The sequence below is a fragment of the Tychonema sp. LEGE 07196 genome (assembly GCF_963890365.1).
Lineage (GTDB): Bacteria > Cyanobacteriota > Cyanobacteriia > Cyanobacteriales > Microcoleaceae > Microcoleus.
Genome location: NZ_CAWPRX010000155.1, coordinates 1 through 57,671 on the forward strand (window position 1 = coordinate 1; position 57,671 = coordinate 57,671).

Below are 57,671 nucleotides of genomic sequence, written 5' to 3' on the forward strand. Positions count from 1 at the left end.
CTATTCGTCGGCAGCGTCAGGTGTGTATAAGAGACAGTCACAGGATCGATCGCAGTTGTCAAGTCGAACTACACAGATACACGCCGATGGTTTTCTGATGAGAAATTGACAAACATCGGGCCAGAAACCGGGTTTTTTAACTAATACCAATTTCAAACGAAATAACAGTATTCTTGTCCCCCCCCTTGCTAAGGGGGGGCTAGGGGGGGTCGGAGAGTATTGCATGATTTTAGAGAAATGGTATAAATACTAGCCAAAAACTCTCTATTGTCAAAAAACCCGGTTTCTTTGCTTCTTGTTACTGTTTGAGAACTAGGACAAATAATTGTCTAATCTCCCAAACAAATCCCTAAACCCCGGGCCGTTTTAACCAGAGTACCGTTGAAGTCTACCGGTCTATATTTGGAAATCGCATCTTCCAATGGAACGCTGACAACTTCTCGCTGTTGCCAAGATACCATGCGGTCAAATTTCTCTTCGGCAATTAAATCAACTGCTGCGACGCCAAAAGCAGAAGCAATTAATCTTTCTAGCGAAGAAGGTGTTCCCCCGCGTTGAGTGTGTCCCAAAACGCTGACGCGGGTTTCTGCACCGCTACATTCAGAAATTGTATCAGCTAAATACTGACCGATTCCGCCTAATCGACTTTGACCCAAGCGATTTGTGTGCATTACTAATTCGCCTGCTTCTGTGCGAACTGCCTCCGCTACTACAATTAAACAGTAGTTTTTTCCGCGTTGTTGGCGTTCTTGGATTTTGGCACAGATTTCGGAAATTTTGTAAGGAATTTCGGGAATCAGAATTATATCAGCTCCCCCAGCAATTCCGGCACTAATTGCAATATGTCCGGCATCGCGTCCCATGACTTCAACAATTATCACGCGGCTGTGACTGGCCGCAGTAAAATGCAAGCGGTCTAGTGCTTCTGTGGCAATATTGACAGCAGTATCAAAACCGATCGCTCGCTCGGTAATTCCGACATCATTATCAATAGTTTTAGGAATAGCAACTAAATTCAAATTACCTTCGAGAGCAATCTTCCTGAGAATGGCGAGACTACCATCGCCACCTATGCCAATTAGGGCATCCAGACCGAGTTGATGATAGCCTTGAATAATATCATCGGAGCGATCGCGCAGAGTCCCGTCAGCCATCGGGAAAGCAAAAGGGTTGCCCTTATTTGTCGTGCCCAGCATTGTACCGCCAATGGTGAGCCAAGAGTCTACTTTCTCAATATTCAAAGGAATTGCTTCCGGGGGACGGCTCATCAATCCGTTGGTGGCTTGACGAATCCCCATTACTTTCCAATTGTAAGTTCCCGTTGCGCGGTACACAACGGCTCGTATCACGGCATTTAAGCCTGCACAGTCACCTCCGCTAGTGAGAATGCCGATACACTTTTGTTCTCCCATAATTTATGCCAGACTTTTGTTACTCAGAACATGGGTTGATTTTTTTAGATCCAGATCGTCCAATCCTTATTTGCGACGTAATTTAGTGGCTTTAGCCTCCCAAATCACCGTCTCAAATACAACATAAATTTTACTTGGGATTGAGGCGTTTAGAAACTTGGTTGATGATGCCGCTAAGAATTGCACCCCCCATGAGAATTCCCAGGGCGGGATTAAATACCGGCTGCCAGAGACTGTACCACAAATCGAAACCGAGATTCACTCCGGTCGATCGCCCAACTACGGCGATCGCAAACCACCCAAAAATAGCAAAGACGAAAAACACATCAGCTACTAAAATCAAGTTGATAAAGTTAAGAATTTTATCTTTCATGGTCGATAGTTCCTTTTGAGTGTATATGTGTCAACTGTTGACTGTTGACTGTTGGCTGTTGGCTGATGACTGATGACTGTTGATTGTTGAGTGTTAACTTTTGACTCGATTTTATGATTCCGATGCAACCGGAAACGATGTCAGTCGATTTTAGATTGGGGCCTTGAAGATTTAAGATTTGCTCTCCCGCTGAATCTGGAATCTTGAAGCTGGAGCGAAAAATTTTCTTTCTCCATGACTTAAATTGGGGGCTTGTATCCATTTTAAGGGCGTCAAATTTGGGCCAGCGGTGGGGAAAGGAGCGGAACGATCGCTGCAACAGGCGATCGAATAAAGATAAAATATCATTCAATTGTTGTCGCACACTTGTGGTCAAAATATGGTTCGCTATACACTCCCTCAAAGCCCCGAAATTATTTTAACTGTCAGAGGGAAAGATTCAGTCAAAGCCCGCGAACAAGCGATGGATAAGCTGATGCTGCTGATGGATGAAGGTCAGCTACCTACAGAGCTCGCAGAAGGATTTGGGCCCAAGCAGTTTGTTGAAGTTAAGGATATCGAAGATGCCGCGTCGGATGGCGAAGACGCAATTACTGAAGCGGTGCAGATTTTGAGCAATTTGGCAAGTCTCAAATTGAAAGTCATGGAATCCCGCGAAGAAGCACTCAAAATCCGGGAGGCGATCGACATTTTGTTTACAGATGAGTCTGTGACGGCCGAAGAAATTGGTCGTCTCAAAGACGGTTTCAAAGTTCTCAAAACCTTCGCTCAAGCTAACGTCCGCTATCGAGAAGCTAGGAGCCAAGCTGAGGAAGCGCGGACAATTCTCGACGGAGCTTTGCAATCAGTAGAACCCGAAAACAAGGCGCAGAAATCGGCGAAATAAAAGTACAAAGAAAGCTGTTTTTACAGGGCATATCGCAGAGATATAGCCTTTCGATCTCTCATCTGAGGTACTATCCGGGATAGGGCATAGGGCAAACCGGGCATAGGGCTATCCTGACTTTTTTGATAACCGCTATACCGCCCTCTGAATACTAGCCATATCCCATTAATTACCAGTCATCAAAAGTTCGGACAGTTTTTTTAACGGGCCTGTAAGCCGATCGCGAGCAAGCCCGGTCATTTCTTACACATTTGAAGAAACTTAACAATGAAGTTTTAATAACTTTTGCTAGCCTATTCGGTACTAGGCAATAAGAAAATCGAGTCAACAGTCAACAGTCAACAGTCAACAGTCAACAAGAATTGACATTATACTTTTAAAATATATTAAAAATGCTCGATCGCCCACAAAAAATGTACCGCCAAACATTGCGAAAACCCGACGGCCGCCCGATCGCACTGTACAGCCGCTACCCAATTCCAAAAGGCATCGCCGCCGTAAGTCCCAGCAATGAACCTGTAAAAGCCAACCCGCACTTTCGCTGGCATCCCTTGCGGGGGGAATGGGTAGCATATGCCAGCCACCGTCAGGAAAGAACTTTCATGCCACCGCCGGAATATAACCCGCTGGCTGCTACAATTAATCCCAGATTTCCGACAGAATTGCCACGAGGAAATTACGATATAGCAGTTTTTGACAACCGCTTTCCATCGATGAGTTTCCAGGCAAATAATGCGCCTACAAATATTGTGGAAACTGCGCCAGCTAACGGCGTTTGTGAAGTTGTCGTTTTTACTCAAGATCCGCTGGCTTCGTTGGGTTCTTTGGAATTAAGTCACTTAGAATTGTTATTAGAAGTGTGGGCAGATCGCACTTCAGTTATCAGCAGCAATCCCGAAATTCAATATGTCTTGCCTTTTGAAAATCGCGGCGTAGAAGTTGGAGTAACTTTGCACCACCCCCACGGTCAAATTTATGCTTATCCGTTCGTGCCACCGGTGCCGGCGCGGATGTTAGAATGTCAGTCGGTTTACTATCAAAAAAACAGCAGCGGTTTGCTGCAAGATTTGATTCAAAAGGAAATTTCAGACAAACAGCGAATTCTGTATTTAGATGAATATGCGATCGCCTTTGTGCCCGCTTGCGCCCGCTACCCTTACGAAGTGTGGATTGCGCCCATCGCACCGGTTGCCACATTTATCGATCTTACCGAAAAACAGCGTCAAGGACTTGCCAAGGCTTTAAAAACAGTCGCCCTTAAATATGATGGTTTGTGGCACCGCCCATTCCCTTATTTGATGGCTTGGTTTCAAGCGCCCACAGACGGAAAGCCTCACCCAGAGGCACATTTGCACGCTGAGTTTTATCCGCCCTATCGATCGCGCGATCGGCTCAAATACCTAGCGGGAACCGAACTCGCAGCCGGAATGTTTGTCAACGATGCTTTACCGGAAGAAAAAGCTCAAGAATTGCAAGCCGTATCTGTCAATCTCTATTAATAACCTCGCTCAATTTAGTTCGTAGTGATGACTTTAGTTCTTCTTTCTTAAACACTTTTTTAAGAAAAACTAAAGTCCCAGGGAGAACCTTGCTCGTTACCAGGAAGAGCCTAGTAATGCAGGTGCGGAGGCTCTACCTCCTTTGAGGAAGGCAACTTACAGTAGAGAGAACTGTAGGAGGTATTTAAGTTATTAAGTTGTCGATCCTAAAATCCTTACTGCGAACCTTTTTTCAGAAGAAGCGAAGTCCTCACGACGAACCAATACGGTTCACTTAAGATTGTCATATATCTATGAAAAAACCGGGTTTATGAGGTGTCATGAATATGGTTTTTATACTCTCAACACAGCTCTTTCAGGATTTTCGGGATTTGGAACTAAACGCTGATTTTTGGAATCTACCAGCAAGTCTAAAGTTTCTAACACAGTTTGACCTATCAGCACGATATCGCCTAAAACCATTGCGGCCTCGATCGTCTCCCGCCCTGCCATTTCAATAATCATAGGTTCAGTCAATCCTACTGTTTCTTGTCTGCCATCAGCATATTTTGCTATTTCCTGACTCCGAATTCTTAAACCAAGGTGTTCGCAAACTTCTACAGGAATTGCTGTGCGTACTGCACCAGTATCTATCAGTGCTTCGGCTTCGCAAACCCGCAAAAGATTCGGATTGAGCAATCCTCGACTCACCAAGGCTTCATCAATGGCATTCGTTAGCTTGACTTTGACTCGAACTGCACCCATATTTTTGGTTGTTTGACTCCAATTACGATCGATATTTATCATAGCGCCTCTCTTTTTCTACAGAAAGTCTACCTTCAATTATAGCTTGAAATGCGAGCAGCCACCGGTTAAAACCTGCGGCTGCAATTCAACGCAAATTATCGCGAACTAACTACTAATCTTCAGCATAGATATACCGATACAATTCGCTCGGATCGGGTTCGGGACTCTTCTCCGCAAAATCTACCGCATCATCAATTACAGCTTCGATCTTTTTGTCGATCGCTTTTAATTCTTCAGCAGTAGCCAAAGTGCGATCGATCAAATCAGCAGCCAACTTCTTAATCGGATCGCGGGGGAACCAATATTCCTTCTCTTCCTTAGAGCGCAACTCATCAGGATCGGCCAAAGAATGACCCCGAAAGCGATAAGTCAAAGCCTCGATCAAAGTCGGGCCTTCGCCAGCCCTAGCCCGTGCTATGGCTTCCTTGGCGACTTCCCGCACCGCCAAAACATCCATCCCGTCAACCTCGAATCCAGCCATGCCAAAAGCATGAGCTTTTTTGTAAATTAAGGGGTCAGAAGTGGCTCGCTCGTGGGCCATGCCGATCGCCCATTTGTTGTTTTCCACAACATAAAGAATCGGCAACTTCCACAAAGCAGCCATATTCAAACATTCAAAAAACTGCCCGTTATTTGCAGCACCATCGCCAAAAAAACAAGCAGTTACGCCATCGGAACTCTCATCGCCCAAAGCTTCGCGCCGATACTTCGATTGAAAAGCCGCCCCCGTAGCTACCGGAATCCCCTCAGCCACAAAAGCATAGCCTCCCAACAGCCGATGTTCGGCCGAAAACATATGCATCGAACCGCCCCGGCCCTTCGAGCAACCGGTTTCCTTCCCGAACAACTCCGCCATCACTTCCCGCGCTGGTACGCCCGCGCTCAAAGCGTGAACGTGATCGCGGTAGGTGCTGCTGACGTAATCGGTACTATCGCGGCGCATCGATCGAATCACGCCAGTAGATACCGCTTCCTGGCCGTTGTACAAGTGGACAAAACCAAACATTTTGCCCCGGTAGTACATCTCAGCGCACTTGTCTTCAAACAAACGCCCCAAAACCATATCCTCGTAGAGCATCAAGCCCTCTTCGCGAGAAATAGTTACGCTTTGTGCGTCAAAAACTGGTAAAATCCGTTCCTCAGCCATAAAAAATTAATACCCGATCGCCTACTTAAACATTTAAATGTAAACCGACAGAGGACACAACCCAGCAGAAAATGGTCGAAAATTTTCTCGCCCTGCTGTTGGGAAGTTGTTAAAATCAGGGAAGCAGGGGGCTGGCGTGCCGCTCCGACAGCACGGACTATTGCAGAAACCCGACTAAGTTGTCACTAATGCTTTTGTTAAAAACCAACCTTAGCTAAGATAGGCTAATTTAGTTGCTAGCGCTTTGGGGAAGTGGACGTAGTGTTAATTCCACTAGATTACTACCGGATTTTGGGTCTACCGATTCAAGCTACTGCCGAACAGTTGCAGCAGGCTCACCGCGATCGAACTTTACAGCTTCCGCGTCGGGAGTATTCCGAAGTTGCGATCGTCGCCCGCAAACAATTGATCGATGAAGCCTGCGCCGTTCTGTCAGACTCAGACGCGCGCAAAGCTTATGATGCGAGTTTTTTAGCCAAAACATACGATCGAGAGTCGGAAGCAGCAATTGCAGCCAAGCAGAGGTTAAAAACCTCAAATGGGCCGGCCACTGTTTTGCAAGATGCAGGAGAAACTGCTCCGGCAGAATCTAAGGCTTTAGACGCCGCTCCCGACCCCCACACTCCAAGTATTGAAATCGATGACAACCAATTCGTAGGAGCCCTGCTCGTACTGCAAGAACTGGGAGAATACGAACTCGTACAGAAACTGGGTCGCCCGTATCTCAACAATGGCAGCATCGCGATCGACGAAGGCCGCTTCGGCGATCGCCAGCTTGTGCGGCCGGATATAGTTTTAACAGTAAGTCTTGCGTGTCTAGAACTCGGTCGCGAACAGTGGCAGCAAGGTCAATACCAAAATGCCGCCAAATCATTAGAAGCAGGTCAAGAACTGCTGCTGCGCGAAAGCCTATTTCCAAGCGTGAGGGGTGAAATGCAAGCCGATATATACAAACTCCGTCCGTACAACATTTTAGAATTACTCTCGCTCCCGGAAGAAAAAGTCGCCGAGCGCCGTCAGGGACTGCAAATCCTGCGGGAAATGCTCGAAGAACGGGAGGGCATCGACGGATCGGGGGACGATCGCTCGGGTTTAGGCATAGAAGACTTCCTCCGCTTCGTCCAGCAACTGCGGAAACACCTAACCAGCAGCGAACAGCAGACTCTATTTGAAGCCGAAGCCGGTCGCCCTTCAGCAGTCGCTACTTACCTGTCGGTTTACACTCTGTTAGCCCAAGGATTTGCCACCAGAGCACCTGCGATGATCCGCCGCGCTAAGCTGATGCTGATGCAGCTCGGCCGCCGCCAAGACGTTCACCTCGAAAAAGCCGTGTGTTCGCTGCTGCTGGGCCAAACAGAAGAAGCCAGCAGAGCCCTAGAACTCAGTTCGGAAAAAGAACCCCTCGCTTTTATTCGCGAACATTCCCAAGATTCTCCCGATTTGTTGCCGGGACTGTGCTTGTACGCCGAACACTGGCTGCAAGAAGAAGTGTTTCCACACTTCCGCGACTTGGCAAATCAGCCAGTCTCCTTGAAAGATTACTTTGCTGACCCGAAAGTCCAAGCTTATCTAGAAGCTTTGCCTTCGGATGCAGAAACGGCCAACGAATGGGTTGTGGTGCAGCCCCGATCGGGCAAACCCCAGGGACGACTGCAACCAACGGGCGATCGCCGACTGGCATCCCCACAGCCCCCAGCAGCCAAACAGGGAGCCAGTAGCGTTACCTTGACCCCCGTACCGGTAGACAGCTCTACCGCAGCCTCAGCCCCGAAAGACCACGCAACGGCTGCTGCACTAGGCGCCGTCTCCGCCGTCTCTCTCCCGACAACTACAGCGCCACGACCCACAGCCTCGACCTCCACCCGGAGGCGCACAGGTTCCAGCGGGCGCAGCGGAGCGACTGGCCAGGGTCTAGCAGGCGATTTAGTCGATCGGACGCGCACTAAAGCAGCACAAATTTCCGCCCAAGTCAAGTCCATGCCTCCAAACAGGCTGGCTCTGTTTGTCGCCGGAGGTGTCCTGAGCCTGTTAATCCTGTGGTTAATACTCAGTTTGTTGGCGAATGCCCTACAATCCGTGCGAGAAGAGCAACCCTTGCTCAGCCTAGAAGCACCGCCCATCCAAATCCCGGCGGCTGCCCCGGCTCCTGAGCCGAATGCGGCAGTGTCGGGAGTAGTGACTGAGGCAGCAGCCAAACAAATAGTTGAAAGCTGGCTGTCGGCGAAAGCGGCGGCTTTGGGCCCTAACCACGCTGTCGAAGAATTAAAGCAAGTTCTCACAGAACCGGCTTTGTCTCGCTGGCAATTGATGGCAGACGCTCAACAGAAAAACAACGCCTACCAGAGTTACCAACACAGCCTGCAAGTTAAAGGAGTTACGACAAATCCGACTAATCCCGATCGCGCGCAAGTAGAAGCCCAAGTAACGGAAAAAGCTAAAGTCTTCGATGGCGATCGGCTAGTTAGTTCTCGCAACGAAGACCTGCGCGTGCGCTACGACTTAATCCGTCAGGAGGGACAGTGGCGGATTATGGATTGGCAAGTGATGAAGTAGGGAATTGGGAATTGGGAATTGGTGTCAAATTAAGCCTAAAACCTTTGTAGTTATCGTTTACAGCGGAGCCTCGATCCCCCTAAATCCCCCTTAAAAAGGGGGACTTTGAAAAGGCTCCTGTAGCCCCTTTTTTCCAGGGATCGAAACTTAACTAAAAGCGAGATTTTTCAAAGGTTTTAGCCTCAAGCGGACACAAATTAGTAAATAGGTAAAGATAAAGAACATAGGATATTTTAGGGGCGGCTTTAGCGAAGAATATCTGATACAAGCTAGAAGATGAATGCAAAACTCGCCCTCCCCATCGAATGTGTATTTGTAACTACTTACTTGATTTATATAGCAATCCTAAATCATTATCACGTGCGGCGAACATAAATGTGATTTCCCCAAAATCCATCTGTAGGGACACGGCAATGCCGTGTCCCTACAGACAATCATTTAGGATTGCTATAGTTGATAATTGCTAATTACCAATTGGTGATAATTATTTAAATTTTTAATTCTTAAATTCGGAGTTGTGAATTGCAGATTATTGTTGAAGGCTGGCGTTTTATTTATCATTCCTACTGCATAGTAAATCAATTTCAACTGCTAGAAATGCTGGCTCGCCCGCGAGAAGAAATAGAGCTTTTCCACCGCGATATGCCCTACATAGACGCAGCTTGGGAGACGAAAATTAGTTTGTTCGATCGCCCAAATGAAACATTACTCCGCAGCATTCCCAGCCCTGGGGTAAATCAGTCGGCCGACGTGACGCTGCGAATGTACTGCCCGTGGGACTTTTCAGTATCCAGTAGCGCCCAAACTTGGGTGTTTGCAGCGACAGAATGGGGGGTGATTACCCGTAATGTATTGGATGCAATGGGGGTAAGGTCGATCGCCCAAACTCCTGTTAATTCACAAGTAAAAATTATTACACCTTCGGCGTGGTCAAAGGCCGGCTTAATTCGCAGCGGGGTTGAGGCCGATCGCATTGCTGTTGTACCTTTGGGAGTCGATCCTCAGATTTATTATCCGGCCCAGGGCGATCGGCGTCAATCGCTCAGGGACAATTTCGGCTGGTCAAACTATTTTATATTTTTAAATATCGGCGGACAAACGGATCGCAAAGGCATTCGCCCCTTATTAAAAGCCTTCGCTGCGGTGGTTGACAAATATCCCCATGCGAGATTGGTTTTAAAAGGTTCTGAACTGCTTTATCCTTCCAGAGATGAGATTGCCGAAGCCTGTCGAGTGGTACTCGACGATGCGGAAAGAGCGAGGGTTTTACCGAGGTTGATTTATACTGGGACGCAGCTATCTTTTGCTGAAATAGCTGAGTTGTACCAAGCTGCGGATGTTTATGTTTCTCCCTATTTGGCGGAAGGTTTTAATCTGCCGGTGTTGGAGGCTGCGGCTTGCGGTTTGCTGGTAATCTGCACGGAGGGCGGCCCTACGGATGATTTTACGCGATCGGATTTTGCGCTGCGGATAGAGAGTAAATTTACGGCTGTGGTTGTTGATGGGGAAACCTTATTTATGTTAGCTCCTGAGTGGGAACATTTGACTGATTTGATGCTGGGGGCGATCGAACAGCCTGGAATAGCTGCCAAAGCTAGGGTTGCTGGGCCTGGTTTTGTGGCTGAACATTTTTCTTGGCGCTGTGGAGTCGATCGATTGTTTGAGGTTATTGGAGGGGATAAACAGGGTGAGGATCAATCTATTTTTGAGCCAATAATTTTATAGTTTGGCAGTTTCAATCCCTAGAAGGGAGTGGAGTTTATTGCGGCCTTCTACCTCCCCGCCTATATGCCTGTATACCTCATCCTGGTTTCAATCCCTAGAAGGGAGTGGAGTTTATTGCGGCAGCTCGATTGGGAGTATATTAGGAATTGCTTTGGCCCCGTTTCAATCCCTAGAAGGGAGTGGAGTTTATTGCGGCATTCGTCTAGCATCTTCACTGCTGTCGGTGTCAGACCGGTTTCAATCCCTAGAAGGGAGTGGAGTTTATTGCGGCAGAATACGGCTGCAGCTTGGCCCCTTCCTTTTTATTGGGTTTCAATCCCTAGAAGGGAGTGGAGTTTATTGCGGCAATCGCTTGCAATATCTCATTGCATGATTAATTGCAAGCCGTTTCAATCCCTAGAAGGGAGTGGAGTTTATTGCGGCTTTTGGGCGGCAGGTAGTTTGCCCTCTGGCATTTGTACCCCGTTTCAATCCCTAGAAGGGAGTGGAGTTTATTGCGGCTTGGCAAACCGATCGCACATACATTAACCGCACTGAGGTTTCAATCCCTAGAAGGGAGTGGAGTTTATTGCGGCCCCTGTTTATGAGGTAGAAAGGGACTTAGTAGCGTTTCAATCCCTAGAAGGGAGTGGAGTTTATTGCGGCTCATTGATATCTTGGGTGTCTCCTGGCGTTGAAGTTTCTGGTTTCAATCCCTAGAAGGGAGTGGAGTTTATTGCGGCTTTTTTTGCGCTCCTGGGAAAGTTCCATCACTTCAGTTTCAATCCCTAGAAGGGAGTGGAGTTTATTGCGGCCTCTTTTGGTTGGCGTGATCGCTCTGGGTTTTTTGCGTTTCAATCCCTAGAAGGGAGTGGAGTTTATTGCGGCGGTTTGGTTGTGGAATTTATGGTCTCGCTTCCAGGTTTCAATCCCTAGAAGGGAGTGGAGTTTATTGCGGCGTTAAAGCTTTGTTCTCTGATATTGTCTCGTCAGAGTTTCAATCCCTAGAAGGGAGTGGAGTTTATTGCGGCGCAGTCAATCTTACTTTTCCATCACTGCCACTACCCGTTTCAATCCCTAGAAGGGAGTGGAGTTTATTGCGGCAGATATGGAATTTCCATTAATGTATCTGAATTAATGTTTCAATCCCTAGAAGGGAGTGGAGTTTATTGCGGCTGGCTCTAATATTCTAACACGGTTGTATCGCGGTCGTTTCAATCCCTAGAAGGGAGTGGAGTTTATTGCGGCAGGGTGAGGAAATAGGGGAAAAGCCTATGACTTTAGTTTCAATCCCTAGAAGGGAGTGGAGTTTATTGCGGCTCTAAAAAAAAGGCAATAATTGAAAATATGTTAGTTTCAATCCCTAGAAGGGAGTGGAGTTTATTGCGGCTAGATGCTATCAAGCTGCTAAATTCTCGAAAATTTGCTGGTTTCAATCCCTAGAAGGGAGTGGAGTTTATTGCGGCTGGTGTCGGCGTGGCAACGATTACTGTCACGTTTCAATCCCTAGAAGGGAGTGGAGTTTATTGCGGCCGAAACCCAAATACCGCCAGCAGCCGACACAGCGCGGTTTCAATCCCTAGAAGGGAGTGGAGTTTATTGCGGCGGAGACAACCGCGATCGACGTGCAGCCCTCGGAGTTTCAATCCCTAGAAGGGAGTGGAGTTTATTGCGGCTCTAGGCGTTCCCGTCAGGTTGGACTGGCGGGGCTTGCGCCGTTTCAATCCCTAGAAGGGAGTGGAGTTTATTGCGGCATTTGATAGTGCAAACGACACTGGATGCGTTTGGTTTCAATCCCTAGAAGGGAGTGGAGTTTATTGCGGCTCTTAGGGCCTCTTTTTTTAGCTGCCAATGTTCAACGTTTCAATCCCTAGAAGGGAGTGGAGTTTATTGCGGCTGAAACGGGAGCGCCTCTACCCCCAGCTCGACAAGAGGGGTTTCAATCCCTAGAAGGGAGTGGAGTTTATTGCGGCCTGAAGAAGATGATGCAGGTATACGATTGCTCTCTTGTTTCAATCCCTAGAAGGGAGTGGAGTTTATTGCGGCTCAGTTGGATCAGTTGGTGAGGGTGATTGTAGGGTTTCAATCCCTAGAAGGGAGTGGAGTTTATTGCGGCTTGCGGCCAGAACCCGCGGGAGCGATCGTCCGCTCTAGTTTCAATCCCTAGAAGGGAGTGGAGTTTATTGCGGCTTGGTATGAAACAAAAGTTTTAGCGCCCGCCGCGGAGTTTCAATCCCTAGAAGGGAGTGGAGTTTATTGCGGCTGGGTCTGCGGTAATGGTAAGGAGTAAAGAGCGGCTGTGTTTCAATCCCTAGAAGGGAGTGGAGTTTATTGCGGCCTTACAGAATTGCTCGCAGCGCCGCTAGCCCTGCCAGGTGGTTTCAATCCCTAGAAGGGAGTGGAGTTTATTGCGGCGGTACGCGAACTTGCCCAATCTGAAATTTAATTTTGTTTCAATCCCTAGAAGGGAGTGGAGTTTATTGCGGCGCTTTCCCTGTAACCACAGAAGAGCAATTATTAAGCAAAGAGTTTCAATCCCTAGAAGGGAGTGGAGTTTATTGCGGCAGTTCAAAAAACAGGTGAGGTAAATCAGTCATAAACGTTTCAATCCCTAGAAGGGAGTGGAGTTTATTGCGGCCTTCCTCTAGTTTTGAGATTTCCTGCTTTAGGAGGATTAGTTTCAATCCCTAGAAGGGAGTGGAGTTTATTGCGGCATAATCTATGGGAATCTCTTCCTATTACTTTCGAGGTTTCAATCCCTAGAAGGGAGTGGAGTTTATTGCGGCTTTGAGCTTGTTTGAAACGATGTTGAGAGCCTGGAACGTAGTTTCAATCCCTAGAAGGGAGTGGAGTTTATTGCGGCAATCTACCTTCTATTTAGCAATATCACTAATATGTTTCAATCCCTAGAAGGGAGTGGAGTTTATTGCGGCAAAATTTAGAATCTATCTCTGACCCAGAATTAAGTTTCAATCCCTAGAAGGGAGTGGAGTTTATTGCGGCTCTCAGGACTTACTCACAATGGCTAATGAACTATTGTTTCAATCCCTAGAAGGGAGTGGAGTTTATTGCGGCTAGGAAAACACATGAAAGCGATTTCTGTCAATACGTTTCAATCCCTAGAAGGGAGTGGAGTTTATTGCGGCCAAGAAAGCACTCTCCAGATTATGTAAGATTGGATTTTCCAGTTTCAATCCCTAGAAGGGAGTGGAGTTTATTGCGGCCCGAAGTTAACCTAGGAAAACTAATCAATTTGTTGTTTCAATCCCTAGAAGGGAGTGGAGTTTATTGCGGCCAAGATGAAAGAAGTAGATACTTTTATCCACTGCGTTTCAATCCCTAGAAGGGAGTGGAGTTTATTGCGGCGTTTTGAGAAGATGAAAGCTCTTAAATTTGTTCAAAAAGTTTCAATCCCTAGAAGGGAGTGGAGTTTATTGCGGCGCAGAAAATACTATTAGTGGTAAGAAGTACATTGGTAGGTTTCAATCCCTAGAAGGGAGTGGAGTTTATTGCGGCTCACGATTGGGTAAAAGTTGAACGTCTGATTTTTCTCGTTTCAATCCCTAGAAGGGAGTGGAGTTTATTGCGGCTAGTTTTTTGATTAAATGTCCGATAACAACCTTACTGGTTTCAATCCCTAGAAGGGAGTGGAGTTTATTGCGGCCAGAGCTTCCGCATCGTCGCGAACGTGTAAGTATCGGTTTCAATCCCTAGAAGGGAGTGGAGTTTATTGCGGCTGGTGGAACTGAGGTGGAATTCGTGACGATCGACGAAGTTTCAATCCCTAGAAGGGAGTGGAGTTTATTGCGGCTTGATACGTGTTTTCCAACCAAATCAGCACTAAACCCAAGTTTCAATCCCTAGAAGGGAGTGGAGTTTATTGCGGCCCAAGTGCCGACTGTTTCTCCCACTCCGATCGCCGGGTTTCAATCCCTAGAAGGGAGTGGAGTTTATTGCGGCTCTTTGTCTATTGATAAGGTGGCGTGAGGACACTCTAGTTTCAATCCCTAGAAGGGAGTGGAGTTTATTGCGGCTATGGTTGCCGGCAACCATACCTCAGTGGCCTGGCGGTTTCAATCCCTAGAAGGGAGTGGAGTTTATTGCGGCTCATTTTCATTCCTGCTGATATCGAATATTTATTATCTATTCCCGTTTCAATCCCTAGAAGGGAGTGGAGTTTATTGCGGCTCGCTGATTCTGCTTGCCCTTCGTTTACGATTACGGGTTTCAATCCCTAGAAGGGAGTGGAGTTTATTGCGGCCCCTAAGATTCCAATCAACATCTTAGTAATTTTCCAAGCCAAGTTTCAATCCCTAGAAGGGAGTGGAGTTTATTGCGGCTAAAGGATTTTCTCAGGTTGCTGTTGTTAGAGCATAGTTAAGTTTCAATCCCTAGAAGGGAGTGGAGTTTATTGCGGCTTCAGGGTATTCCCTGACAGTAAGTGTCCGGTCGCGGAGTTTCAATCCCTAGAAGGGAGTGGAGTTTATTGCGGCTTTTTGAGTAATTACAGATGGATTGAGCTGCCCTTTAAGTTTCAATCCCTAGAAGGGAGTGGAGTTTATTGCGGCTAGGCAAAAAAGATACTCAAATCTTTTCCTATACAGCGTTTCAATCCCTAGAAGGGAGTGGAGTTTATTGCGGCGCAATCGCCCAAAACTCTTCTGGCTTCTGAGAGTGCTGTTTCAATCCCTAGAAGGGAGTGGAGTTTATTGCGGCCCTAGCATTGTGTCTAGTGGTTGTCTAGTATTGTTTCAATCCCTAGAAGGGAGTGGAGTTTATTGCGGCCGCCGGTGTGTGAAACCATTGCTCTATTTGGTTTTCAAGGTTCAGTTTCGCCAACCTCATCCCAAAATACCATTTCAGTCCCCGTTCTGTCAATACCATAGCTCGCACTTTAACCTAAAATCCTTATGTAGCAACAGTCCTAGCGATTTCGCCAACCTCATTTTCGGAGAGGGAGCATCAAACCCTTACTCTATATAGATTATAGCCTAAAAATTTGACCCCCCAAATTTTACACCTACAGGTTGGCGAATTTTTACGCAAAGAAAATAGTTCGATCGATCGGAACTACCCCACCAATGCGCTCAATTTTACCCTGACAGCAAGCGCACAACGGAAAAAATAGGATACTGTCCTCTGGAGGCTTGATGAATTTAGCCAAGCGCGATCGCAACTTAGCATACTGCGTTTCGCTCAAATCCGCACACTCAAACACACTGTACTGCATCCACTGCCCGTAGGATTTGAGAATTTTGTGAACTTTAGTCCGCCGCTTGTCTTCCGGGATATCGTAAGAAATCAGAATGTGCATGATTATTTCAAAACCAAAGGTGGATATTGGTCGATTTGGCCCATCAGATATTTCGCCAACAGTCGCGCTTGAATCTCAAAAGCTTCGCGATAAGTACACTTGCGCCCCACAACAGGATGCTTGAACTCGGACTGTTTTTTCTTTTCGTACAGCTTCAGAAATTCCTTGCGCCCACTTTCTGAGAGTCGCACCACATTGCTCAGAGGTTCTACAGTAAAATCATTGGGAGTCAATATCCGATTGTTGATAGCATTTAAAATCACGCTATCGACAACTAAAGCCCGAAATTCCTCCATCAAATCAAAAGCCAGTCCGACGCGCCCGTAGCGCTGAACGTGGAGATATCCCAAATAAGGATCGAAACCAACAATATTGATGGCACTTTGCACATCGCGACGCAAAAGAGTGTAACCGAAATTCATCAAAGAATTAACTGAATCGATCGCCGGCCTGTGTCGGGGTTTAAAAACAAATCCCTCAGCGCGAATTAGTTGATTGAAAACTCCAAAATAAGCCGCACTTCCCGCACCTTCCAGCCCGCGCAGAGAATTTATATTATCAACTTTGTTCAGCTTGTTGATAACATTCTGAATTACAGTCATGGCTGGTTGCAAATTTAGTTCCGAATAATGACCTTGAGTTTTGTACAAACTGTAGCGGTAATTTTTCAATTTACCTCGAATAAATCCGCGAACAGCGTGAATAGCTTGAGGAGTTTCTCCAGCAGCCTTCCATTGAGCATCGCGGACGAAAATATTTTTGGTTAATTCCGGTTCTAGCGTGCCGAGATATTCGCCTATCTCCGAGATAAAAGTCAGGGAAATTTTGTGCTTGAGAAGTTCTGCAATCGCCGCTGGGGAAACAGTCGCCCGTCCCAAAATGACAATTGCTTCTAAATGAATTAAAGGCACTTCCTGCAAAGTTTTATTATTACATTTGATGACAATGCGTTCGTCAACCTTGCCGATAAAAGCGTCGTCTTGATTGATGTAAAGTGTTCCCATTTTTGAGTCCTCAAGTGATATATTAGTTGTCTTTTGATTTGTTAGCCAGTCCCCCAGGGGATGCTTGGCTAGTCGGCAAGTCCGCCAGGGGTTTCATATCGTTTCCGTTTGGATTGGAATGATTTAACCGCAGAGTACACAGAGTACACAGAGGGAGAGAATATATATCTGAGTCATTCCGATGCTACCGGATTTGATATCAACCCCAGTTTCATAGATCGAGTCGGTTCTAACACTCGCCAACAATTGACATAAACCCGCCCTTCCCTACCATAAACACCCGATTAAAATCGAGCCAAGTTTTCAGTTAAAACCAACTGAAACTTATAAATTTAGCTGGCTTCTTGATAGCGCAGGATTTTGTCAGTCACCTGCGGTAAACATTGAGGGTACAAACTGCATCCCTGACAGCGTTTACTGTAATTTGCAGGCGGCATTTTTCCAGTTTCCAACAAAATTTGAATGGCCGAAATAGTCACCACAGCTTCCTGTCTCAAATCCTCGGAAATCTCGACTTTTTGCCGCTGGTGCGACTGCGCGTAATAGACGTATCCGGTTTGAATTGTTTTCCCCGTCATCTCTTCCAAACACAAAGCTTGCGCGCACACTTGCAACTCGTCGTTATCCCATTCCCCCTTCTTACCGCGCTTGTATTCAACCGGATAAATCTCGCCATTCTCCGATTCAATCAAATCCGACTTACCAATCAGCCTGTAGCGTTCCGATTTCAGCCAAATCGCCCGAATTTGCCAAGTTTCATCGCGATTAAGTTCTCCCATAGTGTGAACGCGCTCGTGCAAACTTGTCCCTTCTATGGTATACTGATTATCCGCAAATTCCCCCGCGCAAAGCATCCGCCAGCAGCGGTGGGCGCAGTAGGAGTATTGGTTCAAAGATGCGATCGAAATGTAATCATCAGTGTGGTTCATAATCCTAAAACCTTTGTATTTTTCGTTAATAGCCAAGTCTCGATCCCCCTCGCATCCCCTTAATAAGAAGAGTAGGGGCTGACTTTGAACCCTTTAAATTCTCCCACTTTATGAAAGAACTTGGACACTCTTGTCCCCCCCTTGTTAAGGGGGGCTAGGGGGGATCGAAGGCCTAATGTTCAAACTGTAACCCCCTACTAAACAAGCCATTAAGTTGACAGTAATGCTTCACTCCTCTATCCTCTCAATCTTGAGAATTTTTAACAAAAATCCGGCGCGTCATTCCCATGCCCATCGGTGTTTTTCTCCCCAACCCGCAGTACAAAGCAAAATCAGCCAAAGCATTAATTTGTTTAATAGCCAACGGCTCCACATCTCCCAAGATTCGATAAGTAACTTCCCCAACAACTCCGATAAAATTGCTGTGATAATTACTCGTAACTTCTGTTTTGATATTGACAAAACTCGGAAAAAGTGCATCCAGCGACAGCGGAGAAATCTCAATACCGCTGTACTTGTTCCAGCGAGTGAGAAGCCTGTTAAAAACGCATTCTCTCGTGGGCAAAACTGAATCAAATTTCCCTTGACGAAAAGATGTTGGAGTAGCGAGGCTAAAGGCGATCGCTCGATTAGTGTCAGAAGCGCGATCGTACAATTGAGAGTAATCGCAAGCATTAGCCCAAGGCATATCTACTTGTGGCGTTCCCAAAATCTTAGTAATTAACAAATCAGTAGGGCCCAGATGCCACGGTTTCGAGGGATTAAGATTCAGCCAAAGCTGAGTTAATTTCCCAAATAGAGAGTCATCGAGAAGAGTAATTCGCCACCAACAAAGGGTATGTTCGGGAATGGGTTGTGAGTGCTCCCATTGCAAAAAATGGTGTTTTTTGAAAGGGCATTTTTTAGTTTGTAAAGGGCTGAGGGTGAAAGCTTTATCTGCTGCAGCTTCGTGCAGGTAGTTGCCGAGTTCTTTGTCAACGGAGCTCACAAGGGTGAGAAAGAGGGCGTGCAGGTGTCTTCCCGTTAGGTATCCAGGGGATACTGGGGAGAGGGGGAGGAGGTTGAGGATGAGGCTGTGCGGCATAGTTTGTTAGCTCATTTGTTGGTATGGAAAAAAGAAAATTCACAGGATTTGTGCAAGGCCAAAGAAACCGGGTTTTTTACCTAATCTGCAGGTAATACCAATTTCATAAAATTATGCTACCAAGAAAGTTTTACTCCCCCCCTTAATAAGGGGGGGTTGGGGGGGGGTAGATATGTAGCGCTATTTTATGAATTTGGTATAACAACGAAGGATTTTCGTAAAAACCCGGTTTCTGCCCCCGTGCGTAAGTCCTAACTCAGTAAGTTTATAGTGAAAGTTTTATTCCTCACTACAAACCTTTTTGAAATTTAATTAGCCCGAAAGCGATATTCCATACAAGCTGGAATTCTGAGGTTTTCAAACTGGTAATGTTCGCCGCGAATTTTGATATTTTGAATCAAACTTACTGGCGGCATATTCACCACGTCGTAGCTGAGGACTTGATGGGAAAACATCACATCTAAGGGATTGAGCAAATAAGGGAAAATAAAATCGCCATTTTTGCGATTATCGCCATTGCCCATTTCTTCAGTCGTTAACTCAGCTTTGCTCATCCACTTTCCCAGACGAATCCATTTCGCCAGTTTCAGAGACTTTTCTGAGATTATGAAAAACTCAAATTTGCTTTCCGGTGCAATTTCTTTAGTTCTGCCAAAACTGGGGATATTTTTCTGGGTTTTCTCCATCTCAACGTGATAGTTGTTGTTGGCGTATTTCCAAGTATTGAGGGTGGAGGAGTGAGAAATAGAACGCGCCGGAGTAACATAAATCCCCTGTTGGTTGAGCGCCGTTAAATGCTGCTCGTATTTAGGAACTTGTTCGGGACAAAAATAGCGATAGGAATCTTCTTCAGCCACGGTGGTAGAATAGATGGCGCTATCCACCAAACCGAGGGCGTAACAAAGCGCGTAATTGTGAATTACCGGCTCTGTTTCGTAAAGTCTCCCTATCTCGCGAGTTGCAAAATAAAGGCTATCGTGCAACTCGATTTGACAGCGATATATAATAGCCATTGTTTTTATTCCGCTGCTGCTATAGATCCTGCCTTACCCTTGATATGCTTCTTCGCGTAAGCTTTAGCTTCATCATCAGCTTTTTTCAACATCTTTTTGAGTTCATCTTCATGGCCAATAATAGCTTTAACTTCTGTAATTAATGGCGTAAACTTATCCCCAATAAAGTCTTGATGCACGATAAATTCCTCAGACATTAATGTTTCGATAGCAGCGCTAGCAGCGGCAATTACATCATCTTCATTGAGAGGGTTGTTGGAATTAAGTTTATCTTCAACCTGCAATTTGTCGTAAATTGCTTGCGTCCAGCGGAGGTTACTGGTAATTTCGCCGTCGGCAAATACAACACCAATTAACTGATTTCTGACTCTACCTGTGCGGGTGGTTTGAGCGCCATAGTGCCTTGTTCTGAGAATGTTGTTAAAAACATACAAAAAACTAGCTTCTGTAGGGTCTTTTAGGGTGACAATGCTAGGAAAGAAAATCTGCGGTTTGATGTGGTCTTGCTGATTGATGCGACTGGTTACTTCTCCGACTTTTGAACCAGATTCACCTTTGGATGCCATTGTGCCATTCTCAAAGGGAGCGTTGAGGGTAAAAGTCTCGTGAGATTCGTCAAAAGCTGTAATTGAAAATGCTGTGTCAACTACGACTTTTGATTTCTCTGAACCAGAGTCACCGATCGCAAATCCGTAGATAATGCAATCAGGGTTATTCATGGCAAACTTGACATTATATTCGCAATCTTCAGCGGTCATCAAACCGTAGTTACGCAGCAACTCGCGACCGACTAAACGTTCTGGTGTAGATTGCTTGCGCTTAAACATGGTCAGGCGGCTGATTGGTTTTTGGTCTTGAATTCCTGACCTCACCCGCGCTTTATTCAGTTCTCCATCTGTTTGAAATAGGGGATAAGATTCTGTGACTCGCACAGTCAGAAAATGTACATATTTTCCCATTGGTTTGTAAGGGATGTTAGCGTGGAAAAATTTAGAGTCAACTGTTTTCAAGAAAATCATGATTTGTGTCCTATGTAAAAATGTTAGTTTTGTTGTTTGCGTGTAGCGGATCGAACAATAACTTCAGCTTTAATCCTCACCTTCTTCCTGAGATACGTCAGGAGATTTGTCATCTCGCGCGCGATTTTCCTTATCATTCTCTAAACGGTAAAGAAATTCGCAGGTATCTCGGATTAGGTTGATTTGGCGACCAGCTAAACGGGCCCGATCGCCTGCAAACGATTTCTCAAATACCTCCTCAACAAAGTAGCGAGCAAACTCTAAAATTGCCTCTCGTTCTTCCTCCCGCTTGCTGAAAATCCAGCGTCCTTCAGCAGTAGAAGAGTGAACGCGATCCATGAGTTTTGAAACTTCCGCAGCAACAGCCAACACTAAAGATTCATTTTGAAAACTGCGATCGGCTTCCAGGATAGTTTTAGAGGTAATATCAATCGGTTTCAGTACAGCATTTGCCTTGGGATTGTATCGCTTATTTGCACGGTAGAATCTGCGATACAAATCCGTGAGTTTTTGGGGGTGGTTTAAGCTTGATGCGGTTGTCACAGTCAATCTATCCTCTTCATGATTATAGTTGGCATAGGAGTCAAAACAAGGGTAAAAATGATAAGCATAAAGCTTAATCTTTTGAATTGATGCCGTTTCATTTTTCTGTTTCCGAACCCACTTATTTAGGTAGCTAAACACATAAAGCGGGCTGGTTTCAAAATCAGTGGCAAGTTCAGTTAATTTTCCCCAGTTGGAGTCATAACCGGACTTCCCTTGTTTTGCATTAACATCAAGATGAATGGCATAAGCAGCAGTTAAAACATTCAAAGGTGCAGGATAAGATTTGCCGTTTTCTTCCCAACCTTCTAGGATATAGTCGAGGCGAAAGCGATCTCGCTTCGTCAAAACCCGAAAAGCTTGGGGTACACTGTCAAGAAATACGCTCTCTTCAAATTCCGCACCGTCATTAAATGGCGGAATAGGCGACTCTGAAACCACAGTTTTGACATCTAGAATCATCGGGAAGGCAAAAGCTAACCAAGTTGGCATTACCCAAGATTCGGTATCAGTTGCATCTCGACCGGGCGGAAGCGCCATGAAGTAAAATGTTAGGGGTTGGTCTTCGGGATAGGAAAGTTTGAAGGTGCGGTCTTTTCCTGGTTCGATGTTTTCATCTATTAGGAAAGCATCGATGCTTTGGTAGCGATCGCGCCCAAAATCTGCTTGCAAATCCTTACTGATAAAATGATTGCGGATGCTGGTATCAAAGCGGGTTTGAAAAATGCTAGTGTAGGCTTTTTGCAGGAACTTATTTGTTTCTGGGGTAAAGTAATATGTGGGATAAAAATAGAGATAGCGATATTTGCCATCTTCAAATTTTTTGCCCACAGCTTGAGTTTGATTCATTAAAATTTGTCTCAGCATCATTTCCAAACCTGCAATACTGGAAATATTGCGTTTGGCGTTAGAACCTCCCAACATTTGTTTGTTAGTGTAAACTTGAGGCGTGAACAAAACGGCTGATTCCATTTGTTCTGTCACCGTGTAAGCTGAATGGGAAATCGAACAGATTAACTGTCTTCCTCTACCCTGTTTCTTAGCGAGTTGGTAGCGTTCCAACTCATCTAAAAATACGTCACTGGATGCTGTGTCCAATGGTGTATTTCCGGGTAACATGACAACCCGCGTTACCCACAGCCGCAAATCGTCCCAACCGTCGGGCAATTTGTAATGTGAAAGAAGGGGTTTAATCATTTGGGAAATGTGGGCGATCGCCTGTTCGCAAACTTGCCGCACATCCTCAATTCCTGGGTAATGTTCTAGGTACTTTGCTGCTAAATAGTACCATTCGTAAGGAACGCCTCCTGTATTGCCTTTTAGCTTAAGTTCTTTCAGGCGTTCATTAATTCGTTGAATTTCTCTCAGGGCTGGCAGATAGTCGGACAGGTTCCAAAACTTAGCAATTTCATCGACAATATCTAGATGAGGTAATGCGGGTAGTTTTTTGTCTTTCTTGCGTGCAGCTTCGATAGTATTAACCTGTTCTCCCCAAATCTTACGGCTCACTAAGTCGCCAAGTTCAGCAATTTGGTCAATCCTCAGATCGTCGTCAAAATTGAAGTTGTAATCGGCCGACAAAACATCCTGCTTTTGAAATTTTATCAGATTATCGCTGCGACTTTTGGCAACAGAGTTTTTTCCGATTTTAAGAATGCGTAAAGTAGCCTTAATTGCAACTAACATCAACTCGGATGTATCAAAAAACAGGTTATAATACTCCGCATATTTCATGCCTTTACCATCTCTGCCAAAGCCAGTTTGTCGCCGTTGCAGTTGTCCGGCGCAGAGTTTTTTAATCTTGCTAACTACTCGTTCTGGCAAGTCTGCAATTGAAATAGCCGGAGCATCCCGCCGTGCTAAATAAATTACACCTGTTGGTAGGTAAAGCAATGGTTCATAGTAGGTGCAAGCGTCGGTATTCAGCGCCGTATGCACTTCCATTAAAGCGTTATTGACGACGTTAGTAAGTACGCCTCTGTTTTCAGCGATGCTGTGATAAGTAAATTTTAATTGCCCGCCGCTGAGGCTATGGATTAACTCGTTTAGTCTGGTATTTTCTGCATCTTGGGGATGTTTGATAATAGATGCTAGGGAATCTGCTAAACAGGTTAAGTCTGAGAGGCTGCGGAGTGTACGATCGCGCAAAACTGGATTTAACCCAAATTCGGAAAAATTCCAGTTAGTATCCCAACGCCGCTGAGCGTTGTAAGCAAGGCAGAGCAAATCGTCAATGTATTCTCGATAAGTATCTGGATTGTTGGGATTGATGAAGCTATCTAGTCCTAACTGTCGCACTTTTTCATCAATAATTTGACGGTGCTGTTCTAGTGGTAACTTGCGACAATCGTTGGGGACATCGGGGAATTTTTCAAAGTCGTGGAGAATAAAGCCAGCAATTACTAGCCGCCGTTCTTGTTCTCCCACGCATCGCCGCACGGTGGTATCGAATTTTTCTAACCGCTGTTCAATTAAATTAGCGGGAAATAATCCATTTAGCAGGTGAGTATTTAGGGACTGATCGCCTGCATTGTCCCGCCTAACATTCTCTTTTCCTTTTTGCCGATCGAGTTCGTCAAAAAATTTGCCGCCTTTGGCTGTGACGCCAATGGCAACTCGCAGCAGATTTGGCAAGACATATTCTGCGAAGTCTCCCATGACGCGATCGCCTGGATTTTGACTCTGAATGGCTTCTCGCAAGAGTTTGAGGGTTAGTAAGTCGCGAGTTTGAGGTTGGATTGTGCGATCGGATCTTTGAAAGTTTGACCCTAATTCTTCATCTTGCAACCAGTCATCATCTGGATCATCCGATTGTTCTGAGATCAAATTAACTGGAATATCAAATAATGAGAGTTGTTGATACTCTTCATCGGGTTTTTGACGTTTTTTAGCCATTTTATGCCTCTAGGGAGTCTATGAAAGAGCTCACTTATCTTTGATAGAGATTTTGGACAAAAAAGCTCTACAGGCTCTGATGTAGTTACACTAATCCTGTAGAGCCTAACTATTGAAAATTCGTAAAGTGCTACTATCTAGCGACTTTGAGATACCTTTTTAGATCCTCGGAGGATTACTAAAAATTGAGAGACTGCTGCTTTGACCTCTTCTGACTCAAACTCATTTCTGTCGAGTCCAATCTCCAATAGGCTCAGAGCTTTTTCCAGTAACTCAAAGGGTTGGCGATTTTTCCCCCGAACTTTCTTTTTGTTTTCCAAAAAAGGTTTCTGGCAATAGGGAATAAATAGCAAAGGCTCTCCCTCACCAGAGCGTTTTGGCTTTGGCATTGTTCATGTCTCCTGTTTAGTTTTTACAGAGTGGAAAGACTCACGGCTGCTGACTGCTGACAGGAGCAGAGATGGGGAGTTATATCCCCACTCAAATAAAGTAACGCTAAAAACCGTTCTGTCTAAAGAACAAGAAGGGCTGCGATTATGTATCTGTGTTCCTACTCGCGATCGTTGCTCACAGAGCCGCGAAGCTTTCCATTGTCTAAGTGTAAGCGATCTAAACATAGTTGTCATCGTTGCTATACTTGTGTACTATGGTGTGGACAGGTAGAAAAAGCTTATTAATTTTTATTGATAGCTTAACCCCCTATTAGGGATTGAAAACATTAGCTGCGCTCCTAATGGCGTTCGTTCTTCTACCTTCCTACCTGACTTAACCCAAACCCCTATCAGGGCTTGACCTTCTACGCAATCCATATTTCATCCCCCTTGCTTTTGAGCCAGTGGGCCAGCGTGTCCACAAGCAAGGCCGACTGCCCAAAGGCGATCGAATAAGGTGCAGTCGCATCGTGGAAACTGTACCGATCGCAAATCGGATAAATCTGAAAGTGCACCGGCAGTCGCAGGCGCGATCGCACTTCAGCCACCGGATAGCGCAGCACATAACAAACCAATGCTTGCTTCTTCAAACGCTTGTTGATTTCCCCGATCCAATAATTCTCAGGTTGCACAACCTCAATCCCCGTCAAAACCTGAACTTTCCAAGCAGCAGCATTTTCCTCTAATTTTCCCGAATAAGTAAATTTCCAATTCAGTCTTTCCTCCCGATAACTACGCAACTTCAAAAAAGCAAGACAATGTTTAAATCGACCTTTGGCAATTGGTTGCCCAAGGCGTTCCGATGTCTCGTTCAACATTCGCATAAATGCAGATTCCGTCATCGGTTCGATTTCCAAGTTGCTCAAAATTCCTGGTAAATCGTAAGTTTTAAATTTGTCTGCCTCATGGGAATCGGTTAAATCGCAAATCCCGCATTGCAGGGGACTAGAACCTCGAAAACTGCTAGCATCTTCAACTATTGGATTTCCTGTCTTATTACCCGATCGCTCTTGCCACTCTTTGCCCCACTGTTTAATATTACCTGCCACTTTCCCCAAGCTAGTTTTAAATACTTTTTGAGCAGCTTCCTGAAAAGCTTTCTGACTTGATGCGTACTGCTGTTTAATTGTCCTGTGCCCTAATTGCCAACAAATTTGAACTGACTGCACCGCACCCCACCGCGAATAATATCCCTCAAAATTGTTGATTTGGCGGTAGTTTTCGCGAATTTGTTGATAGAAAAAAGGACGATCGTAAATTCCGTTAGAGTCTAAAGTGGCAGTATCCCCTGCAAACAAGCGTTCGACTAAGAAATTAGGGGTGAGTGCGATGGCTGTGAAATTTTTAAACTGAATAAACTCTCCATTGCGCTCGCAGCCATCGTGTCGCCCCAACCTTCCCAATCTTTGGATGAAGTTGCCCGCATCGGCGGATTCAAAAATTAGCAAATTGATTTTGAAGTCTACCCCGACATCAATGGTGCTAGTACCGAGAACTAAGTCTGAGGAGAGCGATCGCTCTTTTTCCGTTTTTCCCGATAACCCGGTATTTTCGCCCACAACTAAACCGTGAGGCGCGAACAATTCCCGAAAAAATGGTGTCAGCCGCTTGACGGCAGCAATTGAATTCAGGATAATAGCTCCTTTACTTCCCGGATTGTGTTTAAAGTGAGTCAGGATGAGATTTGCGCTGTCCTTCAGCCAAGTTTCAGAAGCTTTTGAAGTTGGTTCTAAGGAAATAAAAGTCAGCGTACTTTCCCTCAATATCTCCCGCCAGGAGTCTGCTTTCAACTGTTCGATTTCTGCAGGGCGATCGGGAAACTGATATTTGCCTGCTTTTAAAGGGTCGATAGTTTGACAGCGAAAACCTGCTATTTCTAGTCTGCTAATTAATTGGTCGTCAGGAGTTGCTGACAGGAATACAAACTTTTTTCGGCGGTTTGTATTGCGAATTAACAACATAGTATTGATGACGCTGGCAATCTGGGGAGATGCTAAAACATGAAATTCATCAAAAATGGATAGGTCAAAATCTTTGTCGATGCGACCCCACAGTTTATCGGGGCTATCTTCAGAGCTTAAATACGCTCCTCGGTGGAGATAGTGCAAGATATCAGGGTTAGTTAATAAAATCTCTGATTGACCTGTGCGAGATGCGATCGCGGCTGCTTTTCTCAGTTTTTCATTTTCTGCATAGATTTCTAATTCCGAGCCGCTAAGTCGGACAACGCGGGGTTGATGATCGGGTTGGAATTGTTCGATATAGCGCTGAATTTGAGTCTCCTGATCTCGCGCCAGTTCATTCGTCGGATATAGCGCCACTACACAACAATCTGTCTGCAATGTTTCTAAAAAAGCAGCTAAACTTTTGCCATCGCTAGTGATAGCTGAGTTGAAAATGACATCAATATTGGGATTGCGAATTGCCTTTAAAGTTTCGGCTTGATGCCAAGAAAGTTTCCAACCTTCGGGTAATTTAACTCCCTTGGGAATTTCCGCAGCGGGACAGGAGTAAACGGATTTGAGAGTAATCTGGTAATCGGACATATGCTGAATCTGTGTCCGTAGAAAGTAGATATCCCCCATATTGACACCGACAATAGAGATAATCAAGCCTGTACAATGAGAAAGTGTCCGTATATTTATGAGTCGCAAAGGTCAATCGATCACCCTATCGGTTTCTGAACGAGATAAAACTGAGTTGGAAGCCTTGGCCCAAGAATTCGGGAAGACGTGGGGCGATCGCCCGAACATATCCAAACTGATAGAAGCGATCGCCCGCCGCCAACTGACGATCGCCCCCAACCACGACTGGCCCCAAACCCGCATCCAAGCCCTAGACCTCGCCCGACAGCAATTGCTTGACTTGGGTAAAATTGATGAAGCGCTGGCAATTGCCCAATTGTTGAGCGATCGCAGCGAACTAACTCTCCCCTTCCGGGCTGAAATCGATCGGTTTTTGAGCAACCCATTACCTGCTTGGCGGCAAAAAATCGATAATTTTATCCACAGACACCAACCATTTCGCCTTTCCTATCGAGATGCAGCCGATCGCCTTTGGAGTTACACAGTTTTACACGCGAAAATGATTCCTATTGAAAAGCGGCAATATTTAGTGTGTCGCTGTGAAGAATCGGAGGGCAACCAGGATGTATTGGGACTCGAACACAACTGGACGCTACTCCTCGATCGCATTGAAGATGCTGCGGTGATTTCGGTCGATCAACCTTGGCTGCCGGATCTAGACAGGATTTCCGTAGAATTTCACTTATTTGGCAGGCTTGCCTTTAACTACAGACGAAAGCAAGGCGATGTGGAAGTCAGCGACTTAGAAGGAGATCCGCCAATGAGACGAGTTACCCGTCAGATTTTCAATACCTTCTGGTTTTTCCGCGAACTTGCCCCCTATTGGGAAGATTGCGCGATCGCCTCTCCAGACAGCGTGCGCGATCGCTTCCAACAAAAACTGATCGCCCTCTGCCGCCAGTACGACATCAAAATCGGCGATTAGAGGACTTGGAAGTACCGAAAAACGCACAGGGACTTAAGAAACCGGGTTTTTTCCGAAAAACCCGGTTTCTGACAACCCGCCCACCAATCCAAAAAAAAGCAGCCCGTTACAGGCTGCACATCGAAAAAACCGTTGTTTTGTTAGAGGAGAAAACTTTAAATCGAATTCAAGTCGCCGTTATATCAAGTCTCAGGGACTCCGGCGGGCGATCGGCTGCCAACCAATTTCGCCATCTTTATCTACCGCTGACTCACCCTACATTGCTGCTGAAAGTTCATTCACCATTCTTACCCTGCCTCTGAGCACTGCCCGCAGCAGGCGGTTGACACAGCCTCTATCTTCGTCATTGAGGGACTCGTCCAAGGTAGCGGCCATCAAACCGTAGCGATCGGCTAAAGTCAAAACGCCCGTGTCGCTGACAGAAGCGATGATTTCAGAGATAGCGCCGGGGAGGAGTTGCAAGCAGTTCATGGCAGTGCGGTTGAATTCGATATATTAATCATGCTCTGGTTTCCTCAAAAGATCGGTGATATTAATTAGGTTCCGAAGGTGATTATTTGGGGTGTACGTAAGTGATCCGAGTTTAGTCAATGCGTGACGCGAATCACAGCGCCAAAGATGCTGCGGGCAATTCCATAGCAAGCTAACCTTTGGTAGGACGCGGGACTGATGGCGTTTCGCTAAAATGATTGAATCTGTCAATCAGTTTAATTTTTACCCCAGTACCGAAAATGCTTGATTTTCTCAATCCCATTTTGGGCCGATCGCCCGATCGCATCAAAGCCAATGTAGAAATTTACACTTGGCAAACCTGTCCCTACTGCATCCGGGCAAAAACTTTGCTGTGGTGGAAAGGCGTAAATTACACCGAATACAAAATAGACGGCGATGAAGCAGCCAGAAATGCAATGGCCCAACGCGCCAACGGAAAGCGCAGCGTGCCCCAAATCTTTGTTAACAACCAACACCTCGGCGGCTGCGATGACATTCACAAACTTGATAGAGATGGAGAATTAGATGCGCTGCTAGCTCAACCAGCAGTTTAAATAGTGTTCATAATAGGTTCGTAGTGAGAACTTTAGTCCTTAAGTGCTTAAATAAAGGACTAAAATCATCACTACTAACCTTTAGCAAATTTACCGAGATTGTCTTGCCGCCATTTAGCATCTGTACGCCTGTTTGTGAGCAATTCTAAGACCCGAATACCGTTATTTGGCAGCACCAACAATTTTTGTTTTAACTGCTCCCAGTCGTCGATTATCTCGTGTTCCACGCCGTAAGTTGCACACAACTGAGCAAAGTTAATATCCTGCGGCGTGGCAAAAAACTCTTCAAAGGGCGGGTCAAATTTGGCAACTGGCAACATTTCAAAAATTCCGCCACCGTTGTTATTAATTAAAACAATTGTCAGATGACCGACAAATTTATTTTGAATCAAAAAACCGTTTGTATCGTGCAAAAAAGCTAAATCGCCTGTTAGCAATATACTGCTTTGATTGCGGTGGGCAACTCCCAAAGCTGTTGACAGGGTGCCGTCGATGCCGTTAGCGCCGCGATTGACAAATGGTTTGATTTCTAAGTTGTTCGGCTTCCAGAAAAATTCGACATCTCGCACGGGCATACTGTTAGCAATAAATATCGGTGTTCCAAGCGGCAAAATTTGGGAAAGCAGCCAGGAAACTTTGGGTTCGATTATGTTGTTAATTTCTGATATTTTTTGGTCTATGGTTTGTCTGACTTGGATTTCGGCGTTGTGCCAAAGTTGGAGGTATTGGTTTGATGGCGAGGTTTGAACCCCCCCTAGCCCCCCCTTGGTAAGGGGGGGGACTGGAGAGTCTGGAGGGGAGTTTTTGCCTGTTCGATCCCCCCCTAACCCCCCCTTGGTAAGGGGGGGGACTGAAGTTAATTTAGTTGCGAGATTAGTTGCTAGGTTTTCTACGGAGGTTCGCAGGTGAATTGTTTTGCCGTGTAGCGGATCGAAGTTGTGGTGGCTGGGGTCGATTATGTAGCGTTTGGGTTGGGTTTTGTCTAGCCAGTTTCGCAGTTCTTTACTTGTGGGTAAGTCTCCGATTTGAATGGCGATTTCTGGTCTTAATTTTTCTGCTAGTTCGCGGTTTCGCAGGATTGTATCGTAGGTGGATATTAGATGGGGGTTGAGTTGGGCGCGGTTTCTTAAGGGCGATAATCCTTCTGCTAAAACTGGCCAGTTTAATAGTTGGGAAATTCGGGCGATCGCACTACAATACTTTTCTGCATCTTGAGGCTGGGCTACCCCTGCAATAATGATCCCTCTGCTACACTTCTGCCATTGTTCCATTGCACTTCCTACTCCCCCCCTTAGCAAGGGGGGGCTGGGGGGGGTAGAAGTTTCTGCTACAACAATCGGTTCTAATCCTGCAAAGAAATCTTCTGAATTAAATTCGGTTTCTAAAGCTTCTACAGCAATATCTGGAACGGGTACCAGCGGATCGCGCAGGGGGACGTTGAGGTGGACGGGGCCTGGTGTGGGAAAGGTCGATCGCTCGATCGCATACATTACTGTCTGTCGCAGATAGCCTAGCATCCCTAATTCTGCTGAAGGGATTGCTAATTCGGCTTGCCAGTTGGGATAATTGCCGTAGATTTTCACTTGATCTATGGCTTGTCCGGCGTGACAGTCGCGGAGTTCGGGAGGTCTGTCTGCTGTGAAAATTAGCAGCGGAATTCGACTTTCTCTTGCTTCTATTATCGCAGGAAAAAAGTTGGCGGCGGCGGTTCCAGAGGTACAAATTAGTGCGGTTGGTACACCGGATCTTTTGGCTATTCCTAATGCAAAAAAACTTGCCGATCGCTCGTCGAGTATGGGGATAGTTTCTATTTGATTATTTTGGGCGAAGGCTATTGTTAGCGGTGCCGATCGCGAACCGGGACAAATTACGGCTGTTGTTAGTTTCAGTCGCTGCAAAGTCTCGGCTATTATGGAAGCCCAGAGGGTGTTTGTGTTCCGAAAGTCAAGCATTTTGTTGTTTTGGCGATCGATGGTATTTTTATGAGATATAGCCTTTCTCAAGCGCGGTGAGGTATGCCCACGGCGGCCTATGCCCGGTTTGGCCACGGAGGCCACGGCGGCCTATGCCGGATAGTACCTCATACCAGAGCACAGAAAGGCTATATTCCTAAACTAAAGCATTTAAAAGTGCCTGCAATTTTAGCTGAATTTCTGCTAGTTCTTTTTCGGGTTCCGAACCTGCTACAATACCGGCGCCAGCATAGAGTATAGCCCGAGATCCGTCGATTAATGCCGATCGGATGCCCACGGCAAATTCGCCGTTACCGCTGCGATCGATCCAGCCCAGGGCTGCTGCATACAAAGAGCGATCGTAGCTTTCGCAAGCGCGAATTTGCTGTAGGGCAATATCCCTCGGCAGGCCTGCCACCGCTGGTGTTGGATGCAGTTGTGCTAAAATTTTTAACAAGTGAATATCTACGGGAATTCCAGCAGTGATTGGTGTCCACAAATGCTGAATATTTGACAGTTTCAGCAGTTTCGGCAGCGGGGAAAAGTCGGGATTTATACCGAGAGTCAAAAAGCGATCGACTATAAAATCAATCACAACTTGATGTTCTCTAATATCCTTTTCGCTGTTCAGTAAACCTTTGCCTAAATCCGCATCTTCCGCCTCTGTTTTTCCCCTGGGCGCAGAACCGGCTAAGGCATATGTTACTAACTGATTGTTGTAAATGCTGATTAACCGTTCGGGACTGGCACCGATAAATTGCTGACCTTTGCCGTTACTGGTGGAAAATACGTAGCAACCTGGATAGGAAAGGCGCAAGTTGTTTAAGGAATCTATTAAATTAAAAGGTGTTGGAGAAATGACATTTATGGCTTGAGACAACACAAGTTTACTGAAATATTTAGAATCGATCGATTCTAAGGCAGATTTTACAGATGTTTTGAATTGAGCCGCATCATTTACAGGGATTTGTTTTAAAGATATTGGAATGTTGCTATTGCTAGGTTTTTTAATAAATTTTAGAGAGGCAATTTTGTCAATTTCTAACCAAATATTTTTGGCAATATCTTTAATATTTATATCTCGGCTGATGATGGTATTTGCGACCAGCGTACAGCTATCTTTTAGGCTAGTAATTTGCCATTTGGGTAAAAATATGGTGGCCGGTGGAAAGTAAGAATTGGTGGCGAAATTTTCATCGAAAAAAGCAAAGCTACAAAAAAAGTGAGGCCCGCTGAAGGGCAAGCGTTCTGTACCGATGGTAATTGTTCGAGCAAGACAAGATTGAATAAAATTTTGAGTGAGGGCAAATCGATCGCTTCCCGCTGCTGTGAAATGGATGGTGGAATCTAGGGCGGCGATGGCAAAACTATTATCTCCAAGAGGGTCTCTTTTTTCAAAATAAAAATGTCTGCCGTCGGGTGCGGCAATTTCTTGCAGTACCGCTAGCGGATCGACGGGGGAAATCTCCTGAGAAATACTAACTATTTTTGTTCGATCTTTTTCTGTTAAAGACTGCTGACAATCTAACAGAAACTTATGCAGTTGATTGCGGTCTTGCAAAATATTAGGGCGGTGCGGTATTACTGTCATGAAATCGAGAATAGCAGATTTGTCAGAAAGAGTGCGGTTTTGTCCCGCTAGAACCCAATGCGCGATTGATAAGTCGGCGGTTGAAACCGCTTCTTGTCAAATCAAATTTTCGTCCGCTTCCGCGAACTGAAGAAGATAGCGTAATTTTAACCGCCCACTCTTCAACCCCTCTGAGCTCGGGTTTTGTTTGTATAGATGCGGTTTTAAGCGCCCGGTCTTCTGAGCCCAAGCGTAGGGCGCTAGAAACCCTATTTCGATCTAACCACGGTCTGGGTCGATCGCAAAACATGACCTTTCGAGTTTCCCGACAGTTTGGACAGGCTGCGGGCAAAAAACAGACGATCCTGTTCTAGGGCTGCGCCAACGCGCGATCGACCGAAACATTTAGACATAAAACTTAAGATTGAGCCGCTAAGTCTGGGCTTCGCCTGCGATCGACCCCGCAGAGGTTGACTGGCGGGCATTCTCGGGCGCGCCAGAACCCACAAAGGCGATCGACGGATGCCGGAGGCGCACTCAAGCGGATACAGAGCAGACATTCTTCACCAATAAAATTGTAAAATTACCAAGCTGCTATCAATTGCATCAAGTTTGTGTAATGACAACAAAGATAATTGAACGTCCAAATAGTAAATTGTGGCTGGCCGCAATCAAGCCGCCTATGTACAGTGTTGCGGTGATTCCTATTTCAGTAGGAACTGCAATAGCTTTTGCCGAAACTAAAACGATTAATTCGTCAATCTTTTCGACATTTTTAATGTCAGCCATTTTAATTATAGCATGGCTGAATCTCAGTAATGATGTATTTGACTCGGAAACAGGCATCGATAAAAATAAAGCGCATTCCGTAGTTAACTTAACCGGAAATAAAGCTTTAGTTTTCTGGATTGCCAATTTATTTTTAGCCGTCGGAGTGTCGGGAATCTGCGCTATTTCCTGGTGGCAACAAGACCCAACAGTAATTTGGCTAGTAGTGTTGTGTTGTGCCCTCGGCTATACCTATCAAGGGCCTCCGTTTCGTCTGGGCTATCAGGGTTTAGGCGAAATAATTTGCTTTTTCACCTTCGGGCCGCTAGCTTTAGCTGCTGCTTATTACAGTCAAACTCAAACTTGGTCTGCGACTAATTTTGCTGCTTCGACAATCGTGGGAATTACTACGAGTATCATCTTATTTTGTTCGCATTTTCATCAAGTTGATGACGATTTGGCGGCGGGGAAAAAATCACCGATTGTCCGGTTGGGTACGAAAAAAGGTGCGCTGTTGTTGCAGTGGTCGTGCGGCAGCATTTATGCTTTGACTGTGCTGTTTGTGGCGTTGCGAATGTTTCCAATTTGGACGTTGTTGATTTTTGGGAGTTTGTTTTTTGCGATCGACCTTTGTCGCCATGTCGCAGAATATCACGACCAACCGGCAAAGGTCAGCAACTGTAAGTTTATTGCAGTCGCGCTGCATTTTTCGAGCGGATTGCTGCTGGCGCTGGGGTTTGTCTTGTAGTTCGGGCGATCGACAATTCCGGTAAAATGGAGGTATGGTTTGCTAAGCTGAAGGAGTTGGCAGACTTGGTAAAGTTGGGCGACTTCTCAAAATCTTCTTTAGTTTAGCAATCCTTACCTCACATTGAATCGTAAAAAAGGAGAATTAAACCATGAGTACGCAAACAGAAATCGGCAAAATATTGAGTTTAGAAGAAATTATGCACTTATATCCTAGCGAGTGGGTGCTAATTGCTTACACTGAACTGGATGAGGATTTGAATGTAATTCGAGGTGAAGTTTTAGCACACTCACCGGAGCGCGATTTGCTTTACAATAATGCTTTGTCAAGGAAGGGAAAATCGGTAGCAATAGAATACACCGGCCCGATCCCTGAAGACTTAGCAGCTATGTTGTAACAAAAATGCCAGATTATCAAAAAGCTTATCGCTTGTTGCGTCACGGACGAAATTTGCTCGCGGTGCAAGCAACCATTGGTGGAAATAATGGTGATGCTACTGAGTATCGCGTGCGTTTATTGGTAGATACGGGCTCTAGCTTCACAATATTGCCTGTTCAAGTATTAGAAACTCTGGGTTACGATACGCGCAATCCTTTACGCAGGCAAGAATTAGTTACAGGTCAAGGAAGAATCTACGTTCCTGTAATTAAGGTATCTTGGTTTAATTGCGTGGGTCAAGTAATAGAAAATCTTGACGTAGTTGCCCACGATATACCGCCAAATATCCGCATAGACGGTCTTGTTGGTAGGGACTTCTTAACTCGTTTTCAGGCAGTCATCTCTGTTGGCCATGCGGAAATTAGATGTCAGTAAATACGGCAATTATTATAGTAAATATCGTATATGGATAAATTTAAAAATTATCAATTTTACTATTCCTTAACTGGCAACAAAAATCAGCAAATAATTTTATTGTTGCACGGATTCACGGGCAACAATCAAGATTTTAGCAGCGTTATTTCCTTACTATCTCACAAATATTGCTGTCTTGCCGTTGACCTTCCAGGTCACGGAAAAACCAGAGTAATCGGCGACGAAAGTTGCTACAATATGTCAAATACAGCCCAAGCTTTGATAGACTTATTAGATGATTTACAAATAGACAAATGTTTGTTGTTGGGCTATTCAATGGGCGGGCGATTGGCGCTGTACATGACATTACATTTTCCTGAAAGATTCGAGAAAGTCGTGTTAGAGTCAGCTTCTCCGGGCTTGAAAAGTGAAAAAGAGCGATCGCACAGACTGCAAGCCGATTTACAACTAGCACAAAAACTGGAAAATAGCAACATTAAAGATTTTATTTTAAACTGGTACGATCGCCCTTTATTCAAATCCTTAAAAAAATCTCCCAACTTCGACCAACTCATCGAAAGCCGCTTAGCAAACAATCCCTTAGAATTAGCCAAATCTCTCCGCAACCTGGGAACCGGCAACCAACCATCTCTTTGGGAAAAACTAACACAAAATCAAATCCCCCTCCTCTTGCTAGCGGGAGAAGATGATGAAAAATTTACAACTATCAATGCAGAAATGGCCAGCTTGTGTCCGGCCGCGAATCTAGCAGTTATACCAAAAGCAGGTCACAATATCCATTTTGAAAACATCGATCAATTTGGATCGGTTGTGAGACAATTTTATGATTAACTACAAAACAAATGCTATATAAATTCGAGTTTCGCACCTATCAGCGAAAATTTAAGCGCCCGCTGCGAACAAGTCACGGCATTTGGGATATTCGAGAAGGAATTATCCTGCGACTGATTGATGAAAACAATCGCATTGGTTGGGGAGAAATTGCTCCTTTGAGTTGGTTTGGTTCCGAAACTTTTGAGCAAGCTTTAGATTTTTGTCACCAGTTACCTGCTAATATTTCATCAGAGATGATTTGGGCGATTTCTCCTGAATTACCAGCTTGTCAATTTGGCTTTGAGTCAGCACTATCAAACGAGCAAAATTCACCCCCCCCAACCCCCCCTTGCCAAGGGGGGGAGAAAAGCGAAGATTTAAGTCAGTACAGCGGTTTATTGCCTGCTGGTGAAACAGCTTTGCAGGTTTTACCAATGCTTTGGTTGGAGGGACATCGCACGTTTAAATGGAAAATTGGCGTTGCTGAAATTGAACAAGAATTAAAGATTTTTCAGCAGCTAATTGCATCAATGCACGATTTGGGCGATCGCAAATCAGTATTTTTGCGGTTAGATGCCAACGGGGGACTCAGTTATTCCCAGGCTAAAACATGGCTGGAAGCTTGCGACAAAGTAAAAGCAACTCCCGATTTGGCGGCAGATATTGAATTTTTGGAACAGCCGCTGCCGATCGCCCAATTTCAGGAAATGGTAGAATTGAATGCTATTTATGCAACGGATCTCGCCCTAGACGAATCCGCAGCCAACCTCGATCGCATCCAAGAATGCTACAGCCAAGGTTGGCGGGGAATTTTCGTCATTAAACCTGCGATTTGCGGTTCTCCATCCCAACTCCGAAAATTTTGTAAGACGCACAATATAGACGCAGTTTTCTCATCAGTATTTGAAACCAAAATCGGCAGACAAGCCTCCTTAATTTTAGCAACAGAATTGTCTATAAATAATAGAGCCCTAGGCTTCGGTACCGATAGCTGGTTCGACGACAATCATTCGATTTTAGATTTTAGATTTTAGATTTTAGATTGTGGAGGTTCAAAAACCGGGTTGATGGGCAAATTCGGTAAAAAACCCGGTTTCTTTGTCGGAGTGCGTAACTCCTGTAATTGTTTTGAATTAAGCAACCTGGTAAAAGCATTTATGACAGCAAATTTAACAACAAATATTCTAGATATCGCGTCTGGCTTTCCCGATAATTGGCTTGTCGGTGGTGACAGCGGCGAATTTGCCCGAATAGTCGATCGGCAATTTCAACAAATTACCAAAAATCCCGCCCAAAAAACACCCCCAAAAATTTGCATCGCAGAATCAGAACCCCTGCAATTTCTTGCCGGTTTCATCAGCGCCCGCGCCGCCAAATGCCCAATTTTTCTCTGCAATCCCAACTGGGTAAAACAAGAATGGGAACAAGTCTTTGATTTAGTCCAACCAGACCTAATTTTAGGACAAAATGCTGAGTTAAAAAAAATATTCTCCTCTCTTACAGTCCGCGAAGGCGGACTTCGTTTGTATAGCCGCGAATTCAATTCGCCGGGATTCAATTCGCCGGGATTCAATTCACCCGAATTCAATTCACCCGAACTCAATTCACCCGAATTCAATTCACCCGCATTCAATTCGCCCGCATTCCATTCGCCGACTAAAAACGGTTTTGATACGATCATGATTCCCACCGGCGGTTCATCGGGAAAAATCCGTTTTGCCATCCACACTTGGGAAACACTAACCGCATCAGTCGAAGGTTTTCAAGAATATTTTCAACTTGACAAAATCAACTCGTTCTGCGTTTTGCCATTATACCACGTCAGCGGTTTCATGCAGTTTATGCGATCGTTTACGACGGTTGGTAAACTGGTAATCCAGCCGTTCAAAGCACTAGAATCCGGCGAAAAAGCCGATATTGAACCCGAAGAATTTTTCATCTCCTTAGTTCCAACTCAACTGCAACGGCTGCTACAAAACCCAGATACAGCTAATTGGTTGTCTCGGTTTCGTGCCGTACTTTTGGGCGGTGCTCCCGCTTGGCCGGAACTTTTAGCAACAGCTAGAAACCATCAAATCAAACTAGCACCCTGTTACGGCATGACAGAAACCGCTTCACAAATTGCTACACTCAAACCAGAAGATTTTCTCGCGGGAAATAACAGTTCAGGTCAAGTTTTACCCCACGCCAAAATAACAATTCGCAGTCCCCAAGGTGAGATTTTGTGTTCCAATCAAATTGGAAATATTGCAGTTAATGCTAAATCCTTAGCCTTGGGTTATTATCCTGAAAAATTTGGCGATTTGCCATATTTTCAATTAGACGATTTAGGATTTATCGATCGCAATAACTGTTTAAATATTGTCGGACGCAGCAGCGACAAGATTATCAGCGGCGGAGAAAACGTATTTCCGGCACAAGTCGAAGCCGCAATTAAGAATACTAATTTAGTTGCCGATGTAGCCGTAATTGGCTTGCCTGACAAAGATTGGGGTCAAGTGGTGACAGCGATTTATGTTCCCGCTAATTCCGAAGTTACTGTCAAAAATCTGCAAGCGGCAATAGAAGATAAGTTGAGCAAGTTTAAGCGACCGAAATATTGGGTAATCGTCGAACAATTGCCGCGCAATTCTCAAGGCAAAATCAATCGAGAACAATTGCAAAAAATTGGGCTCAAATATCAATAATTATTAGGCGAAATCAATGCAGAAGGCAGAATTTTCCATGCTTATTTCTGACTCCTGACTCCTGATAACAGTCAATAGTCAACAGTCAACAGTCAACAGTCAACAGTCAACAGTCAACAGTCAACTGACTAATTACGACAAATCTAACAGCCTTCTCTTCCTCTCAGCTTCCTGCCTTTGAACATCCACAAACTTCAACATTCGGTAAAGTACCTCTATTTGTGGCAACTTAACACCTGCTTTTTCAGCTACCCGTATCGGATTGCCAAAAATCGCCTCTACTTCCAGCGGCCGCGATTCATCGTAATCGATTTTCATGCTGGTGCGGTAAGGCTTCATTTTGTGAGTATATTCCAGCATATTTGGGATAAAATTATCGGGAATAATACGATCGCAACTTTTAGCCGCCGCTATCACTTCCGCCATAATTTCCTCAACCAAAATTAAAGTATCGGGATTAGCCATCAGTTCGTCAGTTCTCGCATTTAAAATCACAGAAAGCCCGTTATAAGGAATATTCCAAACCAGCTTTTTCCACCTTGACAATAGTAAATCTTCGCTCATTTCTATGGGAATCTCAGCCCGTTGAAAATCCTCAGCAATTTGGTGCAATCTGTCAGTAATACCGATGGCTTTGTAGTCTTGGGCATATTCACCCAAGGTAATAGTACCGTAATCGAGGTGGGAGACGTGACCGGGCCCAATTTTATAAGAACACAGAAAACACAGCCCGCCAATCACTCGTTCTGCACCGACAATTTGAGCAATTTGTGGTTCCGCATTTAGTCCGTTTTGTAATACTAAAACAACGCCGTTATCCTTTAATAAAAGAGGCAATATTTTAGACAACAAGTGATTTTGAGTTGTTTTCAGCGCTACAATTACTACGTCGCACTGAGGCATTTTGCGCGCGTCGTGGTAGGCGCGGACTTGCGGGAGGGTGAAGTCGCCTTCGGGAGACTCGATTATCAAACCCTGTTTTTTGACGGTCTGGTAATCGCTACGCAGCAAAAAATTCACTTCTAAACCTGCTTTTTGCAGTTTGGCACCGTAGAATCCGCCTACAGCTCCCGTACCGATGATGGCATAATTGCGATTTGTCATAAGAAGAAGGAAGAAGGAAGAAGGAAGAAGGAAGAAGGAAGTTCGGCAACGAGCAATGTACGGGATGTAACGGATGGAATAAGGAAGAAGGAAAAAGAAGGAAGAAGGAAGAATGCTTAGAGTTTCTCGTTTTTGATTTGTCTGTATTTTACGTTTAAGTAAGTGGAACTATTTAATATAAACAAGTCAGAAGAACTTTTTAACTAAACAGAAATTTGACTGCCATTTCCTACTATTATTTAAATATTGAAGTCAACTAAAATCTCAACTCTCAAATTGCCTCAACCACTGGATTAAGTCTTCAGATAGCTGTTTTCTAGTTCGCGTCACTGCATCGATGCAGACGTGCTTAGTAAGAGCTTTGGCCGCGCTTTTTCCTGCAACTTCCCCAGAAAATACTTGATAGGCAATTTCAAATTCATCGCCAGCAACTTGTTTGGGCGTTAGTTGAATTATCAGCCGATCGCCCGCAAACATAGGGCGATAAAAATCTACAGTAGCATGAATTACGGGCAAAGCTGCCTCCCGATTGCTAAAAAACGCTTTGAGATTGATTCCCGATGCTGCTAGAGATGCCTCGTAAGCTTCGTGGCACATCGCCAAAACGTTGGCAAAGTAAACGACTCCAGCAGCATCGGTATCTTGGAAGCGAACAGTGCGGTTGTAAGTGAAAGGCATTTCAAGCTGTTTTGAGTTGTGAGTTTTGATGAAAAAATCTTGTCTTTTTTGAACAAAACTTAACCAGGGCCGGTCGCAACCCGGTTTCTACGAAAAATATACGAAGAAACCGGGTTTTTCAAGTCAGGATGCGTCCCGGATTATTTAAGTCAAAACTCCTAAGTTTTTGATTTTTTCCTTCTTTCTTAACCTTTGTTCTTAATCAACATCACGTCTATAATCTTGAGCGCAGTTTCTTCGGAAAGCCCCAAGGAACTGTAAAGAGCGTTTAACAGTTGTTCTTCTTCTTCCGACACTTCGCCATCTGCTAAAGCGATGTCAGTTGTTACAGCAAAAACTGTTTCTTTAAGTTCGTCGGGAAGTGTTACCAAAGCCGCATTAAACAGTACCTCGACTCCTTGTCGTTGCAGGATCATCAGCAGCCTTTCGAGCATTTTTCTCATCACGTCATCGGGATAGCTGCGGAACAGTTGCATCCGAGATAGCGTCATGCTAATCGCTTTACTTTCGCTGTCATTGATGTAACCGTCGGCTGCTACAGCAATTAGGGCGATCGCCGCAAATGCTTCGGCAGGCCCTAACGTTACGTCCGTTTGTTGGCGAGTCTGCGATATTTTGTCAAATAAACCCATGAGATTTTCCTCATTATTTAGTGGTGGATTCATGGAGTCCCGACGGGTTCGGACTCTGGAGCTTTTTGCGGAAGTTTAGCCAATCATATCAAATTTTGTCAGTTATTTATTATCAAGAAAATTATGAAAAAATTAAGATTTTTAATTTCACCAGGCGGCGCTCGTCGGGCGGGTTGATTCAGAGCCTGAATTGCCTCGTATATCTCAGCAACAACCCGCCCTTCGAGTACAGACGATCTACTTGTCAAACAGCGCTAAATCTGCTTTCAGGAAATCAACAAACTGCCGCGCACTCCTGCCCGATCGCCCGTTGCGACGAGTTGCCCATTCCTTAGCCCGGTGCTCCAAATCTTCAGCAGCGAGCTGAATTCCAGCAAGTTTTGCCAGATGTCGGACAATACTTAAATAAGTGTTTTGATCCGCCGGTTCAAAAGTTAAAGTCAAGCCAAAGCGATCGCTAAATGAGAGTTTTTCCTGCACCGTATCCCAAGCGTGAATTTCATCTCCGTCGCGGGGGCGAGGCCTGTCATCAAAAAACTCTCGAATTAAATGCCTGCGGTTAGATGTGGCATAAACTACCACATTTTGAGAACGCGCGGTGACATTTCCTTCTAAAACCACTTTCAAGGATTTAAAAGCATCATCATCTTCCTCAAAAGAAAGGTCATCGACAAAGATAATAAACTTTTGAGGAACTCCCCGCAACTTGTCAACAATTAGCGGCAAATCTTGCAAATCAGATTTAGATACTTCAATCAACCGTAAATTGCGAGATCCAAATTCATTTAGCAGCGACTTCACCAAAGAAGACTTACCAGAACCGCGACTCCCGTAGAGCAAGACGTGCAAAGCGGGATAACCCGCCAGCAAAAACTCCGTATTTTTCACCAGAGCATCGCGCTGCCAATCGCAGCAAACCAACTCTTTCAAATTTACGCGATCGGGATGCGAAATACCCGCCAACTGCCCGGAACGCCAGCTAAAAGCGCGATATTCGGCAAACAAACCAGTACCAAACTTTCGGTAATATTCTGCCAAAGATTCCGCAGCACCAGACCATTTTTCCAGTTGTCCGTACAGGGGTTTATCGCCCGGTTCTGCTACAGTTTCGGAATGCCAAATCGGAGGCACTACGTCAAGTTGACCCGCTACCCGCACCCACTTGCTCAACTGTTCGCTGCTGCATTCGTAAATATTTTGCAGCACTTGTAAATCGTGTCGGGCGGCTTCTACCAAAGCTGGTGGCAAACTCGCAAAATCTGTTTGTTGAGCCTTGCGAGAAAAGGGATTTTCGTCTTTGAGAATTTCCCAAATCAGAGCATCTTTCCAACTCAGATTTTGAGCGGCCTGAACTTTGAACCAGTTACCGTAAGCCACCTGACAGTCTAAACCGCTGATTTCGCTGTGGTGGAGAGCTTGCAGCAAGTCGAGAAAGGCTTGAGCTGTGGGGCTTGTGAGGACTGATTGATACAGCAGCAGGGATGCTGCTTGGCGTTGGAGGTAACGGATTTGGGCGATCGCACCAGAGGTTAGGGCTGACATAAGGGCAATTGTATAACAGTTAGATATCTTGACTGGGTTTAATAAATTTTCTAACAATTTGTGACCGAAATAGCAGGTCTCGCTGTATAAACTTAGATGCAAAGAGTAAAATTGTGAGGATTAAAAATGAATTTAGGTACAACAGCGGCGATCGGCTACGGCGTTTTGACACTGATTGGCGGCATCATAGGTTACATCAAGGCCAAAAGCCAAGCCTCACTGATTTCCGGCCTGATTAGCGGTTCGCTGCTCATTTTTGCCGGCACCGCACAACTCATGGGACAAAGTTGGGGTTTAACATTAGCAGCAGCCATCTCTGCTGTTTTAGTAGTAGTCTTTATTTTACGGCTGGTCAAAACTCGCAAGTTCATGCCCGCTGGAATGCTGATTTTAGCTAGTTTGGCATCTTTAGGCGCGATCGTTTACGAAATCGGCGGTCAATATCAATAATCTGTTGACTGTTGACTGTTGACTGTTGTTAGTGGTTATTTGTTAATTATTAGTTGTTCGTTCTAATTACCAATAACCAATAACTACTAACCACCAACCAATAACTACTAACCAATAACTACCAACCAATAACCAATAACCACTAACCAATAACTGCTTCAATATACTGATCAATTTTCTTGAGTTGCTGCCGCTGATATTCCATCCAATCTTTTTCCGCCACTCGCTCTTGGACTGTTTCTTGCTGGTACCGAGCCTGCTTTTCTAAAAAATTATTGTAGAACATTATCGTTTTTTCAACTGTGTGAATTGCCAGTTTCACGCGCTCCTCAAAAATTTCTAAGATCAAATCATCTACGAGCGATCCAATTACCTTACAAGACTCTTCAAAATCGCTCAAACTGATTCCCAATTTACTTTTATGAACCAGAGTTTCTACAGGCTCTTTCAGCGTTTCTTTAAAAGTTTTTGCATAAGACTCCGGTAAATATTTCAGAGGTTCTGTAAACTTCGACACAATCTCGCCGCCTATTGATTGCAGTCGCTCTCTAAATCTCAATTGACTGTGGAGGTCGAAGCATTCTATACAAGATTCAATGTTTTCGATATCAATCGACTGTAATTCTTTAAAAATTAAATTAAGTTCATTTTCGACAATCAAAACCACTCGTTCCGCCTGGTAATTGACTTCACTCCGCAACTCTTTGTGCAAATTATCTTGTTCAAAAAAACCGATAGTATCTCTTTGAAACACTTGATAATTTTTGTCCCACAAAAACCACTGATTTTTTAACTTAGTAGTTTTGTCGCTCCACGCTTTGCGAGCTTTAACAACAGCATCATATTTGCCCTGTTTTCCTAAACTGCGAATTCTCACATCGCATCCGCTTAGTTCGCCAATTTGCTCCCACACCTCAACAGGAGATGCTTCAGCAATTCTCGGCTTGCTATTCCAGACATCTTCCGCCTGAGATATGTCTTTGAAACATACTTCAAGTAACTTCTTAAGTCTGAGGGCAGACTGCTTCATTTCGTCAACGCAGTGTTCCACATCTAAGTTGAGGTGGGTAGCTGACTGTTTAATTTCCACGGATTTATATTCGTCGGCCAACAATCGATCGCTAAACTGAGTAATAGCCTGAAATACCTTGAGATATTCATTCATTTCCTTTTTTTCCTCATTTCCCTAAATAGCATACAATACAGAACATCTGCTTTTTTGAATACAAACTGAGTCACACCATTTTAGATTTTATATTTTAGATTTTAGAATTGGAAATGGGGAATGACAGATGACCTAACGGTTTGGAACACGGGCTTCATCAGTTGTATTCTTTTTTTAAACTGGTGTCACAATATGGATTATCTGTTCACCCCTGAAACTCAGGATCGACTCAAAACTGGCGGCCTGATACAGCCTGCTGCCAAAACAGGAAAATTGCTCCCCGCAGCTAGAGATCCGGTGACGGGGGAGTTTGTCGAGATTGCCAAAGTTTTTTATCCATCAACAACTGCAACTCTATCCGATCGCGGAGTTTTAGGATTGCTCGCACAGTTAGCCGGAGGCGGGCCCGTGCAGCCGCTGGTAGCTCCCGTGTACGTGACTGTGGCACCGTTGCAGCTTGCTCAAACTCATCAGGGGTTTCAAAAAATATACAGAATGCTTAACTGTCTAAAAATTAATTTGGCGGTGATGCAAGCAACTGTTGCTGTGATTGGTCTTGGGGCTGTCTCAAATACGGTTTTGTCAGCAGTAAACTTCGACCAAGTATTAAAAATTAGAGAAGAGGCAAAGCACCAAAAGTTAAAAATTAAAGACGGATTTATCGATCTCAGACACATCCTCAAGGAGCGGGGAGTTGAGGTGATCCAGCAGATTTTTCAGGTGGCTCACGACTCTAATTTTGCAATGCACCGTCAGAAACTGGTTAACGGTTATGATATTTTTTCTAAGGCTGTCAAACGCTGTCAGTCTGCTTTGACATTGCCCGATATTAAACTTCGGAATTCCGAAATTAGTAGCGGGCGGGATATGCTGTTTGAGGCTTTAAATATTTATGAGCGTCCCAGTTTGTTGGAGGGGCTGTCTTCTGCCGGACAGATCCGGCAAATGGAATGTGTTTGGGCGATCGAACAGGCGATCGCCATCACGTTTGAATTGCAGCGGGCTTACGATAGGGCGAGCGATCGCCTCCTAGGACTGCAATCAAAAATTCGTCTAGACCTTCTAACTGTTGTTAAAGGATGTCAATCGGAATCAGAACTAAATTTTTTATTTCCCGAAGTTACTAGGATTTTGGGTCACGATTTAAGTGTAATAGAATTTTGGCAAAATGAGGTTGATTGGATGCAAACTTTGTCTCCCAAAGAGCAGCACCAGTTAGCTAGTTTAGATCGACTCAGCGGTGATGATTTAAAAACCTACGTACACACTGCATTCGCGGCATTAGCTGCGGAACCCGCAGTTTATGATAATTTAAAGCAAAAGTCTCACTTCCTATCCTTGCGCGACCAATTAGCCTTCGCTGTGAAGCCAGAAATCCGCCGGGGATACGAATTGTATGTCAGCCAGCGGGCGATCGCCACTGGCTATCAAGCTTTAGCTGGCTCGAACTTGCAAGAAATATCTGATTTAACTGTGGCGAACCTCTACTACTTTTTTAAAGTGCGAGAGGACTCAACTGAAAATCATCCAAGTGAGGAGGAAGTAGAAACACCTGCTTGGCACTTTCCCAAATCATTAGAAAACGAGCTTAATTACTGCAATTAAATGAGAGGCGATCCGTCGTAGCAGCGCTAGCGCAATTATCTGTTTAACTGGTTCCCAGACTCCAGCCTGGGAACTGAGATATAGAGGCTGTGCTTCCCTTGAAAAAATAGAGGCAGAGCCTCCAGATCTGCATTACCAGGCCAGAGCCTGGTAACGAGTAGAATGAGATGATCCCCTCTTCCTTCTTCCGTCTTCCCTCTTCCTTCTTCCCTCTTCCTTCTTCCTTCTTCCTTCTTCCTTCTTCCTTGTTCCTTCTTCCCTCTTCCTTCAAATTACCTGAGCCACAACTTAATAGTATTGTCTTTAGAACCGCTAGCAATAGTTTTGCCGTCGGGACTAAAAGCCACTACATAAACCTCATCAGTATGTCCGGTCAAAGTATTCAGCAATTCTCCGGTAGCAAAGTCCCAAATTTTAATAGTTTTATCCTTGCTGCCGCTGGCAATAAACTGGCCGTCCGGGCTGATAGCCACCGAGACAACATCGTCAGAATGTCCTTTAATCGACCGAATTAAATCTCCTGTTTCGATATCCCAAATTTTAATAGTTTCATCGTAGGAACCGCTCACAATGGTTTTGCCGTCCGGGCTGACAGCAACTGACCTCACTTGGTCGCCGTGTCCCTCAAGAGTTTTGATCAAGTTGCCCGTTGCTACATCAACAATTGTAATTTTTTTGTCCTTAGAACCGCTAACTAAACTTTTGCCGTCGGGAGTGAAAGCCACAGAATAAACAAAATCTGTATGGTCTGGCAAATTATAGATCAAACTACCAGTTACTGCATCCGAAATTTTCGTGGTTTTGTCTCCGCTGCCGCTAGCAATCAGCTTGTCGTCGGGGCTGAAAGCGACTGACCAAACAGAAGCTGTGTGATCGAGAAGGCGCGTTCCTTCTCCTGTTTTCAAATCCCAGAGCATGACTCTCCAAAAACCTGTTCCTGTCGCAAGTTTTGTACCGCTTGAGTCGAAAGCAACCGACCAAATGGTGGATGAATCTCCGGCGAAAGTGCGGATCGATTTGCCTGTAGCTAAATCCCAAATTTGGACGGTTTTGTCTTTTGAACCGCTGGCTAACATTAACCCGTCTGGACTGAAAGCAACTGCCCCGACGGCATCTGAATGCTGGGCAAAGTTTTTTACTTTGGCGTTTTTCCAGCGCAGGCCTGCTTGGCACTGTTGCTGTAACTTTTGGGCGGAATCATAGCTGCTGTTGGTGTTGGGAATTGTGGGGATTTGGTTGATGCAGCCTTCATAATTGCTGGCTTTATAGAGAGATTCAATTTGATTGAACTGTTGGGCTTCTTGTTGCAATCCTTGCTCCCCTTCTTGCCATTTGAGATATCCGTAAATTCCGCCGATCGCCGCTAAGAGTGCTGCAATGGTTGCTCCGGCGAGATAAGGATTGAATTTGCGAGGTTCTTTGGGGACAATTGCTGGGGGAGTCGCGATCCTCTCCGTTGGCGTAGCCCCCGTAGGGGCGGGCTGCGCTAACGACAAATCGGTTTTTCCGTTCAGATCCACCTCCGGGGATACCGCCAGAGTTGGCTGCAATTCTGTTTTCGGGTTGGGGTTGCGGTGTCCGTCCAACACTGTGGCGATCGCCTTGTACAATTTAGCGAATAAAGATTTAGGAACGACTAATTCTTCGATTCTCGCGGCATCTTCGTCAGTCAGCCCTAAAACTTGCTGCAAGCGCTTTAACTCGTCGCGAGTTTCCATAGAAAAGGGATATTCTTGCTGCATTGCTTCTTGCAGCGATTGTTCGTAGCGTTCGCCTTTTTGCCTGTATTTGCGGTAAGGGTTCAATACCTCATCTTCGATCGCCTCTGCTTCTTCTGGTAGCAATTCCAAACTGACGCGCAATTCTTCTAATATTCTCCGCCCGACAACTGTAATGTCACCCCTACTGCTGCTGCGCCGATCGACTTCTTCGCGATAGATTGTCAGCTTGGGAATCCGCGCGCGCGATCGATCGCCAATTTTCCTCAAATCCGCTAAAGCTTCCGCCGCCGACTGGTAGCGTTCCCGATAATCGTAGCGCACCATATTGTCCAAAACATCGGCCAGCGCTTGGGAACACACTGCTAAATGCCGCCAAACAATTTCGCCTTTATTAGAATTTTTCAAATCCCGCAGTTTCGGCAAATCGTAAGCCGGCAAACCCGTCATTGCTTGGATACCAATCATTCCCAAGGCGTAGATATCGCTGTTGAGTTGGGGGTTGTATTGAAATTGCTCGATCGGCATATATTCCAGCGTGCCAATCCGCACAGTTACCGGCGCTTGTCTTTGAGCAATGTGAATTTCTTTCACCGAGCCAAAGTCGATCAAAACTAACTTATTGTCAGAATAGCGGCGGATTAAATTAGCCGGTTTAATATCTCGGTGAATTACTCCCTGTCCGTGTACAAACACTAAAATTTCTAACAGTTCTTTCAGCAAAGGAATTAGCTTTTCTTCTGCTAAAGGCTTCCCCGGTACAATCTCCGTTGATAGCGAGTGACCGGGAATAAAAGATTCAACTAAGAAAAATTCTTCACTTTCTTCAAAATAAGCAAATAGCTGAGGAATTTGATCGTGTTGACCGAGCTTTTCTAGAACTTCTGCTTCTTTTTGGAAAAGACGGCGCGTAGTATTAATTAATTTCGGTTCTTTGGTACCCGGACGCAGGTGTTTGACAAAGCACTGCGGTTCACCGGGACGGCGAATATCTTTGGCTAGATAGGTTTGTCCAAATTCTCCTGTTTCTATGACTTCAATGATTTGATAGCGTCCATCTAAAAGTTGGCTCACCATGATTATAACGCAGCCTTTTTTTGGTTGATTTTCGCAAGAAACAGTTTCACAGTCGGTAGTTTTGAGTTGTAAGTAAGTCCGTCGATTTGAGATTTGAGATTTGAGATTTACTTCACAGATTCATCTGGAAACTCGAACAAAAGTCTAAAATTGTTGGCTTTCCAAACTCATAGCGTCGGGGGCTTCGGTTTTTTGACCCGTCAGTTATTTTACATTTAAATTGCAGATTTTTGGCGAGCCAGATGCCCACCCGACCAGCATTTAACTGTATTCCACCGCAACTGCTCGCCGAATGGTAAATTGCCTAATATAGCGGTTCGATCGCGTGGTGAGGTATGCCCGGTTTTGCCTATGCCCTGTTTGGCCTATGCCCTGTTTGGCCTATGCCCTATGCCCGATCCCCGATAGTACCTCCTATGAGAGCACAGAAAGGCTATACTTTATCTTTTTAACATCTGCAAAGCTTGATATCCTAAAAAGAAAAAACCCAACGCACCGAGTATCGCTATCGTGTCCGCCAACACATCGACTGTCAGAAATTCGCCCATTGCCATATCCTCTCTTGACTGATATTTATCCTCGGCTTTTAGGTCGCTGACCGGGTGAGGGGTAAGACCCCTTGCTGCGGGCGAAGCCAAAGATGCTCACAAATTATAGCAAAGGAGGTCGCTAAAATAACTTTCCGGGCGATCGACTAGCTTTTTGTTTTAATATTTTTTAATATTTAAGGAGACAAACTGTGCACCGAAATTTTGAGGTCAGTTCGCTTTGATATTGTTAACCCTGTTAATTTTTTCTCTGATTGTAAGTAGAGCTTACACTAAGAATTTGCGCCGATCGGTGCAAAATGCGCCTCGCACTGACAGCAGTTCGGCTCAGCAGTTACAGCCCTCTACCGTGCTCTTCCCCAAAGTTTCGGTAATCGTACCAGCATACAACGAAGCTGAGAATATTCGGGATTGCGCGATCGCCATTTTGGAGAGTACAGCGCTGACGGAGGACAACCTAGAGGTTTTGATTGCAGACGATCGATCGACAGACGACACTAAGTCGATCGCCCAAACCCTACAACAGGAACTCAACGACCCCCGCCTTAAAATATTAGCAGGTCAGCCGCGACCTACCAACCAATATTGGGCCGGCAAAAACTGGGCCTGCGCCCAAGCTTTCCAGGAAGCAACCGGAGACTTCCTATTATTTATCGATGCCGACGTGCGGCTCAAACCAGGGGCGATCGAAACCGCAATTGCCACAGCAGAAACAGAGAAAATAGACTTGTTTACCTGTATGCCAGCCCTGGTTTGCGAGTGTTTTGCCGAATGGTTGGTACAGCCGTTAATGTTCAATCATTTAGCAGTTTGCTTCGATTTTACCGCTGTTAACGATCCTGCAAAAACAGACAGTGCTTTTGCCGGCGGCCCATTTATGCTATTTAGGCGATCGGCCTACGAAAAAATCGGCGGACACGAAGCCGTTGCCGGCGAAATTGTCGAAGATGTGGAATTAGCCAGACGCATCAAACGTGCGAGTTTAAAGCTCGGACTTTATTCCGGGGCAAATTTGGCATCTGTGCGGATGTATCGGTCTTGGAGCGCCTTGTGGGAAGGCTGGACAAAGAATTTGTATCTCGGCGCTAACCGCAATTGGGGCATGATGGTTTACATGGCCGCCATAATGTTTTTTCTTTATCCGATGCCCTGGTTGGCATTAGGTATTTTGCTGGTTAACGGCGAAATTGCTAACCTAATTACCAACCACCAATTACCAATTACGAATTACCAATTACCAATTACCTTGTTAACTATTTGTTTATCGGCAATCGTAATTTGGTCTCATTACACTTTGCGCCGCTTGGGTGCCGAAATTTCCGAGTGTTCGACGAAATACTGGTGGTTGGGAGGTTTGGGAGGTACGTTAATTGCCGCAATTGCGATCGGTTCCGCCATCAAAACAGAAACCGGTTGGGGATGGACTTGGCGCGGGAGAGCTTTGCAAATCAACAATTAATCCCCGATTTTTGAGCTGACAAAAATTAGTAGGGTGCGTTAAATTCGAGATTTGCGATCGTGCCGGAAAACTCTCAGAATGATACCATTTTTCTAAAGATTTGCTATGTATGAAGTTCTAGCCCCCCCGAAGTCGCGGGGGGGTTGGGGGGGTAATATCTAGCGCTACTTTATAAAATTGGTATAATCCCAAATTTATGCGTATACCAAAGCAGGTACTCGCTTGTAAGCAGGCGTGCCCGATCGCTTTTCAATCTCCGGGTGAAAAATCACATTAACTTCAGGATAAAACATCAAAGCAGCACCCGCACGAACCGCCCCGTAAATCACCTCAACATTTTCCATTTTCCCCGCATTTCCCTGCACCGTAACCCGCTGATGTTCTTGCAAACCCGCGCTTTCTGCATCCTCGCGATTCATTAAAATGCAGTTGCGGTGCGGCATTCCCCGGTACTTGTCATCAATTTTGTAAACCACAGTATTGTGCTGAGAATAACTGCGTCCCGTCATCAAGGCTACCACTAAACCGCGCACCGATTCCGATACACCAAAATCTTTAATTTCCGGTAATTTCAGGACAGGTAAAGGCGCGACAAACATCTTGGCTTTGCCGGAATCAGTGGGGAATTTAGGTTCCATAAAAATCCGCCCGCTGATGGTAAATTCCTCTTTTGTATCATCAATTGTTGCCATTTTTTCATAGCCGGGAATTGTTTTAGCAATCAATTGTCGAATGTATCGCGTATCTTGCAGTTGGCGCCAGTCTACCGGATAACTGCCGTGAATTCTGCTCGCCAATTCGGTCAAAAAATGCACTTCTGGAATTAAGTCAGCCTCTTTGAGGTGAGTTTCGCCTTCATCATTGAAACGCACAAAGTTATTACCAGATTCCACCGTTGTTTTGTGGGGGTTGTCAAAGCGATTCAGCACGGGAATCACAATTGTATTGTGCTTTGCCAATCCGTTAAAATGCCCTAAGTTCGGTTTGGTTGCGAGGTAGATAATAGTTTCAATCTTACCTAAAGCGCGTTTTGCTTGATTAGAATCTGGATTTGCCCCGTACAGGTTGCCGCCCAGACAGAGTAGCGTATCGACTTTGCCTGCATCTGCTGCTTCAATGAGCGATCGAGTTTCGTAACCCTTAACGCGACTCAGGGGACGCCCCAACAACTGTTCGAGAGTGTGTTGGATTTCTTTTTTCAGCTTCACAGTCACGCCCATAGAGCCGAATCCTTGGACGTTTGAGTGTCCTCTCACCGGCATTAATCCCGCCCCTTCTTTGCCGACATTTCCCGTCATCAAGGCAGTATTAGCAATGCTAAAAACATTATCTACGCCGTTTTGTTGTTGGGTAATTCCCATCGCCCAACCGAATACAACTCGCTTTGAATTGCCGATAATTTTGGCGGCTTCCTCAATTTCTGCTTGCGAAACTCCGCAAGTTGTAGTAATAGTTTCCCAGTCGGTTTCGCGGGCGTGCTGCACTACTGCTTCCCAGCCTTCGGTGTGGGCTTGCAAATATTTTTCATCCAGCAATCCTTGTTCGATTACAGATTTTTGAATGCCGACAAATAAGGCAGTGTCGCTGCCGGGAATTGGTTGCAAGTAGAGCGAGGAAATATCGGAACCCGGGATGAGCGACTTGACGGGAAATGCTGGAGAACCAAATTTGACTAACCCGATTTCCATCACTGGGTTAATTACAATTATTTTACCGCCTTTGTCGCGGATTTTAATCAACTCGTTCATGAAGCGGGGATGGTTGTAGGCAGAATTCGCGCCCGCGAGCACGACGCAATCTGCTTGCTTCAAGTTTTCTAGACTCACTATTGAGGTGCGGGTAGCAAACATTTCGCTTAACCCAGTTGTCGAGGGAGCGTGGCACAAATCCGAACAATCTGCTAAGTTATTGGAACCCATCGCCCGCATCATCAATTGCAGTAAAAAAGCCGCCTCGTTGGAAGAGCGACCGGAACTGTAAGATGCGACTCTTTCGGGGGTTTTGCGAAACGCAGCCTCGGCAATTTGATAAACTTCTTCCCAAGAAATGCGATCGTAATGAGACGAACCAGCCCGCAAAATCATCGGAAAACTCAACCTTCCCAGCCTGTCGCATTCCATTGAAGTTAATTGCTGGAGTTCTGCAATATTGTGCTGTTCAAAATAGCTCGTCTTAACAGCAGGTTTAATTTCAGCGGAGATTGCTTCAACGCTTTTCATGCAGCGCTGAAGTTTTTCGCCCTCTTCATTAGTAAAGCCTCCTTTCTGCCCGCCAGTGCCCCAAGAACATGACAAACAAGCACTATTGTGAAGCAAAGTTTTCCAAAGTTTCGGGCCTTCCGGGGACAAAGTATGTTCTGCCCAAAACTCAATTACGGGTAAACCGCCACCAATGTCTGGTGTTTCCTCATTTTTCTCGTTGAAGGGCGGAACGGGTTGGATATTTTGGGAGTTGGTGTCCATACGGTTTACCTTTGGTTTGAATTGCGGGTTGATGCGACGGGCGAACCGCCAAAGAAGTTAAATTTATGACTAAAATTTTACCGCAATTTTACAGCTTAAAAAACCTGTCAACAGATAGATGTTTCAATCTCTATTTAAATCTAGGTTTGCAGCATCGGAAAGCAAGTCATTCTTCATCCGCATAAAAGCGAGATCGAGAGGGATAATCCTTGAGGGTTTACTTGTTTTTATTTAAGGCTTGCTTCCCAAACCCCAGACAAAGCATTCGATCGCCCTCAGTAACATTCGGGTCATTCTGCAAATAATCTCCCACCCATTCGCAACTACGAGCAATAATATTATTCAGTTCCAAATTTTGCAAAGGCAAGAGAATTATAGTCTTATCCCTATTAGCAAAAGCCAGAGTTTTGCTGTCAGAACTAAAAGTAACGCTCAACACCCGATCGCCCAATGCCAAAGTTTTAGATAGCAGCGCCTTCCTACCGTTAAAATTCCACAGCTTAACAGTATTTCCCGCACTCGCCGCCGCAATCCACTTGCCGTCTGGACTGAAACTAACACTTTCCACAGTATCGCTGTGGTCTAGTTTTTCAGTTAAATTTGCCACCGTTCCATCAAACGCCCACAAATAAACTTTTTTGTCAGCACAAGCAGCAGCAATTGTCTTACCGTCGGGACTAAAAGTCACATTTCTAACCGTATCTTCGTGGTTGAGAGTTGTCAAACGCTTCGCCGACGAACCGTTAAATTGCCAGAGGTAAACTTTTTTTTCTGCAGCAATTTCACCCACATTGTTTTTCCCGCTTTCCTTGTTGTCAGCAGCCGTAGCAGTAGCAATAGTTTTGCCGTCGGGACTGAAACTAACGCTAATCACTGGATTGGTATGATCGAGTTTTGTCAGCAAAGTTGCTTTAGAACCGTTCCAGCGCCAGAGGTACAATTTGCGATCGGCACCGCTGGCGGTGGCAATTATCTTGCCATCTGGACTAAAACTCACGCTTCTAACAACGCCGTTATGCTTCAAAGTATCTAACAGTTTTCCGTCTAAACTCCAAACTTTCACCGTTTTGTCATTGCTGGCAGAAGCAACAGTTTTATTGTCCGGTGAAAAGCTCGTCCAAATTACAGAATCCTGATGACCTTCTAAGATTTTTAATAAACTGCCATCAGTGCGCCAAAGTCTCACCGTCTTGTCTCCGCTAGCAGAAGCAATTGTTTTGCCATCTGCACTAAAACTGACTTTGTAAACCCAGTCTTCGTGTCCCAATAAAATCTGATTCAACGGAGTTCTGTCCGGTTGCCAAATTTTTACCATTTTGTCCTTACTTGCGGAGGCAATCGTGCCGTCGCGACTGAAACTTACTGCCCTTACATCATCTTTATTTCCTCGAAAAGTGCTGAGCAATGTGCCGCTGCGACTCCAAACTTTTACCGTATCGTCGGCGCTACCGGTGACAACTTTTTCGCTGTCGCTACTGAAACTCGCACTCAGAACTTCATCGTTGTGTCCTTTGAGAGTTGTGATTTCCTCACCCTTTCGGTTCCAAATTTTGGCTGTGGTGTCGGCACTGGCTGAGACGAGTTCTCGATTGTTTGGGCTGAACTTAACGCTGTATACAATGTCAGAATGTTTGGTTAATGTTTTGGGATTAATTTGAAATTTCTGGGTTTTACCTTGTCGGTTCCAAAGTTTGATAGTTTTGTCAGCACTTGCGGAGGCAATTGTTTTGCCGTCGGGGCTGAAACTCACGCCGAGTACCCAATCTTTGTGTCCGGTTAAGGTTTGCAGCAATTTTTTGTTTCCCAGATTCCAGATTTTTACGGTGTTGTCGTGACTCGCAGAAGCTAGGGTTTTGCCGTCGGGGCTGAAGCTAACGCTGGTGACGATATCGCGGTGGCCGGATAAAGTAGCGATCGCACTTTGGTCATTATCTACTTGCCAAATTTTAATTGTGCGATCGGCACCACCAGTCGCGATCGTTTTCCCATCCGGGCTAAAACTCACACTCGTCACAATATCGCCGTGCTTAAAAGTCTTTAATAACTTACCTTCTTTGCTCAACAATTTAACAGTTTTGTCAGCACTTGCCGAAGCAACAAAATTGCCATCTGGACTGACACTTACATCCAAAACAGACTTATCGTGCTGCTCGAAACGATTGCGTTCTTGCACTCCTGAAACAGCTTGTCTGAGCCTCTCAGTAATTTGATTTTTAGTATCCACAGGTAGCGCTGTACTTTTCTGAGAACCGCGACCGATTTTGATACTATTTTTCAACACTGCTAATTGATTTTGATCGTTAGAAACCACCAAAGCTTCCGATGCCGAATTTAAGGCATCTGTCCGACTTGTTTCCGCCTCTTGTCGCGCGCTTTCTGCTAATTTTGCTTGATAAAATGCCATCGCCGAAACTCCTCCGAGTACCAGCACTCCCAACACCGCCGCCCGCAATTGCCATCTCCGACTTTTGTAAAGTTGAGCTTCCGCTTCGTGCTGTTTGTCTCGGGCTTGGCGCTGTTTATCTCTAGCTTCCGACAGCAAAGCATCTCGCTCTCTATCTTTGCGAATTTGGTCAATTTCGTCTCGGTTAATTTTGTTTTGCTTTCGCAGTTCCTCAAATTCAGCCTTGTTATCTAATTCCTGTTGCTGGCGAATGAAGCTAACTAAATAGTCGTGAACCAGTTGATAAAGCTCTGCCGGCAGTTCCATCCACTGAAAAACTAAACCGGATTTTACTAACAGTTCTAAAACTAAATCTAACTTTTCCGATTCGGCAACTGTCGCTAAATCGGAGGCTAATTCGGCACGAGTTTTCAGGGGGCGAATCTCATTTTCGTCTGTAAGGAAATACAAAACTCGGCGCACCGCCCCTTCATTTTCGGGGCCGCAATCTTTGATTACTTCTTCGAGAAAATTTTCGACTAATTTTTGTTTGGGATTGTTACCTAGTTCCTGATATTGGCTTAAAGTTCTAATGTTTTCTTGTTGCAGTTGAGCGCCGACAAGTTGTAGTTCGATCGGGCGGACTTCTCCCAATTCTCCAGCTAAATCTTTGACTAATTCTTCGATTAGCTCCGGTTCTAAGTTAAATTGCGATCGCTCAGTTAAAGTGTAAATTACCGAGCGCGCATCTGCTAGGGAAAAATTTCCCAAATAAAATAGAATATCTTTGCTAAGAACGTCCGCCAAAATATCATTATTGATGAATTTTGTTTGGTTTTTCGGTCGGGAAAATTCTAGCAAATAGTGCAGGTAATCTTCCCGCAAAGATAGGACGACTTTTAAATACTTGATTTTCAAGCATTCCCGCAAGAATTCAAAAAAAATCTGCCTTTCTGTTGGCTCTTTCCACACGAAAAAGAATTCTTCAAATTGATCGAATATCAGAACTGTTACTAGATGTTCGGAATTTCTTTGCAGTTCTTTGATAATTTTTTCGTATTCGATCGCCTGTTTTTTGACGATTACTTCTACAGGCTGTAAATCCTTAATTATATCCAGATTTTCCGCAGTCGAAACAAGCTTTTTATTGACTGCGCCTGCTGCTGGGGTCAAATCAACCTCTGCGGAACTCGGTACTGGTTCAGAACTTTCGAGATTGAATATTTCAGCTTTTGCAGCAGATAACTGTCTGGTCAATTCCTGCGGCCAGTTGTTGTAAACCTGCAGCACGATCGGCAAAACAGTCCGCATTTCTATCTTTTTTTGTCTGAGAGCGGGAACTAATCCCCCTGTGATAATTGAACTTTTTCCGACTCCAGACTGACCGTAAATTACTGTCAGTTTGTCGGGTGTATTGTTCATTCTATATATCAATCGGTTGAGGTCTTGTTCTCTACCGGAAGCAGTTATTTCGTCAGCGATAGTAGCAGCGAAGGTAACTGTTTCGGCGGGATCTATTGCTTCTCTGTGCGGCTGCAATTTTCCGGCTCCAATAAAAGCTCGAAACCGATAGGTATGTTCTACTCCTCGATAGTCTTGCTTGATTTGAAATGCTTTGAGATATTCTCCCCGCTGAAAATAAACTACTCGCAGCATTTCTAAAACCCGCAAATACAGTTGCGGGTTGTAGCAAGGTTTGGTTTCCGAGCGAGCAAACTCTAAATGGGCGATCGCCTCTTCTATCTCGCCCAACTCGCTCTGAGCCTCTGCTAAAATTAATAGATACAAGCCTTTATGCTGCGATTTTACAGGCATTCCCTGTCCCGTCGCTTTTAATTGGGAGTTCAGAACATCTAGAGCGATTAAAGCCCATTCTTTCGCCCCTTCCCAGTTTTTTTGCTCTAAGGCTACTCTAGCCAAAAAGCCATAATCTTGAGCTAAATTAACTGCTGAATTTTTCATATTTTGATGTAACCTCCGAGCTTTGATAGCTAAATTCCAGAGTGCATCCCAATCTTCTAAATGCTGCAATACTTCCCCGAGTTGATTGATGAATGTACCAACAGCATCCCACTGTCCCGCGCCTTCTAAAACATTAATACATTCCTGAAAATAATTCTTAGCTTCTGTCCAGTAAGGACGGTTATCGCTGCGGTTCTTTTCTGCTTGGAAGCGGTAGCAAAGACCGATGTGGAATAGCAGAATTCCCTCTAAGACCGGTGCGGGGTGAGCGGTAAATAATAATTCGCTAAATTCTGTTTGCGTCCCCAATAATGCTACTTGATATTTCCAAAAATCGAGACTTTTTTGATACAATTTAATGGCTGCATCGATGCGGTGACAAGCATA

42 protein-coding genes and 1 CRISPR repeat array (1 of these 43 running past the window's edge) are annotated in these 57,671 nt (G+C 45.0%); of the genes, 16 read left to right on the forward strand and 26 right to left on the reverse strand.

Annotated features, from left to right (window positions below; translation table 11 throughout):
* Nucleotides 1-329: 329 nt before the first annotated feature.
* Nucleotides 330-1,412, reverse strand: a complete 1,083-nt coding sequence (locus tag AACV78_RS17870; protein WP_194011924.1) for an ATP-dependent 6-phosphofructokinase — start codon at nucleotides 1,410-1,412, stop codon at nucleotides 330-332.
* A gap of 130 nt (nucleotides 1,413-1,542) precedes the next feature.
* On the reverse strand, nucleotides 1,543-1,785 hold the full coding sequence (locus AACV78_RS17875; protein WP_194011923.1) for a hypothetical protein: 243 nt from the start codon (nucleotides 1,783-1,785) through the stop codon (nucleotides 1,543-1,545).
* A gap of 379 nt (nucleotides 1,786-2,164) precedes the next feature.
* Between AACV78_RS17875 and AACV78_RS17880 the strand changes: the two genes are divergently transcribed.
* Both AACV78_RS17880 and galT read left to right on the forward strand, forming a co-directional pair.
* Nucleotides 2,165-2,671, forward strand: coding sequence for a hypothetical protein (locus tag AACV78_RS17880; protein ID WP_194011922.1), 507 nt, complete (start codon nucleotides 2,165-2,167; stop codon nucleotides 2,669-2,671).
* A gap of 392 nt (nucleotides 2,672-3,063) precedes the next feature.
* On the forward strand, nucleotides 3,064-4,170 hold the full coding sequence (gene galT / locus AACV78_RS17885; protein WP_339383706.1) for a galactose-1-phosphate uridylyltransferase: 1,107 nt from the start codon (nucleotides 3,064-3,066) through the stop codon (nucleotides 4,168-4,170).
* A 333-nt stretch (nucleotides 4,171-4,503) separates the two neighbouring features.
* On the opposite strand, the gene AACV78_RS17890 is transcribed toward galT, so the two are convergent.
* Together AACV78_RS17890 and pdhA are read right to left on the reverse strand one after the other, a co-directional pair.
* Entirely contained in the window at nucleotides 4,504-4,956 is a 453-nt protein-coding gene (locus AACV78_RS17890) for a pepsin/retropepsin-like aspartic protease family protein (protein WP_194011921.1), read from the reverse strand.
* A gap of 112 nt (nucleotides 4,957-5,068) precedes the next feature.
* The gene (pdhA, locus tag AACV78_RS17895) at nucleotides 5,069-6,103 is read right to left on the reverse strand and encodes a pyruvate dehydrogenase (acetyl-transferring) E1 component subunit alpha (protein ID WP_194011920.1); all 1,035 of its coding nucleotides are present in this window, start codon (nucleotides 6,101-6,103) and stop codon (nucleotides 5,069-5,071) included.
* A gap of 261 nt (nucleotides 6,104-6,364) precedes the next feature.
* Between pdhA and AACV78_RS17900 the strand changes: the two genes are divergently transcribed.
* Together AACV78_RS17900 and AACV78_RS17905 are read left to right on the forward strand one after the other, a co-directional pair.
* Nucleotides 6,365-8,656: an IMS domain-containing protein gene (locus AACV78_RS17900; RefSeq protein WP_194011919.1), complete on the forward strand. Its 2,292-nt coding sequence runs from the start codon at nucleotides 6,365-6,367 to the stop codon at nucleotides 8,654-8,656.
* Nucleotides 8,657-9,178: 522 nt separating this feature from the next.
* Nucleotides 9,179-10,381: a glycosyltransferase family 4 protein gene (locus AACV78_RS17905; protein ID WP_194011918.1), complete on the forward strand. Its 1,203-nt coding sequence runs from the start codon at nucleotides 9,179-9,181 to the stop codon at nucleotides 10,379-10,381.
* Nucleotides 10,382-10,388: 7 nt separating this feature from the next.
* Nucleotides 10,389-15,145: a CRISPR direct-repeat array (repeat unit 37 nt; unit sequence GTTTCAATCCCTAGAAGGGAGTGGAGTTTATTGCGGC).
* A 253-nt stretch (nucleotides 15,146-15,398) separates the two neighbouring features.
* Here the strand turns inward: AACV78_RS17905 and cas2 are convergent.
* From cas2 to cas3, 9 genes are all read right to left on the reverse strand, one after another.
* The gene (gene cas2, locus AACV78_RS17910; RefSeq protein ID WP_106150523.1) at nucleotides 15,399-15,674 is read right to left on the reverse strand and encodes a CRISPR-associated endonuclease Cas2; all 276 of its coding nucleotides are present in this window, start codon (nucleotides 15,672-15,674) and stop codon (nucleotides 15,399-15,401) included.
* A 2-nt stretch (nucleotides 15,675-15,676) separates the two neighbouring features.
* Entirely contained in the window at nucleotides 15,677-16,678 is a 1,002-nt protein-coding gene (cas1d, locus tag AACV78_RS17915; RefSeq protein ID WP_194011917.1) for a type I-D CRISPR-associated endonuclease Cas1d, read from the reverse strand.
* Between the two features lie 332 nt (nucleotides 16,679-17,010).
* Nucleotides 17,011-17,607 (reverse strand): CRISPR-associated protein Cas4, encoded by a 597-nt coding sequence (gene cas4, locus AACV78_RS17920; RefSeq protein ID WP_194011925.1) that lies wholly within the window; start codon nucleotides 17,605-17,607, stop codon nucleotides 17,011-17,013.
* 244 nt (nucleotides 17,608-17,851) lie between these two features.
* Nucleotides 17,852-18,691 (reverse strand): CRISPR-associated endoribonuclease Cas6, encoded by an 840-nt coding sequence (cas6, locus tag AACV78_RS17925; protein ID WP_194011916.1) that lies wholly within the window; start codon nucleotides 18,689-18,691, stop codon nucleotides 17,852-17,854.
* Between the two features lie 308 nt (nucleotides 18,692-18,999).
* A complete protein-coding gene (gene cas5d / locus AACV78_RS17930; RefSeq protein ID WP_194012577.1) occupies nucleotides 19,000-19,704 on the reverse strand; it encodes a type I-D CRISPR-associated protein Cas5/Csc1 in 705 nt (234 codons plus the stop codon).
* 5 nt (nucleotides 19,705-19,709) lie between these two features.
* Nucleotides 19,710-20,723: a type I-D CRISPR-associated protein Cas7/Csc2 gene (cas7d, locus tag AACV78_RS17935; RefSeq protein ID WP_194012576.1), complete on the reverse strand. Its 1,014-nt coding sequence runs from the start codon at nucleotides 20,721-20,723 to the stop codon at nucleotides 19,710-19,712.
* Nucleotides 20,724-20,792: 69 nt separating this feature from the next.
* Nucleotides 20,793-24,161, reverse strand: coding sequence for a type I-D CRISPR-associated protein Cas10d/Csc3 (gene cas10d, locus AACV78_RS17940; protein WP_194012575.1), 3,369 nt, complete (start codon nucleotides 24,159-24,161; stop codon nucleotides 20,793-20,795).
* 137 nt (nucleotides 24,162-24,298) lie between these two features.
* Nucleotides 24,299-24,550: a hypothetical protein gene (locus tag AACV78_RS17945; RefSeq protein ID WP_194012574.1), complete on the reverse strand. Its 252-nt coding sequence runs from the start codon at nucleotides 24,548-24,550 to the stop codon at nucleotides 24,299-24,301.
* Nucleotides 24,551-24,957: 407 nt separating this feature from the next.
* A complete protein-coding gene (gene cas3 / locus AACV78_RS17950; RefSeq protein ID WP_194012573.1) occupies nucleotides 24,958-27,138 on the reverse strand; it encodes a type I-D CRISPR-associated helicase Cas3' in 2,181 nt (726 codons plus the stop codon).
* A gap of 97 nt (nucleotides 27,139-27,235) precedes the next feature.
* On the opposite strand from cas3, the gene AACV78_RS17955 reads away from it, so the two are divergent.
* Nucleotides 27,236-28,102, forward strand: a complete 867-nt coding sequence (locus AACV78_RS17955; RefSeq protein WP_194012572.1) for a WYL domain-containing protein — start codon at nucleotides 27,236-27,238, stop codon at nucleotides 28,100-28,102.
* A 255-nt stretch (nucleotides 28,103-28,357) separates the two neighbouring features.
* Here the strand turns inward: AACV78_RS17955 and AACV78_RS17960 are convergent, their stop codons facing one another.
* Nucleotides 28,358-28,573 carry a hypothetical protein gene (locus tag AACV78_RS17960; RefSeq protein WP_194012571.1) on the reverse strand — a complete coding sequence of 72 codons (216 nt, stop codon included), beginning with the start codon at nucleotides 28,571-28,573 and terminating at the stop codon, nucleotides 28,358-28,360.
* A 260-nt stretch (nucleotides 28,574-28,833) separates the two neighbouring features.
* Here AACV78_RS17960 and grxC point away from each other — a divergent pair, with 260 nt between their 5' ends.
* Complete coding sequence (gene grxC / locus AACV78_RS17965) at nucleotides 28,834-29,148, forward strand: glutaredoxin 3 (protein WP_194012570.1); 315 nt, start codon at nucleotides 28,834-28,836, stop codon at nucleotides 29,146-29,148.
* Between the two features lie 74 nt (nucleotides 29,149-29,222).
* Here the strand turns inward: grxC and menD are convergent, their stop codons facing one another.
* The 3 genes from menD to AACV78_RS17980 all read right to left on the reverse strand — a co-directional run bounded on the left by menD (nucleotide 29,223) and on the right by AACV78_RS17980 (nucleotide 33,230).
* Nucleotides 29,223-31,100: a 2-succinyl-5-enolpyruvyl-6-hydroxy-3-cyclohexene-1-carboxylic-acid synthase gene (menD, locus tag AACV78_RS17970; RefSeq protein ID WP_194074319.1), complete on the reverse strand. Its 1,878-nt coding sequence runs from the start codon at nucleotides 31,098-31,100 to the stop codon at nucleotides 29,223-29,225.
* A gap of 157 nt (nucleotides 31,101-31,257) precedes the next feature.
* On the reverse strand, nucleotides 31,258-32,691 hold the full coding sequence (locus AACV78_RS17975) for an isochorismate synthase (protein WP_194011769.1): 1,434 nt from the start codon (nucleotides 32,689-32,691) through the stop codon (nucleotides 31,258-31,260).
* Nucleotides 32,692-32,939: 248 nt separating this feature from the next.
* Nucleotides 32,940-33,230 carry a hypothetical protein gene (locus AACV78_RS17980; RefSeq protein ID WP_194011768.1) on the reverse strand — a complete coding sequence of 97 codons (291 nt, stop codon included), beginning with the start codon at nucleotides 33,228-33,230 and terminating at the stop codon, nucleotides 32,940-32,942.
* Between the two features lie 59 nt (nucleotides 33,231-33,289).
* On the opposite strand from AACV78_RS17980, the gene menA reads away from it, so the two are divergent.
* The 6 genes from menA to AACV78_RS18010 all read left to right on the forward strand — a co-directional run bounded on the left by menA (nucleotide 33,290) and on the right by AACV78_RS18010 (nucleotide 38,499).
* Nucleotides 33,290-34,186: a 2-carboxy-1,4-naphthoquinone phytyltransferase gene (gene menA, locus AACV78_RS17985; RefSeq protein ID WP_194011767.1), complete on the forward strand. Its 897-nt coding sequence runs from the start codon at nucleotides 33,290-33,292 to the stop codon at nucleotides 34,184-34,186.
* A gap of 151 nt (nucleotides 34,187-34,337) precedes the next feature.
* Nucleotides 34,338-34,583: a hypothetical protein gene (locus AACV78_RS17990; RefSeq protein ID WP_194011766.1), complete on the forward strand. Its 246-nt coding sequence runs from the start codon at nucleotides 34,338-34,340 to the stop codon at nucleotides 34,581-34,583.
* Nucleotides 34,584-34,588: 5 nt separating this feature from the next.
* Nucleotides 34,589-34,999: a retropepsin-like aspartic protease family protein gene (locus AACV78_RS17995; RefSeq protein WP_194011765.1), complete on the forward strand. Its 411-nt coding sequence runs from the start codon at nucleotides 34,589-34,591 to the stop codon at nucleotides 34,997-34,999.
* A gap of 30 nt (nucleotides 35,000-35,029) precedes the next feature.
* Nucleotides 35,030-35,830, forward strand: a complete 801-nt coding sequence (gene menH, locus AACV78_RS18000; protein WP_194011764.1) for a 2-succinyl-6-hydroxy-2,4-cyclohexadiene-1-carboxylate synthase — start codon at nucleotides 35,030-35,032, stop codon at nucleotides 35,828-35,830.
* Between the two features lie 11 nt (nucleotides 35,831-35,841).
* Nucleotides 35,842-36,846 (forward strand): o-succinylbenzoate synthase, encoded by a 1,005-nt coding sequence (locus tag AACV78_RS18005; RefSeq protein ID WP_194011763.1) that lies wholly within the window; start codon nucleotides 35,842-35,844, stop codon nucleotides 36,844-36,846.
* Nucleotides 36,847-36,969: 123 nt separating this feature from the next.
* On the forward strand, nucleotides 36,970-38,499 hold the full coding sequence (locus AACV78_RS18010) for a 2-succinylbenzoate--CoA ligase (RefSeq protein WP_194011762.1): 1,530 nt from the start codon (nucleotides 36,970-36,972) through the stop codon (nucleotides 38,497-38,499).
* 132 nt (nucleotides 38,500-38,631) lie between these two features.
* On the opposite strand, the gene AACV78_RS18015 is transcribed toward AACV78_RS18010, so the two are convergent.
* Nucleotides 38,632-39,603, reverse strand: coding sequence for a putative 2-dehydropantoate 2-reductase (locus tag AACV78_RS18015; protein WP_194011761.1), 972 nt, complete (start codon nucleotides 39,601-39,603; stop codon nucleotides 38,632-38,634).
* Here AACV78_RS18015 and AACV78_RS18020 point away from each other — a divergent pair.
* On the forward strand, nucleotides 39,535-39,723 hold the full coding sequence (locus AACV78_RS18020) for a hypothetical protein (RefSeq protein WP_194011760.1): 189 nt from the start codon (nucleotides 39,535-39,537) through the stop codon (nucleotides 39,721-39,723). The genes AACV78_RS18015 and AACV78_RS18020 overlap by 69 nt on opposite strands.
* A 144-nt stretch (nucleotides 39,724-39,867) precedes the next feature.
* Here AACV78_RS18020 and AACV78_RS18025 read toward each other — a convergent pair whose 3' ends face one another.
* From AACV78_RS18025 to AACV78_RS18035, 3 genes are all read right to left on the reverse strand, one after another.
* Complete coding sequence (locus tag AACV78_RS18025) at nucleotides 39,868-40,281, reverse strand: acyl-CoA thioesterase (protein WP_194011759.1); 414 nt, start codon at nucleotides 40,279-40,281, stop codon at nucleotides 39,868-39,870.
* Between the two features lie 185 nt (nucleotides 40,282-40,466).
* The gene (locus tag AACV78_RS18030) at nucleotides 40,467-40,913 is read right to left on the reverse strand and encodes a tellurite resistance TerB family protein (RefSeq protein WP_194011772.1); all 447 of its coding nucleotides are present in this window, start codon (nucleotides 40,911-40,913) and stop codon (nucleotides 40,467-40,469) included.
* 237 nt (nucleotides 40,914-41,150) lie between these two features.
* Nucleotides 41,151-42,455, reverse strand: a complete 1,305-nt coding sequence (locus AACV78_RS18035) for an ATP-binding protein (protein WP_194011758.1) — start codon at nucleotides 42,453-42,455, stop codon at nucleotides 41,151-41,153.
* 126 nt (nucleotides 42,456-42,581) lie between these two features.
* On the opposite strand from AACV78_RS18035, the gene AACV78_RS18040 reads away from it, so the two are divergent.
* Nucleotides 42,582-42,905 (forward strand): TMEM14 family protein, encoded by a 324-nt coding sequence (locus AACV78_RS18040; protein WP_194011757.1) that lies wholly within the window; start codon nucleotides 42,582-42,584, stop codon nucleotides 42,903-42,905.
* 142 nt (nucleotides 42,906-43,047) lie between these two features.
* Here the strand turns inward: AACV78_RS18040 and AACV78_RS18045 are convergent, their stop codons facing one another.
* A complete protein-coding gene (locus AACV78_RS18045) occupies nucleotides 43,048-44,070 on the reverse strand; it encodes a hypothetical protein (RefSeq protein ID WP_194011756.1) in 1,023 nt (340 codons plus the stop codon).
* Nucleotides 44,071-44,190: 120 nt separating this feature from the next.
* Between AACV78_RS18045 and AACV78_RS18050 the strand changes: the two genes are divergently transcribed.
* Nucleotides 44,191-45,675: a hypothetical protein gene (locus AACV78_RS18050; protein WP_228042327.1), complete on the forward strand. Its 1,485-nt coding sequence runs from the start codon at nucleotides 44,191-44,193 to the stop codon at nucleotides 45,673-45,675.
* A gap of 43 nt (nucleotides 45,676-45,718) precedes the next feature.
* Here the strand turns inward: AACV78_RS18050 and AACV78_RS18055 are convergent, their stop codons facing one another.
* Together AACV78_RS18055 and AACV78_RS18060 are read right to left on the reverse strand one after the other, a co-directional pair.
* Nucleotides 45,719-45,946 carry a hypothetical protein gene (locus tag AACV78_RS18055; RefSeq protein WP_194011755.1) on the reverse strand — a complete coding sequence of 76 codons (228 nt, stop codon included), beginning with the start codon at nucleotides 45,944-45,946 and terminating at the stop codon, nucleotides 45,719-45,721.
* A gap of 1 nt (nucleotide 45,947) precedes the next feature.
* Nucleotides 45,948-48,470 (reverse strand): serine/threonine-protein kinase, encoded by a 2,523-nt coding sequence (locus AACV78_RS18060; protein WP_194011754.1) that lies wholly within the window; start codon nucleotides 48,468-48,470, stop codon nucleotides 45,948-45,950.
* 768 nt (nucleotides 48,471-49,238) lie between these two features.
* Between AACV78_RS18060 and AACV78_RS18065 the strand changes: the two genes are divergently transcribed.
* Entirely contained in the window at nucleotides 49,239-50,477 is a 1,239-nt protein-coding gene (locus AACV78_RS18065; protein ID WP_194011753.1) for a glycosyltransferase family 2 protein, read from the forward strand.
* Nucleotides 50,478-50,671: 194 nt separating this feature from the next.
* Here the strand turns inward: AACV78_RS18065 and AACV78_RS18070 are convergent, their stop codons facing one another.
* Together AACV78_RS18070 and AACV78_RS18075 are read right to left on the reverse strand one after the other, a co-directional pair.
* Entirely contained in the window at nucleotides 50,672-52,939 is a 2,268-nt protein-coding gene (locus tag AACV78_RS18070) for an FdhF/YdeP family oxidoreductase (RefSeq protein ID WP_194074320.1), read from the reverse strand.
* A gap of 217 nt (nucleotides 52,940-53,156) precedes the next feature.
* Nucleotides 53,157-57,671, reverse strand: the 3' portion of a protein-coding gene (locus AACV78_RS18075) for a WD40 repeat domain-containing protein (RefSeq protein ID WP_194011499.1). 672 nt of this gene lie beyond the right edge of the window; 4,515 of the gene's 5,187 nt are visible here — the last part of the coding sequence; its start codon lies beyond the right edge, outside the window — the gene reads right to left on this strand; its stop codon occupies nucleotides 53,157-53,159.

Bases quoted from the DNA above. Each gene is read 5' to 3' on its own strand.
- AACV78_RS17870 (WP_194011924.1), bottom strand. From the start codon at position 1,412: ATGGGAGAACAAAAGTGTATCGGCATTCTCACTAGCGGAGGTGACTGT.
- AACV78_RS17875 (WP_194011923.1), bottom strand. From the start codon at position 1,785: ATGAAAGATAAAATTCTTAACTTTATCAACTTGATTTTAGTAGCTGAT.
- AACV78_RS17880 (WP_194011922.1), top strand. From the start codon at position 2,165: ATGGTTCGCTATACACTCCCTCAAAGCCCCGAAATTATTTTAACTGTC.
- galT (WP_339383706.1), top strand. From the start codon at position 3,064: ATGCTCGATCGCCCACAAAAAATGTACCGCCAAACATTGCGAAAACCC.
- AACV78_RS17890 (WP_194011921.1), bottom strand. From the start codon at position 4,956: ATGATAAATATCGATCGTAATTGGAGTCAAACAACCAAAAATATGGGT.
- pdhA (WP_194011920.1), bottom strand. From the start codon at position 6,103: ATGGCTGAGGAACGGATTTTACCAGTTTTTGACGCACAAAGCGTAACT.
- cas2 (WP_106150523.1), bottom strand. From the start codon at position 15,674: ATGCACATTCTGATTTCTTACGATATCCCGGAAGACAAGCGGCGGACT.
- cas1d (WP_194011917.1), bottom strand. From the start codon at position 16,678: ATGGGAACACTTTACATCAATCAAGACGACGCTTTTATCGGCAAGGTT.
- cas4 (WP_194011925.1), bottom strand. From the start codon at position 17,607: ATGAACCACACTGATGATTACATTTCGATCGCATCTTTGAACCAATAC.
- cas6 (WP_194011916.1), bottom strand. From the start codon at position 18,691: ATGCCGCACAGCCTCATCCTCAACCTCCTCCCCCTCTCCCCAGTATCC.
- cas5d (WP_194012577.1), bottom strand. From the start codon at position 19,704: ATGGCTATTATATATCGCTGTCAAATCGAGTTGCACGATAGCCTTTAT.
- cas7d (WP_194012576.1), bottom strand. From the start codon at position 20,723: ATGATTTTCTTGAAAACAGTTGACTCTAAATTTTTCCACGCTAACATC.
- cas10d (WP_194012575.1), bottom strand. From the start codon at position 24,161: ATGGCTAAAAAACGTCAAAAACCCGATGAAGAGTATCAACAACTCTCA.
- AACV78_RS17945 (WP_194012574.1), bottom strand. From the start codon at position 24,550: ATGCCAAAGCCAAAACGCTCTGGTGAGGGAGAGCCTTTGCTATTTATT.
- cas3 (WP_194012573.1), bottom strand. From the start codon at position 27,138: ATGTCCGATTACCAGATTACTCTCAAATCCGTTTACTCCTGTCCCGCT.
- AACV78_RS17955 (WP_194012572.1), top strand. From the start codon at position 27,236: ATGAGTCGCAAAGGTCAATCGATCACCCTATCGGTTTCTGAACGAGAT.
- AACV78_RS17960 (WP_194012571.1), bottom strand. From the start codon at position 28,573: ATGAACTGCTTGCAACTCCTCCCCGGCGCTATCTCTGAAATCATCGCT.
- grxC (WP_194012570.1), top strand. From the start codon at position 28,834: ATGCTTGATTTTCTCAATCCCATTTTGGGCCGATCGCCCGATCGCATC.
- menD (WP_194074319.1), bottom strand. From the start codon at position 31,100: ATGCTTGACTTTCGGAACACAAACACCCTCTGGGCTTCCATAATAGCC.
- AACV78_RS17975 (WP_194011769.1), bottom strand. From the start codon at position 32,691: ATGACAGTAATACCGCACCGCCCTAATATTTTGCAAGACCGCAATCAA.
- AACV78_RS17980 (WP_194011768.1), bottom strand. From the start codon at position 33,230: ATGTCTGCTCTGTATCCGCTTGAGTGCGCCTCCGGCATCCGTCGATCG.
- menA (WP_194011767.1), top strand. From the start codon at position 33,290: ATGACAACAAAGATAATTGAACGTCCAAATAGTAAATTGTGGCTGGCC.
- AACV78_RS17990 (WP_194011766.1), top strand. From the start codon at position 34,338: ATGAGTACGCAAACAGAAATCGGCAAAATATTGAGTTTAGAAGAAATT.
- AACV78_RS17995 (WP_194011765.1), top strand. From the start codon at position 34,589: ATGCCAGATTATCAAAAAGCTTATCGCTTGTTGCGTCACGGACGAAAT.
- menH (WP_194011764.1), top strand. From the start codon at position 35,030: ATGGATAAATTTAAAAATTATCAATTTTACTATTCCTTAACTGGCAAC.
- AACV78_RS18005 (WP_194011763.1), top strand. From the start codon at position 35,842: ATGCTATATAAATTCGAGTTTCGCACCTATCAGCGAAAATTTAAGCGC.
- AACV78_RS18010 (WP_194011762.1), top strand. From the start codon at position 36,970: ATGACAGCAAATTTAACAACAAATATTCTAGATATCGCGTCTGGCTTT.
- AACV78_RS18015 (WP_194011761.1), bottom strand. From the start codon at position 39,603: ATGACAAATCGCAATTATGCCATCATCGGTACGGGAGCTGTAGGCGGA.
- AACV78_RS18025 (WP_194011759.1), bottom strand. From the start codon at position 40,281: ATGCCTTTCACTTACAACCGCACTGTTCGCTTCCAAGATACCGATGCT.
- AACV78_RS18030 (WP_194011772.1), bottom strand. From the start codon at position 40,913: ATGGGTTTATTTGACAAAATATCGCAGACTCGCCAACAAACGGACGTA.
- AACV78_RS18035 (WP_194011758.1), bottom strand. From the start codon at position 42,455: ATGTCAGCCCTAACCTCTGGTGCGATCGCCCAAATCCGTTACCTCCAA.
- AACV78_RS18040 (WP_194011757.1), top strand. From the start codon at position 42,582: ATGAATTTAGGTACAACAGCGGCGATCGGCTACGGCGTTTTGACACTG.
- AACV78_RS18045 (WP_194011756.1), bottom strand. From the start codon at position 44,070: ATGAATGAATATCTCAAGGTATTTCAGGCTATTACTCAGTTTAGCGAT.
- AACV78_RS18050 (WP_228042327.1), top strand. From the start codon at position 44,191: ATGACAGATGACCTAACGGTTTGGAACACGGGCTTCATCAGTTGTATT.
- AACV78_RS18060 (WP_194011754.1), bottom strand. From the start codon at position 48,470: ATGGTGAGCCAACTTTTAGATGGACGCTATCAAATCATTGAAGTCATA.
- AACV78_RS18070 (WP_194074320.1), bottom strand. From the start codon at position 52,939: ATGGACACCAACTCCCAAAATATCCAACCCGTTCCGCCCTTCAACGAG.